The sequence below is a fragment of the Isoptericola nanjingensis genome (assembly GCF_050311635.1).
GTDB lineage: Bacteria > Actinomycetota > Actinomycetes > Actinomycetales > Cellulomonadaceae > Isoptericola > Isoptericola nanjingensis.
The window spans coordinates 497,903-554,804 of sequence record NZ_JBNOZL010000003.1 but is presented as its reverse complement, the minus strand read 5'-3'; the positions used below and the strand labels follow the sequence as shown (position 1 = coordinate 554,804).

The following is a 56,902-nucleotide window of genomic DNA, read 5'->3' as shown; positions in this document are numbered from 1 at the left end:
GCGAGGTGGACGTGGCCTTGCGGTGGGGTGGCGGGTACGACACCGAGGTCCGCACCTTCGTCAACATCATCGCGACGCCCAAGGGCGGCTCCCACCTGTCCGGGTTCGAGCAGGGCCTGCTCAAGACCGTCCGCAAGCAGATCGAGGCGAACGCGCGTCGTCTGAAGGTCTCCACGAAGGACGCGGCCGAACGGATCGAGAAGGACGACGTCCTCGCCGGCCTCACCGCTGTCGTCACGGTCCGGCTCGCGGAGCCGCAGTTCGAGGGCCAGACCAAGGAGGTGCTCGGCACCGCTCCCGTGCGGGCGATCGTCTCCCGCGTCGTCGAGAAGGAGCTGGGCGCCCTCCTCACGTCGTCCAAGCGCGACGAGAAGGCGCAGTCCGCCCTGCTTCTCGAGAAGGTCGTCGCCGAGATGCGTGCGCGCGTCACGGCCCGCAAGCAGAAGGAGATCTCCCGGCGGAAGAATGCCCTCGAGGCGTCGTCGCTGCCGGCGAAGCTCGCGGACTGCCGCAGTGACGACGTGAACCGCAGCGAGCTCTTCATCGTCGAGGGCGACAGCGCCCTCGGCACGGCCAAGCTGGCCCGCTCGAGCGACTTCCAGGCGCTGCTGCCGATCCGCGGCAAGATCCTCAACGTCCAGAAGGCGTCGATCAGCGACATGCTCCGCAACGCGGAGTGCGCGGCCATCATCCAGGTGCTCGGCGCCGGTTCCGGCCGGTCCTTCGACCTGGACGCCGCCCGCTACGGGAAGATCGTGCTGATGACGGACGCCGACGTCGACGGCGCGCACATCCGCACCCTGCTGCTCACGCTCTTCTACCGGTACATGCGGCCGATGCTCGAGGCGGGCCGCGTGTTCGCCGCCGTCCCGCCGCTGCACCGGGTGGAGGTGCTGGGCAGCGGCCGGCGCAAGAACGAGTACCTGTACACGTACTCGGAGGCGGAGCTCACCGCGACGCTCAAGAAGCTCGACCGGGCCGGGCGCCGGTACAAGGAGGACATCCAGCGCTACAAGGGCCTGGGGGAGATGGACGCCGACCAGCTCGCCGAGACCACCATGGACCCGCGCCACCGCACGCTGCGCCGGGTCACGGTGGAGGGCGCGGAGGCGGCGGAGCGCGTGTTCGAGCTGCTCATGGGCAGCGACGTCGCGCCCCGCAAGGAGTTCATCGTCGCCGGGGCGAGCACCCTCGACCAGTCCCGCATCGACGCCTGACCCGTCCGGGCCGTCGTCCGCATGGCGGCCCGAGCGGCGGGTGCGCTCCGGTGATGGGTACCCTCTGGCCGTGAAGACCGCACCGCGCCGGACGGCGCCTCGACTGCTCGTGCTCCTGCCCGCTCTGGCCCTGACCGCGGGGCTCGTCGCCGGGTGCTCGGAGGGCGGCTCGTCGGACGGCGCCTCGCCCACCGCGTCCGCGTCGGTGGAGGCCTCCGAGCAGGTGGCCGAGAACGTGGGCAAGTTCTCCTACGAGGGCGTGGACGGCAAGACCGCTCTCGAGCTGCTGCAGGAGAAGGATCCGGACGCCCAGGTGCAGGGCAAGGGCGAGAACGCGTACGTCACCGCGATCCGCGGGCGCGAGGCCGACCCGGAGACGGAGTTCTGGGGCCTGTACGTCGACGACGAGCTGGCCCAGGTCGGGGCGGGCTCGCTCGAGACGAAGGACGGCCAGACGATCACCTGGAAGCTCGAGGAGATCGAGCAGTGAGCGCCGCGACCACTCGCCTGGAGGCTCCGCTCACCGCCCGCGAGCTCGTGCACCGGTGGTGGCGGCCCGCGCTGGCGGTGCTGCTCGTCGCGGGCGCCGTCGTCTGGCGGCTCGTGAAGACGGACCTCGGCGCGCCGCCGAACCTCGAGCTCTCGACCGCCGCGGCCTTCGCCGCCGCCGGGCTGCTGCGCCACCGGCTCGCGATGCTCGCGCCGCTGGTCGTGGTGGCGCTGAGCGACGTGCTGCTCGGCAACTCCTCGGTGCTGGTGTTCACGTGGACCGCGTGGGCCGCGATCGGCGTCGGCGCCTGGTGGGCCGGCCGCACCCGGGGCGCCATGGGTCGCCTCGTCGCCGCGCTGGGCTTCGGCGTCGGCAGCTCGCTGTTCTTCTACCTCTGGACCAACGCGGGCGTGTGGTGGCTCGGCCGCGGGACGTTCTACCCTGCGGGGCTGGACGGCCTGCTGGCCAGCTACGTCGCCGGCCTGCCGTTCCTGCGCCCGATGCTGCTGGGCAACCTCGTGCTCGTGCCGCTCGCTGCCGGTCTCGTCGCGCTCGTGGCGCGGCTCGAGCGAGCGTCGTCGGCTGCTGTCGACGCGCTCCCCGCGCGGTAGCCTCGGCAGGAGCACACCCGACCGTCACGACAGGGGGCGACCGATGCCTGCCGACCGGATCCGCCGGATGACCTTCGCCAGCATCTACCCGCTGTACGTGCGGAAGGTGGAGCGCAAGGACCGCAGCACGGACGACCTCGACCGGGTCCTCACCTGGCTCACGGGCTACGACGACGCCGGCCTCGAGAAGGTCATCGCCGACGAGGTGGACCTGGAGACGTTCTTCGCCGAGGCGCCCGCGATGAACCCGAACGCGTCGCTCATCACCGGGGTGATCTGCGGTGTCCGCGTGGAGGACATCGACGACCCGCTGATGCAGCAGATCCGCTGGATGGACAAGCTCGTCGACGAGGTCGCCAACGGCAAGAAGATGACGTCGATCCTGCGGGGGAGCGTGCCCACCGCCGGTCAGTAGCGGATCCTGCGGAGGTAGTCGTAGCCGACGTCCGCCGTCTGGAGGTACGTCACGTCAGGCGTGTCGTTCTCGACGATGTACTCCTCGACCTCGTGCGCGCGGAAGATGCGCGCGAAGTCGATGAAGCCCGTGCCGAGGTCGGCGTGGCTGGTCTCCTCCGGCCCGTCGTCGTGGCGGTCCTTGACGTGGTACTGCCGCACCCGGAGGGGTGACCTGCGGATGGTGCGGATGGCGAAGTCCTCGGCCTGCCGGTTCGACAGGCCGAGGTTCACCCCGCCGGTCACGACCCAGTACAGGTCGACCTCGAGATGCACGAGGTGTGGATCGAGCTGCGAGGTGAGGACGTCCCACGGGGTGACGCCGCCTCCCAGGTCCGTCGTGAACTCGTGGGCGTGGTTGTGGTAGCCGTACCGCAGGCCGTACAGCCGTGCGAGGGCCGCCTCCTTGTTCATCTGGCGGGCCCATGTCTTCCAGTCCGCCAGCGAGTCGGACGCGAGGAACGGCACCACGACATAGCGCTGACCGAGCGTCGTCGCGTTCTGGAACTTCTCGTGCAGCGCCGCGCGGGACTCGGAGATGCCGTCGTGCGACGACGAGGCACGGATGCCGAGGTCGTCGTAGAACTCGCGCAGCTCGCGGGCCGTCCGGCCGAAGTACCCGAGCGCCTGCTCGACGCGGGGGTACCCCGTCTCGGCGATGGCGCCGAGCGTCTCGTCGTAGAGACCGCCACCGAGCCCGTCCCGCACGGTCCAGAGCTGGATGCTGATCCTCCCCCGTGGGACGCGCCGCCCCCAGCGCGGGCCGTGGCCCGCCCGGGGCCTGGCGGAGGCGGAACCGGTGGCGGCGGTACCGGCCAGCGCCACCCCGGCGGCGCCGGTGAGGCTCCCCCGAAGCAGGGTGCGGCGGCTGACGCCGGACGGGTGGGAACCTCTGGTCTCGAGCGAACGCCGCAGCGCGTCGTGGCCGTCAAATCCATAACACATGTCGACTCCTCGTCGTCGAGGCAGATCGTGCAGGGCATCACGGAGGGTGGGGGCGCCCGGCACGGGCCGGGCACCCCCGGTGCTGGTCACTCGGCGGGCACGAGCACCACCTCGGCGCTGCCGGTGAGGCCGGGCAGCCCGTCGACGCCAGGGTCGGTGTACTCGGCCACGAACACCCCGCGAAGGGTGTCGTTCTCCGGGTCGTGGCCGGACGGCACCGAGGTGACGATCGACCCGGTGCATCCGGACGCGGTCGTCTGCGGGTGGCCGTGGTCGTCGTGGCCGACGACGTACGTCACCTGGACCCGGGCACAGTCGACCGGCTGGTCGTCCGTGACCTCGACCTCGAAGTCCACCGTGTCGCCGAACGAGAACGACTGGCCCGCGACCGGGGCCACGAAGCTCACCTGCGGTGACTCGTTGCCGACCACGACGTCCACGTCGGCGGAGGCGTGCCGGCCGCGGTCGCGTCCCCCGACGTCCATGACGGTCAGGGTGGCGCGGTAGACGCCGGGCTCGTCGTACGTGTGGGTGGCGTCGGGACCGCGCGCGTCGACGTCACCGTCGCCGTCGAAGTCCCAGGCGTAGCGGAGCCGGTCGCCGTCGGGGTCGGCCGTCCCCGCGCTGGTGAACTGCACCGTCAACGGCGGGAGGCCCGCCGTGACGTCGGCTCCGACGACCGGGACCGGACTGTGGTTCCCGCGGCGGCCGATGTGGTCGTACCGGGCGAGCTGCGCGTCCGGGTTCTCGGCGAAGTACCCGTCGCCGTACTCGAGGACGTAGAGCGCCCCGTTCGGGCCGAACTCCATGTCCATCGGGTTGTCGAACACGAACGACGGCAGCACCGGCTCGATGTCCGCCAGGGTGCCCCGCCGGTCGAGGTGCATGGCCTTGACGTAGTCGCGCGTCCACTCGTAGAACAGCGGGATCCCGTCGTAGTGCTCCGGCCACGCGACTGCCCGCGGCCGCAGGGTGTCCCTGCGGTCGAACTGGTACACCGGGCCGGCCATCGGCCCGATGCCGTCGTCCGGTCCCGCCGTGAGCTCCGGGAACTCGGGTGAGACGCCGTACGAGTACCAGACGTCGGGCTGCGCGACGGGTGGGAGCACGGTTCGACCGGTGTTGTACGGGGAGTCGTTGACCAGGTTCGCGCAGTCGAACGGCTCCCCGGAATCACCGGTCGCGAAGTCGTGGTCGACGTACGGCAGCTCCGGCGTCGCGCAGAACGGCCAGCCGTAGTTCGCGGGTCTGTCGACGATCGTCCACTTGCCGTGTCCCGCCGGCCCACGTGCCGGGTCGGCCTCGCCGGCGTCGGGAGAGTAGTCCCCGACGTAGACCGCGTCGGTCTCGGGGTCGACCTCGATGCGGAACGGGTTGCGCAGTCCCATCGCGTAGATCTCCGGGCGGGTGTCCGGGGTGCCGGGCCGGAACAGGTTGCCCCTCGGGACGGTGTAGCCGCCGCCGCGCTCCGGCGTGATCCGTAGCAGCTTGCCGCGCAGGTCGTCGGTGTTGGCCGACGTGCGGCGCGCGTCGAACGCGGGGTTGGTCCCGGGGGAGTCGTCGATCGGGGTGTACCCGTCCGAGAAGAACGGGTTGGTGTCGTCTCCCGTGGAGAGGATGAGGTTGCCGTCGGAGTCGAACACGATGTCGCCGCCGACGTGGCAGCAGATGCCGCGGTCGACCGGCACGTCGATGACCTGCTGCTCCGAGCCGAGGTCGATCTCGCCGTCCCGGTACTGGAACCGCGACAGGCGGATGAGTCCCTCGAACGGCGCGAAGTCCTGCGGCGTCCCGGTCAGGGGCGCGTCGCCCTCGTTGACGTCCGGGGTCGCGGGGTCGTCGATCGGGGTGTCCAGCGGCGGCGAGTAGTACATGTAGATCCAGTGGTTGTCCTCGAAGTCCGGGTCGAGGGCGATGCTCTGCAGTCCTTCCTCGTCGTGCTGGTAGACGTCCAGCTGGGCGATCTGGTGGTTGACGCCCGAGCGGGCCTCGTTGAGCCAGACGGCGCCCGCCCGGGTGACGTGCAGGACGTCGTTGTTCGGCAGGACCGCGAGGTCCATCGGCTCGCCGGGCCGGTCGTTGAGCGTGACCTTCTGGAACGTGGTGTCCCGAGGTGGGTCGTCGCTCGAGGTGGCCGCCTCGCCGGTGGCCACGAACGTTGCTGTCAGCAGTGCTGCTGTCACGCCTGTCGCGACGTTGCGACCTGTCGTGCTGCGCACGGCGCCTTCTCCTTGTCTGGCGACGACCCACCGTGGGGCCCGGTGCTCATCACTGTGGTCGAGTCAGCAAGACAGCAGCATCATGTCGCGCGCGGGCAACGGTCGCGACCCGGGCGGTGCGGTCCCAGCGGACGACGTGTCGTCGGCTCGACCGCGGCGGCCGGCGGGGTCAGCGGCGCGGCAGGCGCATCCCCATGGTCAGGCCCCAGGGGTGGTGCTCCAGCGTGCGGAAGCCCAGGTGCTCGTAGAAGCCGATGGCGCGCACGTTGCGCCCGCCGACACCGAGGTGGATGCCTGGTGCGCCGGTGGCGGCGACGGCGTCGAGCGTCGCCTCGAGCACGCGGCGGCCGCGGCCTCCGCCCTGCGCCTCGGGCAGCAGGTCCACGTGCAGGTGCGCGGGGAACTCGGCGAGCCACGGGGTCTCGGTCCGGGACGGCGAGTGGATCGTGCGCAGCAGCCGCGCGTCCGGAGACTCGTCGTCCTCGGCGGGGGCGTCGTAGCGGACGCGCAGCGCCGGCCACCAGCGCTCCTCGCAGCGGCGCTCGAAGTCGGTGGTGCTCGCGGTGGCCACGCAGTAGCCGACGGCGGCACCGTCCTCTCGGCGCAGGACACGCGCGAGCTCGGGCTCGAGCTCGAGGTACGCGCCCAGGTAGACGTGGCCGAGGAGATCGCCGTCGGCGTACAGGCCGGTGGCGTCCTCGCCCGAGTCGCCCGTGCGCAGGCAGACGTCGTAGAGGCCAGCGCGGTCGGTGGGCCGGTAGGAGTCCACCGTGATCGCCGGACGGGTCCCCGCGGGCATGACGTCGTGACCGGTCTGCGGCGTGATCATGACCGTATCCTCCCCGGTCGCGCGCCTGACGTCGAACCTCGCGCGCCCCGACAGGCCGACGTCAGACGCTGAAGTACTTCGCCTCGGGGTGGTGGAAGACGAACGCGTCGGTGGACTGCTCGGGGTGCAGCTGCAGCTCGTCGGACAGGGTCACGCCCACGCGCTCGGGGCGCAGCAGCTCGACGACCTTGTGGCGGTCCTCCATCTCCGGGCACGCGGGGTAGCCGAGGGAGAACCGCGCGCCGCGGTACTGCAGCTTGAACAGGCCCTCGACGTCGGTGGGCTCCTCGCCGGCGAAGCCGAGCTCGTCGCGCACGCGGGAGTGCCAGAACTCGGCCAGCGCCTCGGTGAGCTGCACGGACAGGCCGTGCAGCTCCATGTACTCGCGGTAGGCGTTCGCCTCGAAGAGCTTCGCGGTGTGCCCCGAGACGGCGTCGCCGACGGTCACGAGCTGCACGGGCAGCACGTCGAACCGCCCGGACTCCTCGGCGAACGAGCGCGGGCGGACGAAGTCCGCCAGGCACAGGTGCCGGTCGCGGCGCTGCCGCGGGAACCGGAACCTCAGGCGCTCGGTACCCGGCTCGCCGCCGGAACCGCCGTCCGGTCCTTCGTGGTGCGCCACCACGACGTCGTCTCCCTCGGACCACACGGGGAAGTACCCGTACACGACGGTGGGATCCATGATCTGGTCGGTGCGGACCCGATCGAGCCAGGCGGCCAGCCGTGGCCGGCCCTCGGTCTCGACGAGCTCCTCGTACGACGCCCCGTCGTCCCCGCGGCCAGGCTTGAGCCCCCACTGGCCCATGAACGTGGCGCGCTCGTCGAGGAACGCGGCGTAGTCGGCGAGCTGGATGCCCTTGACGATGCGGGTGCCCCAGAACGGCGGCTCCGGCACCGGGTTGTCGGCGGCGACGTCGGAGCGCGCGGGCAGGTCCTCCGGCGCGGTCTCCGTCACGGTCACGACGCCGTGCCGGCGCTTGCGCAGCGCGGGCAGTCCCACCGACTCCGGGTCGGCGCCACGCGCGATGGCGACGAGCGGCTCCATGAGCCGCAGGCCCTCGAAGGCGTCCTTCGCGTACCGCACGGTGCCGGGGAACGCGGAGGCGAGGTCGTCCTCGACGTACGTCCGGGTCAGGGCGGCGCCGCCGAGCAGCACCGGCCAGCGCTTCTCCATGCCGCGGGAGACCAGCTCCTGGAGGTTCTCCTTCATCACGACCGTCGACTTCACGAGCAGCCCGGACATGCCGATGACGTCGGCGTCGTGCTCCTCGGCGGCCTCGATCATGGCGCTCACCGGCTGCTTGATGCCGATGTTCACCACCGTGTAGCCGTTGTTGGTGAGGATGATGTCGACGAGGTTCTTGCCGATGTCGTGCACGTCGCCGCGCACGGTGGCGAGCACCACGGTGCCCTTGGACCGGCCCTCGCCGCCCTCGACCTTCTCCATGTGCGGCTCGAGCAGCGCCACCGCGGTCTTCATGACCTCGGCGGACTGCAGCACGAAGGGCAGCTGCATCTGGCCGGAGCCGAACAGCTCGCCCACGACCTTCATGCCACCCAGGAGGTGGGTGTTGACGATGTCGAGGGCCTTCATGCCGGCGGCCAGCGCCTCGTCGACGTCCCCCTCGAGACCCTTGCGCGCGCCGTCGACGATGCGGCGCTCCAGGCGCTCGCCGACGGGCAGCGCGGCGAGCTCGGCGGCGCGCTGGTCGCGCAGGGCGGTGGCGTCGACGCCGGAGAACAGCTCGAGGAGGTGCGCGAGCGGGTCGTGGACGAGGTTGCCCTCGTCGTCGTACCGCCGGCGGTCCCACACCAGGTCCTCCGCGGCCTCCCACTGCTCGTCGGGGATCGCGTTGCGGGGCAGGATCTTCGCCGCGTGCACGATGGCGGAGTCCAGGCCCGCCTGCGTCGCCTCGTGCAGGAACACCGAGTTCAGCACGGTGCGGGCGGCCGGGTTGAGGCCGAACGACACGTTCGAGACGCCGAGCGTGGTGTGCACGCCGGGGTAGCGGGTGGTGATCTCGCGGATCGCCTCGATCGTCTCGATGGCGTCGCGCCGCGTCTCCTCCTGACCTGTCGCGATGGGGAAGGTCAGGGCGTCGACGATGATGTCGTCCACCCGCATGCCCCAGTCGCCCGTGAGCTGCTCGACGAGGCGGGTGGCGATGGCGACCTTGCCGTCCTTGGTGCGCGCCTGCCCCTCCTCGTCGATGGTCAGCGCGACGACGGCCGCGCCGTGCTCCTGCACGAGCGGCATGATCTTGGCGTAGCGCGAGCCGGGGCCGTCGCCGTCCTCGAAGTTCACCGAGTTCACGACGCCGCGGCCGCCGAGCAGCTCGAGCCCCGCCTGCAGCACGGCCGGCTCGGTGGAGTCGATGACCAGCGGCAGCGTGGACGCCGACGCCAGCCGCGAGACGACCTCGCGCACGTCCGCGACGCCGTCGCGCCCCACGTAGTCGACGCAGACGTCGAGCAGGTGGGCGCCGTCGCGCGTCTGCGCGCGAGCGATGTCGACGATGTCGTCCCATCGGCCCTCGAGCATCGCCTCGCGGAACGCCTTGGAGCCGTTGGCGTTGGTGCGCTCGCCGATGGCCAGGTACGACGTGTCCTGCCGCAGGTCCGTGTGCGAGTACAGGGACGCGACGCCGTTCTCGCGCTGCGGGTTCCGGTCGGGCAGCGCGCGGCCGCGCACGGCCTCGACGACCTGGCGCAGATGCTCCGGCGTCGTGCCGCAGCAGCCGCCCACCAGGCCGAGGCCGAACTCCTGCACGAACTGCGTGTGCGCCGCGGCCAGCTCCTCGGGCGTGAGCGGGTACACGGCGCCGTGCGGCCCCAGCTCCGGCAGGCCCGCGTTGGGCATGCAGGTGACCGGGACCTCGCTGTGCCGCGCGAGGTGGCGCAGGTGCTCGCTCATCTGGTCCGGGCCGGTGGCGCAGTTCAGCCCGATCGCGTCGACGCCGATCGCCTGCAGGGCGGTGAGCGCGGCGCCGATCTCCGACCCCATGAGCATGGTGCCGGTGGTCTCGACCGTCACGGAGACGATGACCGGCGCCGACCGGCCGACCTCCGCGATCGCGTCGTGGCAGCCCGTGACCGCGGCCTTCGCCTGCAGCAGGTCCTGGCTCGTCTCGACGAGCAGCGCGTCCGCGCCGCCGTCGAGCAGGCCGGCCGCCTGCTCGGCGAACGTCGCGCGCAGGTGCGCGTACGTGGTGTGCCCCAGGCTCGGGAGCTTGGTGCCGGGGCCCATCGACCCGAGCACCCAGCGCGGGTGGTCGGCGGTCGCGAAGGCGTCGGCGCGCTCGCGAGCCAGCGCCGCCCCGGCCCGCGCGAGCTCGCGGATCCGGTCGTCGATCCCGTAGTCGGACAGGTTGGACCAGTTGGCGCCGAAGGTGTTCGTCTCGATCGCGTCGACGCCCACCTCGAGGTACTCGTCGTGCACGGCGCGGATGATGTCCGGGCGCGACACGTTGAGGATCTCGTTGCAGCCCTCGTGCCCCTCGTAGTCCTCGAGGGTGGGGTCCGCGGCCTGGATCATCGTGCCCATGGCGCCGTCGGCCACCACGACGCGCGTGCGCAGGGCCTCGCGCAGGGCGGTGGAACGGGCGTCGGCGGCGGCGGGGTCGAGCGTGGTCGTCACCCGTGCAGCGTAACGGCGCGGGGCGGGGCTCGGACGGTGCGTCCACAGCCGCGGGCGGGCCACCGAGCACGCACCCCGGGCGGGCCGCTCAGAGCAGCGGCGCGCCGTTCACGGTGAGTAGGATCGAGTACACCGACGTGGACGCCGTGACGAAGAGACGGTTGCGCTTGCGGCCGCCGAACGCGAGGTTCGAGACCTCCTCGGGCAGGTGGAGCCGCCCGAGGAGGGTGCCGTCGGGCTCGAGCACGTGCAGGGCCTCGCCGGCGGCCACCCAGACGCGGCCCGCCGTGTCGACGCGCACGCCGTCCGGGCCGCCGTCGAGCTCGGCGAACACCTCCCCGCCCGCGAGCCGGCCGCCGTCGACGGCGAAGACCCGCAGGTGCCGGCGGTGCGTGTCCGCGACGTACAGGTGCGTCCCGTCCACCGACAGCGCGAGGCCGTTGGGCCGCTCGAAGTCCGTGGCGACGGCGGTCACGTCGCCCGTGGCGGGGTCGACCCGGTAGACGTGGCAGCCGTCGATCTCCGGGTCCGCGCGCTCGCCCTCGTAGTCGGTCGTGATGCCGTACGGCGGGTCGGTGAACCACACCGCTCCGTCGGCGGACACCACCACGTCGTTCGGGCTGTTGAGCCGCCGTCCGCGCCAGCGGTCCGCGAGGACCGTCGTCGAGCCGTCGTGCTCGGTGCGCTCCACCCGGCGCGCGCCCTGCCGGCACGTCACGACGCGCCCCTGGCGGTCGATCGTGCGGCCGTTCGGGTAGCGGCCCGGTGACTCGAGGACGCTCACCGACCCGTCCGCCTCGTCCCACCGCAGCACGCGGTCGTTGGGGATGTCGCTGAACAGCAGGTACCGGCCGGCGGGCACGTACAGCGGGCCCTCCGTCCAGCGGCCACCCGTCCACAGACGTTCGAGGCGGCCGTCGCCGCGCACGGCGGCGAAGCGCTCGTCGAGGCGTTCGTAGACGGCGGGGACGGTCTCGGTCATCGCGGGCTCCGGCGGTTCGTGGTGCGTGGTCCGCGCAGGTCAGGAGGCTGCGCGGTGGCTGCACCGTGCCACACGCCGTCGCACCGCGACAACCGGCGCCGGCCGCGAAAAGCCGTGCGCGCGACGCCGCGGCCGACCTACCGTGGGCCCATGGCCAGCACCGACCTGCGCGGGTCCCTCGCCGAGCGCGCCGCCGCCCCCGCCGTGCTGCCGGCGCTGACCGCGGGCGGCCTGACCTGGCGGCCCGCGACGACCGACGACGCGCCCGCGCTACTGGACCTGCGGAACACGATCGCCGCCGCGGACCACGAGCCCTACCGCGAGTCCCTCGCGGAGATCGTCGAGCTCCTGGGGACGCCCTGGCGCGACCTCGCGGCCGACACGGTGCTCGGCCTGGACGCCGCGGGCGCGCTGCGCGCCTACGGCGACGTCGAGGCGATGCCCGGCGACACGCGGCGCGTCCGTGCGTTCCTGTGGGGCGGGGTGCACCCGGACCGCCGCGGTGAGGGCATCGGCCGGGAGGTGTTCGCCTGGCAGGAGGCGCGGGCGCGCCAGGTGCTCGCGGCCTCCGGCAAGGACGTGCCGGGACGGCTCGCGGGGTTCCTCGAGGACAACGCGCCCGCCGCGAAGGTGCGCCTGTACGAACGGGCGGGCTTCACGCCGCGGCGCTACTACTCCGACCTCGAGCGGGACCTGCGCGACCTCCGCACCCACCCGCTGCCCGTCGTCGAGCTCGGCGACGGCCTCCGGCTGGTGCCGCTCGACGACGAGCACGACGAGCCGGCCCGCCTGGCCCACAACGACGCGTTCCGCGACCACTGGGGCAGCGAGCCGCAGACGCAGGAGCAGTGGCGCAGCGGCCGGGCGACGTACGCGCCCGAGTGGTCGTTCGTCGTCGTGGACCCCGCACCGGACGTCGAGGCCCTGCTCGCCGACCCCGCCACCGACGCCGAGACTGCGGCCGCGCTGCAGGTCGGCGCTCCGCTCGTGGTCGGCTACCACGTCGGGTCGCGGTACACCGAGGACTTCGCGGCGCGCGGCCACCCGTTCGGCTACACGGACATCCTCGGCGTGCGCCGTGCGTACCGCGGGCGCAAGGTCGCGGTCGCGCTGCTCGCGGCGGGGATGCGGGCGTTCGCGGCCGACGGCATGGCGGTCGCGGCGCTCGACGTCGACACGCAGAACCCGAGCGGGGCGCACGGGCTGTACGCGAGCCTCGGGTACACGAAACGCCACGGGTCGCGGCTGCTGACGATCGAGCTCTGACCGCGCAGCGCCCGCGCGCCGTGCCGCGGCGGAGCCGGGAGGCCGGGTTTCGGCGGGAGGCCCCGGGGGGCCTAGGCTGCCGGGCGTGACCGACGTCGTTCATCACGGGCTGCTCCCGGCGCCGCCCCCGCGGCTCCTGCCCACCGTCACCTCCCGCGCGGCAGCCGTGGCACTCGCGATGCTCACCGTGCTGCACCTCGTGGCCCAGGTGGCCGAGGCCAGCACCTGGGCGCGGGTCACGCAGGTCTGCCTGATGCCGCTGCTCGCCGCGACGCTCTGGTGCGCCGCGCCCGCCCCTCGCTCGCGGCTGGTCCGCCTCGTCGTCGTCGCCCTCGGCCTGTCGTGGCTGGGGGACACGGCGCCCGCGGCGTTCGAGGGCGACGCCGCGTTCCTCGTCATGGTGGGCTTCTTCCTGCTCGCCCAGGTGGCCTACGTCGTCGCGTTCTGGCCGTCCCGGCGAGCGAGCGTCGCGCGCCGACCGGCGCTCCTCGCCCCCTACGCGCTCGCGGCCGTCGCACTCGTCGTGGCGTGCGCCCCCGGCGCGCCCGGCCCGCTGCTGGGCGCCGTGGTCGTGTACGGGGTCTGCCTGGTGGCGATGGCGGTGCTCGCCACGGGCGTGCACCCGCTGGCCGGAGCGGGCGGTGCCGTGTTCCTGGCGTCGGACGCCATGATCGCGCTGGGCGCGTTCACCGGCTGGTTCGACCCGCCCGCCTCCGGCTTCTGGGTGATGCTCACCTACGTCGCGGGTCAGGCGCTGCTGGTCGCCGGCGTGCTCGCGCGCAGCTGCAGCCAGCTGTCGGGCTCGGGGACGGGCGTGAAGCCGGCGCGCTCGTAGATGCGCCGGCCCTGGTCGGACGCGCGGAGCAGGACCCGCTTCAGCCCGAGGGACTCGATGTCGGCCAGCGCCCCCGCGACGACGGCGCGGCCCAGCCCGTGCCCGCGGTGCGCGGGGTCGACGATCACGTCCGCGAGCCAGCCGAACGTCGCGCCGTCCGTGACCAGGCGGGCGTAGGCGGCGAGGTCGCCCGTCGCGGCGAGGACGCCGTAGTTCCGCGACCCCGCCATGGCGGCGCGGTGCCGCTCGCGGGAGCGGCCGACGGCCCAGTACGCGTGCGCGGCGAGCAGCTCGTGCACCCGGTCGGCGTCGATCCGCTCGGGGGCGGTGGTGAAGGCATAACCGTCGGGCAGATGGAGGTCGGTCGGGTCGAGGTCCGGCATGGCGGCAGTGAAGCAGCCGACGTGTCGGAGGTCACGCCTAATCTCGGGACATGGACATCATCCTGGTACCCGGGTTCTGGCTCGACGGATCGGCCTGGGACGACGTCGTCCCGGTGCTCACGGCGGCGGGGCACACGCCCCACGCCGTCACCCTGCCGGGCATGGAGGCGGTCGACGCCGACCGCTCCGGCATCCACCTCGCGGACCACGTGGACGCCGTCGTCGCCGCGATCGACGCCGTCCCGGGCGACGCGCCCGTCGCCCTGGTCGGGCACTCCGCGGGCGGCGGGCTCGTGTATGCGGCCTCCGACCGGCGACCCGGGCGGGTGGCCCGCGTGGTGTACGTCGACTCGGGGCCGTTCGCCGAGGGCCAGGCCGTGAACGCCGAGCTCCCGGCCGGCGTCGTCGACCACGAGCTGCCCGCGTGGGACGCGTTCGAGGAGCAGGACCTCGCCGGGCTCGACGACGACCTGCGCGCGCGGTTCCGGGCGCGCGCGATCCCGCAGCCAGGCGGCACCGTCCGCGAGGGGCACCGGCTCAGCACCGACCTGCAGCGGCTCGACGTCCCGACCACCGTCATCGCCTGCGAGATGCCCGGCGAGGTGCTGCGCGGCCTCATGGCCGAGGGGCACCCGTTCGTAGCCGAGCTTGCGCGGCTGCACGACTACGAGATCGTCGACCTGCCCACAGGGCACTGGCCGATGTTCTCGCGCCCGGCCGACCTGGGCGCGGCGGTCGTCGCCGCCGTCGCGCGCTGAGTCGCGGCGTCAGCCGATCGCCGCGACCGGCGCGGCGAGCGGCTGGCCCGAGCCGTCGCGGCGGTCGGTGCTCTCCGGCAGCTCGGCGGGCTGGCCGGCGCCGCCGACGGCGCGGGCGGGGCCCTCGCCCACCCAGGCCAGGACGAGGCCGTCCTCGCCCTTGAGGAAACGGTGCGCGCGCACCCCGCCCGTGCCGCGCCCCTTGCCGGGGTACAGCTCGTACGGCGTGACCTTGGCCGAGCCCCCGCCCGTGCCGGGCAGCGCGCCCGACGCGCCTGCCACCGTGACGACGGTGTGCAGGTCGCGGGTCGCCGCCCGTGCGACGCCGAAGAAGACGACCTGCTGGCCTGCACCGAGGCGGATGCCCGCCATGCCGGCCGCGGCCCGGCCCTGCGGGCGCACGGCGGAGGCGTCGAAGTGCAGCAGGCTCGCGTCGGAGGCGACGAAGACGAGCTCGTCGTCCTCGCCCACCGGTGCGGCGCCCACCACCCGGTCGCCGTCCTTGAGGGCGATGACGTCCCACTCGTCGCGGTTCGCGGGCACGTCGCCCGCCGCGACGCGCTTGACGACGCCGTTCGCGGTGCCGAGGGCCAGGGTGGGCGCGTCCTCGTCCAGGGAGGCCACGGCCAGCGCCGTCTCGCCGGGCGCGAGCGCGACGAGCTCGCTCACGGGGATCCCGCCCGACAGCGACGGCGGGCCGTCGACCGGGGGCAGCGCGGGCAGGTCGAGCACCGACACCCGCAGCAGGCGGCCGGCGGACGTGACGAGGCCGACGTCGCCGCGGGTGGTCGTCGCGACGTCGCCGCGCATCGCGTCGTGGGCGTGCCGGCGGCCGGCGCGCTCGAGGGGCGCGTCCGCGGCCTCGCCCGACGTGCGGGCCAGGAGTCCGGTGGCGGACAGCAGCGCCCGGGTGGGGGAGTCCGCGATCTCGAGGCTGATGGCCGGGGCCTTGCTGCGACCGTTCGTCGCCGCGGGGGCGGTGGCGCCGCCGGCGGAGTCGAGCAGCACCGTGCGGCGTGGCGTGCCGTAGGTGGAGGCGACCTCACCCATCTCGGCGCTGACGACGGCGCGCAGGCGCGCGTCGTCGGCGAGGATCTCCTGCAGCTCGGCGATCTCGCGCTCCAGCTCCGACTGCTCCTTCTCCAGCTCGATCCGGGAGAACTTGGTCAGGCGGCGCAGCTGCAGGTCGAGGATGTACGTGGCCTGGGGCTCCGACAGGTCGAACACGCCCATGAGGCGCTCGCGGGCGGCCGCGGCGTCGTCGGAGGAGCGGATGACCTGGATGACCTCGTCGATGTCGACGATGGCCAGCAGCAGGCCCTCCACCAGGTGCAGGCGCTCCTGACGCTTGGCGAGCCGGAACGTCGACCGGCGGCGCACCACGTCGATGCGGTGCTCCACCCACACGCGCAGCAGCTCCAGCAGGCCGAGCGTGCGCGGCTGGCCGTCGACGAGGGCCACGTTGTTGATGCCGAACGAGTCCTCGAGCGGCGTGGTGCGGTACAGCTGCTCCAGCACGGCGTCCGGGTCGAAGCCGGTCTTCACCTCGACGACCAGGCGCAGGCCGTGGGTGCGGTCCGTGAGGTCCTGCACGTTCGTGACGCCCTGGATCTTCTTGGCCTTCACGCCGTCGGCGATCTTCTCGATCACCTTCTCCGGGCCGACGCCGTAGGGCAGCTCCGTCACGACGATGCCCTTGCGGCGCGGCGTGACGTTCTCGACGCGGGCCGTCGCGCGGGTGCGGAAGGTGCCGCGCCCCGTGCGGTACGCGTCGCGCACGCCGTCGAGCCCCACGATCTTGCCGCCCGAGGGCAGGTCGGGGCCGGGGACGAAGCGCATGACGTCGTCGAGCGTCGCGTCCGGGTGCGTGATGAGGTGCTGGGCCGCGGCCACGACCTCGACGAGGTTGTGGGGCGCCATGTTCGTCGCCATGCCGACGGCGATCCCGGACGAGCCGTTGACGAGCAGGTTCGGCACGGCGGACGGCAGCACGGACGGCTGCGTGAGCTTGTTGTCGTAGTTCGGGACGAAGTCGACGACGTCCTCGTCGAGCCCGGCGGTCATCGCCATCGACGGCGGGGCGAGCCGGGCCTCGGTGTACCGGGGGGCGGCCGGCCCGTCGTCGAGCGAGCCGAAGTTCCCGTGCCCGTCGACCAGCGGCAGGCGCATCGAGAAGTCCTGCGCGAGGCGCACCAGCGCGTCGTAGATCGCGGTGTCGCCGTGCGGGTGCAGCTTGCCCATGACCTCGCCGACCACGCGCGACGACTTCACGTGCGCGCGGTCGGGCCGCAGGCCCATGTCCGACATCATGTAGAGGATCCGGCGGTGCACCGGCTTCAGGCCGTCGCGGGCGTCGGGCAGCGCGCGCGAGTAGATGACGGAGTACGCGTACTCGAGGAACGACGTCTCCATCTCCGCCGCGACGTCGATGTCGACGATCTTCTCGTCGAACGGCTCGTCGGTGACGGGTGCGCTGGTGCTCTTGCGCGCCATGCGGTGCGGCTCCTGAGTTCGAAGGGTGGCTCGGCGGGACGGACGGTGTCGTGCTCGTGTCGTGCTCGGTGTCGTGCTCGCTGGGGGCGCGGGCGTCCTCCGCGGACGGCACCAGACTCTAGTCGCCGGCGCCCACAGGGCCGCGCAGGCGCGGCGACGAGCCGCCGTCGCAGGCCCCGGATAGCCTGCTCGGGTGGACGTACCCGACACTCCGGACGAGCGGCAGGACGCTCGGCAGCACCCCGAGTACCCGGTCGCGTGGGAGGCCGACGTCGTGCTGCGCGACGGCACCACCATGCACGTGCGCCCGCTGCGTCCCGACGACGCCGACGCGATCCAGCGCTTCCAGGTGGCGCAGTCCGAGCGCTCGGCGTACTTCCGCTTCTTCGCGCCGGTGCGCCGGCTCACGGACCGGGAGCTGAACCGCCTCACGCACCTCGACCAGCGCGACCGGGTGGCCCTGGTCGCCGTGCGCCCCGGCGTCGACGACGACGGCCGCCCGCGCGAGGACGTGCTCGGCGTCGCCCGGTACGACAAGGTCTCGCCCGCGGAGGCGGAGGTGGCCTTCAACATCGCCGACGCGATGCAGGGCAAGGGCCTCGGCTCGGTCCTCCTCGAGCACGTCGCCGCGGCGGCGCGCGAGCGCGGGGTGCGGCGCTTCACCGCGGACGTGCTGCCGCAGAACTCGTCGATGCTCGCCGTCTTCCGCGACGCCGGGTACGCGGTGAGCCAGCACCTCGACGACGGCGTGGTCACGGTCGCGTTCGACCTCGACCCCACGGAGCGCTCCCGCGAGGTGATGGCCGACCGGGAGCACCGCGCCGAGGCGCGCTCGATGCAGGCGCTGCTGTCGGCCCGCCGTGTGCTGCTCGTCGGACCCGGCCCGGTGGGGCCGGCGGGAGCGACGCCGGAGCACCACCTCGCGCAGCGCGTCGTCGACGCCGCCGCGGCCGACCCGGGGGACACCCGGCTCACCGTGCTCGGCGCCCCCGGGCCGGTCCCGGACGCCCCGGGGCTCGCGGTCGCGGCGTCGTGGGACGACGCGCTGGGGGTCGAGGGCGGCGCGAACGGCGCTGCGGACGGCGGCGCTGCGGACGGCGGCGCTGCGGACGGCGGCGCTGCGGACGACGACGCCGACGAGGGCGTCGACCTCGCCCTGCTGTCGGTGCCGCCGGACGACGCCGTCGACGCGGTGCGGCGCCTGGCCGGGCGCGGCGTGCGCGGCGTCGTCGTGCTGGCCGCCGGGTACGCGGAGACGGGGCCGGACGGCCTGGCCCGGCAGCGCGAGCTGGTGCGCGCCGCGCACGCGGGCGGGATGCGGGTGGTCGGCCCCGCGTCGTTCGGCCTGCTCACCACGACGCCGGGCGCACGGCTGCACGCGAGCCTCGCGGAGCGGTCGCCGCGCGCCGGCGTGGTCGGGATGTTCTGCCAGTCGGCGCCCGCCGCCGTGACGCTCACGCGGACGCTCGAGCGGCGCGGCCTCGGCGTCTCGGCCCTGCTGTCCGCGGGCCACCGCGCCGACGTGTCGGGCAACGACCTCATGCAGTACTGGCAGGACGACGCGCGCACCGCCGTCGTCTGCCTCTACCTCGAGTCCATCGGCAACCCCCGCAAGTTCTCCCGGATCGCGCGCCGCCTGGCCGGGGTCAAGCCCGTCGTCGTGGTGGTGGCGGGCCGGTCGGGGCAGGTCGTGCCCCCGGGGCACGCCGTGCGCGCGACGCGGGCGCCGCGCCGCCTGCTCGACGAGATGCTGCGGCAGTCCGGCGTCATCCGCGCCGAGAACACCCACCAGCTCATGGACGTCGCGCAGGTGCTCGCGCACCAGCCGCTGCCGACCGGCGGCCGGGTGGGCATCCTCGCGTCGTCCGCCGCGCTGGCCGCCCTCGTCGCCGAGGCCGCGGCCGCCGCGGGCCTCGTCGTCGCGGCGTCGTCCGACTTCCTGCCGCCGGACGCCACCGACGAGCAGATCGCCCACGTGACCGACGCCCTGTACGCGCCGGGGGCGTGCGACGTCGTCGTCGCCGTCGACGTGCCCGTCGTCGTGCCGCGCACCGGAGCCGTGGCCCGGGCCGTCGCCGAGGCCGCCGCGCGGACCGGGCGCACCACGGTCGCGTCGATGCTCGGCCTCAGCGGCCTGCCCGACGAGCTCGCGGCGACGGGCCCGGACGGCACGCCCGTGCGGATCCCCGCGTTCTCCACGCCGGAGGACGCGGTGACGGCGCTCGGCAAGGTCGTGACGTACGCGCGCTGGCGCACGGAGGACCGCGGCACCCACGTGCGGCCCGAGGGGATGGACGCGCGGCGCGCGCGCCGGCTCGTCGAGGGCTGGCTCGCCGACGCCGAGGGCGGCGACGGGCGGGTGCTCACCCAGGACGAGACAGCCGAGCTGCTCGACTGCTACGGCGTCCGGCTGTGGCGCTCGCGGACCGTGCGCACGGCGGACGAGGCCGTCGCGGCGGCGGACGCGCTCGGCTGGCCGGTCGCCCTCAAGACCGCGTCGACGGCGCTGCGCCACCGCACCGACCTGGGCGGGGTGCGCCTGGACATCGCGGACGCCGCCGAGCTGCGTGCCGACGTCGAGCGCATGCGACAGGTGGCGCTGGAGGTCCTGGGGGAGGACGAGCCCGCCATGGAGGTGCAGGCGATGGCTCCCGTCGGGGTGCCGTGCGTCATCCGCTCCGGCGAGGACCCGCTGTTCGGCCCGAAGGTGTCCTTCGGCCTCGCGGGCGACGCGACCGACCTCCTCGACGACGTGGCCTACGGCATCCCGCCCCTGACCGACGTCGACGTGGCCGCCATGGTGCGCACCGTGCGCGCGGCGCCGCGGCTGTTCGGGTACGGCGGCGCGCCGGAGGCCGACATCGACGCGCTCGAGGACGTGCTCGCGCGCGTGTCCGTGCTGGCCGACGACCTCCCCGAGCTCGCGTCGCTGGAGCTGTACCCGGTCGTCGTCGGCTCGGTCGGCGTGAGCGTGCTGCACGCCGTCGTCCGGCTGCGGTCGGGGGCCCAGCGGGCCGACGCTCCCCGGCGCGCGCTGCCCGGCTGATCCCCGGCTGGTGCCCGGCTGAGTGTCGGTCCGGGCGTCCCCCGTTCGTCGTGCTGATGACAGCCGACCAGCGAGGAGCGCACCATGACCACGACCCGGACCGAGGGCGTCGCCTCGGCGCCCGCCGTCCCGCCCATCGTCGACCGGGAGGCCTGGCGGGCCGCCCGCGAGGACCTGCTCGTCCGGGAGAAGGCGCACACGCGGGAGGGAGACGCGATCGCCGCCGCCCGCCGCCGCCTGCCGATGACGGAGGTCGACGCGGGCTCCGTCGTCGTCGGGCACCACGGCCCCACCACGCTGCTGGACCTGTTCGCCGGGCGCGAGGAGCTCCTCGTCTACCAGCACATGTGGCACCCGGGCGCGCCGGTCGAGGACCAGTGCGCGGGCTGCACCCTCACGTACCTCGCCGTGCAGGACCCTGCCTACCTCACCGCCCGTGGCGTGTCGTTCGCGGTGCTCGCGCAGGCGACCTACGCCGAGCTCGCGCCGTTCGTGGAGTTCATGGGATACCCGCAGCACTGGTACGCGGTCGCGGACCCCGCGTCCCGCGGGGAGGACGAGATCGTGCGCGGCGACAACTCCGGTACCTGGGTGTGCTTCCTGCGCCAGGGCGACCGGGTGTTCCTCACCGGCACGCTCACGGGGCGAGGTTGCGAGGCCACGATGCCGGCGCCCGCGCTGCTCGACCTGACGCCCCGCGGCAGGCTCGAGGCCTGGCAGGACTGCCCCGAGGGGTGGCCGGACGGCAGGGAGCCCGGCTGGTTCTGGCGGGCGCACGCGGACGGGTCCGGCAGCGGCTGGGGTGCGGGCCGGCCCACCGCCCAGTGGGCGCGCCCGGACGCCGCCCCGGCGGGGGACTCGGGTCACGACCACCCGCACGGGACGGCCCGCCCCGGCGATGGTGGTCTCCCGCCGGGGGTGGTGGGAGAATGCGCGGGTGCCGCATGCGACCGCCCGTGAGAACCTCCGTGCCGACCTGTCCGCCCACGTGCGCCGGGCCGGGTACTACCCGGACCTCGTGGAGGACGTCCTCGACGTCGCCCTCGCCGACGAGGACGTCCTCGCCCACCTCGTCCAGGCGGAGACCACGTTCGACGATGCCGTGCGCCGGCACCTCACCGTGCTGGCCCTCACGCCGACGCGCCTCGTCACCGCGCACGTCGACGACCACGAGGGCGACGCCGCCCACCCGTCGTCGGCGGCCGCGACCACGGAGGCCGTGCCGCTGAACGAGATCCGGTCCGTCGCGCTGACGCACATCGTGGACGAGCCGGCGGAGCACCGGCCCGGCGACAGCGCGTCCGAGCTCACGCTCGCGATCGGGTGGGGCGCCGTCTCCCGCGTCGACCTCGAGCCGGCGCAGTGCCCGGACCCGAACTGTGAGGCCGACCACGGCCTCACCGGCACGCTCACGCCCGACGACGTCGTGGTACGCGTCAGCGGGGCCGCGGAGGGTCGGGACGCCCTGCGCCGCGCGATCGCGTTCTCGCGCTCCTTGTCGGCGGCGACCGGGGCGGGCGGGCGCGCCGCCCGATGACGGCGACCCTCGCGCTGCCCGACGGCCTCCTCGCACCCTCCTACGGGACGGGCTCACTCGCCGCCGTGCTGCCCGCCGTCGCGGGCGCCCTCGGGGCGGACCTCACGACGGCGACCGGGCTGCGGTCGGCGGACTGCCGCGACGCGCTCGGGCTGCCGTCCGAGGTGCAGCGCGCGGTCGTGGTCCTCGTCGACGGCCTGGGCCTGGCCAACCTCGCCGAGCGCGGCGGGCACGCCCCGTTCCTGCGCTCGCTGGCCGCGGACGGCCGATCGGTGCTCTCCAGCTTCCCCTCGACGACGGCGGCGGCGCTCGCGACCTTCGGCACCGGGACGGCCCCCGGCCGCACAGGGCTCCTGGGCTACACGCAGCGCAACCCCGCCACGGGCGGCCTCGCCACCACGGTGTCCTGGACCGAGCAGTCGGACCCGTACCGGCGCACCAAGCTCTCCGGGCCGATGCGTGCCGAGCCTGAGGACGTGCAGCGCGAGCCCACGGTGCTCGAGACGCTCGTGCGGGACGGCGTGCGCGTCACCTCGCCCGGCCCCGCCCGGTTCGCGGGCTCCGGGATGACCCGCGCGGCGCTGCGCGGGCCGCGCTACCTGGCCGCCGAGGGGCTGGACGCCCAGGTGGGTGCCACGGTGCGCGAGCTGCGCGCGCCCGGCCTCGTGTACCTCTACCACGGCGCCGTGGACAAGGCGGGCCACCAGCACGGCCCGCAGTCGTGGCAGTGGGGAGACGCCCTGGAGGAGACGGACTCCGAGCTGCGCCGCCTCGTGCGCTCCGTGCCGAGGGGCACGCTCGTCGTCGTCACGGCCGACCACGGTCAGGTGACGGCGGACCTCTCCCGCCAGCACGACGTCGCCGCGCACCCTGAGCTCGCGCGCGACGTCGCGCTCCTCGGCGGCGAGCCGCGCGCGGGCCACGTGTACGTCACGCCCGGCGCCGACCCGCGGGACGTCGCGGCCCGCTGGGCCGCGGTGCTCGGGGACGACGCGCTCGTCGTCCTGCGCGACGACGCCGTCGCGGCCGGCTGGTTGGGCCCGGTGGCCGACCACGTGCTCCCCGCCGTGGGCGACGTCCTGGTCGCGGCGCGAGGAGCGGCGACGGTGGTCGACTCGCGCCTGCACCCGTCCGGCGCCCGCGAGATGCCGGGCGTGCACGGGTCGCTGACACCCGCGGAGATGGTCGTGCCGCTGCTCGTCGCACAGGCGTAGCGCGCGCCGCGCCGAATGTCGTGGCGCGCCCGCGTGCCGGGTGCCACGATGCCGAGATGGAGCAGCTCGATCAGGGCGGCGAGCAGGCCCCCGCGCCCCGCTGGACCCGCGCCACCGTCTACCCGGACATGTGGGTGGACCCCGACGACGACCCGCGCGAGAGCGACGTCGAGCTGGTCGACGAGCGGGCGATCCTGCTGGACGCACTGCGCTCGTACCGGCTGACCGTCGAGATGAAGTGCGCCGACCTGGACGCGGAGCAGCTCGCCCGCCGCTCGGTGCCGCCGTCCACGATGTCGCTGCTGGGCCTGGTGCGGCACCTCACGGAGGACGAGCGGCACGTGCGCCGCATCATGACCGGCGAGGACGCGCCGTGGCTGTACCGCAGCGAGGCCCACCGCGACGGCGACTGGGACGGCGCCGTCGCCGACCCCGCCGTCGTCGACGAGGCGTTCCTGCACTGGCGCGAGGAGATGGCCGCCACGGACCGCATGATCGACGGCATCGACGACCTCGGCGCGACGAACGCCGGCTTCTCCGACCTCGGCGCGGAGCCGGGCGGCGCGATCTCGCTGCGGGAGCTGCTGCTCAGCCACGTCGAGGAGTACGCGCGGCACTGCGGGCACGCGGACCTGCTGCGGGAGCGTGTGGACGGGCGCGTGGGCCAGTAGCGCGGGGCACGACGCCGGGGAGGCGCGAGGTCTGACAGGATCTGGCCCATGGCCGAGCTCGTCTTCTTCTCCGGGACCATGGACAGCGGCAAGTCGACGCTGGCGCTGCAGACCGACCACAACCACGCGGCGCGCGGGCGGACCGGGCTGATCTTCACCCGCGACGACCGCGCCGGCACGTCCCGGCTGTCGTCGCGGCTCGGGCTCGAGGTGGACGCCCGCGAGGTCACCGATCACACCGACTTCTGGGACGTCGTGGCCGCCGAGCGGCAGGCTGGTCGCGTCGTCGACTACCTCGTGTGCGACGAGGCGCAGTTCTACTCCCCGGCGCAGGTCGAGCAGCTCGCCCGGCTCGTCGACGAGGTGGAGCTGGACGTCTTCGCCTTCGGCATCACCACCGACTTCCGCACCCGGCTGTTCCCCGGCGCCGCCCGCCTCATCGAGCTCGCGGACCGCGTCGAGGAGCTGCAGGTGCGCTCCCTGTGCTGGTGCGGCGCCCGGGCCACCCACAACGCGCGCACCGTCGGTGGCGTGATGGTCGTCGAGGGCGACCAGGTGGTGGTCGGCGACGTCGCGGGGGCGCCCGACGGCGGGCCGGTGTCGTACGAGGTGCTGTGCCGGCGTCACCACATGCGACGCATGACGCAGGCCGACGCCCGCCGTCGCGCGGCGGTCACGGACCAGCTGGACCTGGGCGACGGCGCGTAGCCCGCCGGACGTCGGCCGGAGGTGGGCCGGCGGTCAGGACGAGGGGCGGCCGCCGCCGAACACGATCTCGTCCCAGCTCGGCACCTGCGCGCGGCCCTTGCGTCCCGGGCGTCGCGCGCCCGCGGGCTTGTCGGTCCGGGGCGCCGGTGCGGCGGGCTGCGGCCCGGCGGCGCCCTGCGCGGGCGGACCGCTGGGTGCGGGCGCGTCGTCGACGACGTCGGAACGGGTGTCCTGGTGACCGTCCTGGTGATGGTCCTGGCGCGCGTCCGTGGCGCCGTCGGCCTTCTCGGACCCGTCGTCGGCCTGGTCGAGCGGCAGCACCCCGGGCACCGGCCGGCGCGCGGACGACGGGTGGGTCGAACGGTCGGGAGGCGGGCGCAGGCCCGCCCGGCGCGACCCGAGGTCGACGACGCTCGCGCCCGCCGGGTCGGCGTGCTCCGGCTCCGGGGCGCCGGCCGACGCGTCGGCCGGGGGAGCGCTGACGTGGCCGACGGGAACCGGCTCCGGCGCGGGCGGGACGTCGTCCGCCGCGCGGGCGGGCGTCCTCCGGCGGTCGCCGGGCCGCTGTCCGCGCCGTCCGGCGAGGTCGTCCAGGAGCAGCGCCGTGGTGTCGTCGTCGGGGTGACGGCGGGGGGCGACCGTCCGGCCGCTCGTCGAGGGCACGCCCAGCACGTCGGGGGAGACCGGGTCGTCCGGCTGGCCGAGCCAGCGCGCCTCGTCGTCGAGCGGTGTCACGACGCGGCCCTTGGGGTCGAAGGTCCAGCGTGCCGACCGGTCGCGGTCGCCGGCGGAGAACCGCACCTCGACCACCCACGGCGCGGTGCCGTCGCGGCGGGCGGACCAGCGGGCCTCGTCGGCCGTGACGCCCCTCGCGGCCAGCCGCGTGTCGGCGACCTCCCCGAGCGTCGTCGTCTCGTCGTCGCCCGGCAGCCGGTGGGCGCGCACCTGACCGATGACGTGGTCGCGCTCCGCGGCCACGGGCCACTCGTAGCGCTGCACGTGCTCGACCGGGAGCCCGGACTCCTCGGCCAGCTCCTCGACCGACGCCCCCGCACGCAGGCGCGCCTGGAGGTCGCGCGGGCGCAGGGTCGTCGCCGCCTGGGCGCGCAGCGCCTCCGTGCGCGGTCGGTCGCGTCGCACCGCGGCGCGCAACGCCTCCGTGATGGGCAGGGTGCTCTCGGTGCCGTCGGGGCCGCGCAGGACCAGGCGCTCACCGTCCTCGTGCAGCCTCACGAGCTCGAGCTCGGCCATGCTTCCTCCCTCACAGGTCGCCCTCGGGAACTCCGTCGGGGCGGGTCCGCCTGTTCGAGGGTGCCACCGGCGCGGGGCGGCGCCGCGCAGGCGCGTCGGTGTGCCGTCGATTGGCGCGCCCCGGGCGGGCGGGCCTGGGAGGATGGCGTCCCGTGGACGCGTTCACCTCCGGCCCCGTCTCCTACCTGGAGCTCGTCGCCGTCTTCGTCGCGGCGGTCTCGGGAGGGCTCGCCGCCGTGCGCAAGCGGTTCGACGCGTTCGGCGTCCTGGTCCTCGCGTGGGTGACCGGGCTCGGCGGCGGGATCCTGCGCGACGTCCTGATCGGCGACACGCCCCCGGTCGGCATCTCGAGCTGGCGGCTCGTGCTGGCCGCGCTCGCCGCGGGCGTGATCATCTTCTTCTTCCACCCGGGCCTGGAGCGGATGCGGCGCTCCATCCTCGTGCTCGACGCCGCCGCGCTGTCGCTCTTCGTGCTGCAGGGGACCACGAAGTCGCTCGACCTCGGCGCGGGCGTCCTCGCCTCCGTGGTGGTCGGGGTCCTCACCGCCGTGGGCGGCGGGATCCTGCGGGACGTGCTCGTGGGCGAGGTGCCGCTCGTGTTCGCGGACCGCCAGCTCTACGCCGTGCCCGCGCTCGTCGGCGCCGGCCTCACCGCGCTGCTGTGGCACGAGGACGTGCTGCAGGTATGGACCGCCCTCGGGGTGGTGGTCCTCGTCTTCGGGTTCCGCATCGCGTCGCTCGCGCGCGGGTGGACCGTGCCGCACCCCGGCCCCGGCTGGACCGCCCGGTGGGGGCGGCGGTCGGGCAAGATGTAGGCCGTGGACGAGCGAGCGGCGAACGGGGACCAGACCGACGGGAGCGACACCGGCACCGGTGTCGAGATCGACGTCGAGATCGACGTCGACGTCGAGGCGCTGCGGGCGCTGGCCCGCAGCCTCGCGTGCGAGGCGGGGGCCCTGGTGCGCGACGGCCGCCCGGAGCGGGTCGAGGTCGCCGCGACCAAGTCGTCCGACGTCGACCCGGTGACGGACATGGACCGGGCGGCCGAGGCGCTGCTGCGCCGGCGGCTGGCCGAGGAGCGGCCCGACGACGCGATCCTCGGCGAGGAGGGCGACGACGTCCCGGGGACGTCCGGGCTCACGTGGGTGCTGGACCCGATCGACGGCACGGTCAACTACGTGTACGGCGTCGCGTCCTATGCCGTCTCGGTGGCCGTCGTGGCGGGTCCCCCCGACCCGCGGCGGTGGACGGCGCTCGCAGGCTGCGTGCACTCGGTGGTCGACGGACGCACCTGGACCGCGGCACGGGGTGGCGGGGCGGAGCGCGACGGGCGGCCGCTGTGCGTGCGCCGCCCGGACGCGCTGTCGCGGTCGCTGGTCGGCACGGGGTTCGGGTACGCGCCCGAGCGGCGCGCCCGCCAGGCCGAGGTCCTCGTCGACGTCCTGCCCCGGGTGCGCGACATCCGGCGGATCGGGTCCGCGGCGATCGACCTGTGCCTGCTCGCAGAGGGAGCGCTGGACCTCTACTACGAGCGCGGGCTCAACCCGTGGGACCTGGCGGCCGGGGCGCTCGTGGCCGCGGAGGCCGGGGCGTGGGTCGGCGGGCTGCACGGTCGTGGCCCGGGCGCCGCCATGACGGTCGCGGGCGCGACCCCGGTCGTGACGGAGCTCGTCCGGTTGCTCGAGGACGCCGACGCCGACCGTCCGGAGGACGGCGCGCGCGGCTGAACGGCTGACGAGGTTCGGCGTTCCACGCCCGGGCGCCGGGGTGAAAAACTGCGTCAGACCGACCGTCACGCCGAGGGCGAACAGCGCGCAGCGGCGGTGCGTCGTCGCAGGTCAGCGGCCGATCGTCGCGCTGTGACACGAGGAACAGCGCGTGGTGTCGCGCGCCCGCCCGAAATGGTGCACAATCCGTGGGCCGACCGGGAACAAAACCCGGTCACCGAGCATTATCAGCGCGTACCGATCCCGACACCACGGAGCGTGACCACACAGATGGCAACCGACTACGACGCCCCCCGCAAGAACGACGAGGACGTGGAGCAGGACTCGATCCAGGAGCTCCAGGCGCGTCGTTCCGACAAGTCGTCGGGTGTCGTCGACGAGGACGAGACGGAGGCCGCGGAAGGCTTCGAGCTTCCCGGCGCCGACCTGTCCGGCGAGGAGCTCGCGGTCCGCGTCCTGCCCCGCCAGGCCGACGAGTTCACCTGCACGAGCTGCTTCCTCGTCCACCACCGCAGCCAGCTGGCCTACGAGAAGAACGGCCAGATGATCTGCACGGAGTGCGCCGCCTGACCGACCGCAGCGTCGGGGCACCAGCACCACGGACGACACGGGCCGTCACGTCGAGGACGTGACGGCCTTCGTCGTCCCCGGGACGGCGCGACGACGGGAGCCGACGAGACGGGTGCCTGCCCTCAGCGCGTGAGCGCCGCGGCCAGCTCCTGCGGACGCCGGGTCGACAGCAGCCAGTACGGGGTCGGGTCGAGCGGGTCCTCGAGCTCCACGCGCACGCCGGTGCGCGCCCACGCGCGCAGGCACACGAACGCGCGCGCGTCGAGGGCGGGGCCGAGGGCGGTCCGCATCGCCTCGGTGTCGTCCATCGTGGTGACCTCGCCCAGGAGGTCGACGGCGATCTGCGCCTTGCCGGCGCGCAGCCGCCCGTCGGCCACCTCGATCACGGGCGCGGTCGCGACGAGGGCCGCGAGGGTGGCGGCCGCGACGAGCAGGCCGACCACGGCACCGACCGTGTGCGCCAGCGGCCACAGGGTCACCCCGACGATGACGCCCAGCCCGACGGCGCCGCACCAGGCCGCCGGCCCCGGGGACAGCCGCTCCCGGTAGACCGGGCCGGTGACGGTGGGAGGGTGGGCCGCGTGCTCGCTCATGGGTCCATCATCCCAGCACCGCGGCACGGACCCGCCCCGGTCCGGGACGCCGGTGAGCCGTCCGCCGGTCGGCTACGCTTCCCGGGTGCCTGACACCGCCAGCCAGCCCGTGACGCCGCCCGCGAGCCACGACGCCAGCCACGTGAGCACGGACCCGAGCACCGACCCGAGCACCGACCCGAGCACCGTCGACGTCCTCGTCACCCTGCTCGACGACGTGCCGACCCCCGCGTACGCGCACCCGGGCGACGCGGGCGCGGACCTCGTGACCACGGTCGACGTCGAGATCCCTCCGCAGGGCCGCGTCGTCGTGCCCACCGGGGTCGCGATCGCGCTGCCGGAGGGGTACGCCGCGTTCGTGCACCCGCGCTCCGGCCTCGCGGCGAAGCACGGGGTGACCGTGGTGAACGCCCCCGGCACGATCGACGCGGGCTACCGGGGGGAGATCAAGGTGATCCTCCTCAACACGGACGTCGCCGAGCCGGTGCGGCTGCGCCGGGGCGACCGCGTGGCGCAGCTCGTCGTGCAGCGGGTGGAGCACGCCCGTTTCCTCGTGGCGACGACGCTGCCCGGGTCGCACCGGGGCGCGGGCGGGTTCGGTTCGAGCGGCGGTTTCGCCGGCGGCTGACGCCCCCGGGCGCGGACCGGGGGCGTGAGCGAACCGGTCTACTGTGGGAGATGGGTAGGGCTCGTCCGGCCGCCGGGCGAGCAGGACGACGAGAAGGAGATCCTCCGTGGGGCTGTTCCGGCGCAACGCGTCGCAGAAGGCGACCGACGAGGCCCGCGAGCCCGCGGCCGCGGAGGCCGTGGCGCCCGCCACCGGCGCCGACGCCGCCACCGACCCGGGAACCGACGGGGCCGCGGGGGAGCGTCCCGAGCGCGGCCCGTTCGACTCGACCCAGGTGACGGGCATGGGCCCGCGCGTGGACCTCGGCGCCGTCTGGCTGCCCGTCCTGCCCGGCCTCGAGCTGCGCATGGAGGTCGACAAGAAGACCCAGAAGGTCACCGGGGTGTCCGCGACGCTCAACGGGTCCGGTCTGCAGGTCCAGGCGTTCGCCGCCCCCCGCACGGAGGGCATCTGGGACGAGGTGCGCGCCGAGATCGGGTCGTCCATCACACGCCAGGGCGGCACGGTCGACGACGTGCCCGGCACGTTCGGGCGAGAGCTCATCGCGCGCATCCCCGCCACCGGGCCCGACGGCAAGCCGGCCGTGCGTCCCGCCCGCTTCGTGGGCGTGGACGGGCCGCGCTGGTTCCTGCGCGGCGTGCTGTCCGGGCGCGCCGCGGTCGACCCGGAGGCCGCGAAGCAGCTCGAGTCCGTGTTCGCGAACGTCGTCGTCGTGCGGGACGGCAACCCCCGCCCGCCGCGCGACCTGCTCACGCTGACCCTGCCCAAGAGCGCGCGCCAGGGCGACGCGCCGGGCGAGGACACCACCGCGGGCCCGGAGGGCGCCGCGCCGCAGACACCGTCGTTCGACCCGCTGACCCGCGGGCCGGAGATCACCGAGATCCGGTGAGCGACCCGGCCGCGAGGCCGGCCCGTCCACCAGCCTGGAGCTGTTGATGTCCCTGCGAACCGCCGTCCGGCACGCGCTGGCCTCGGCCGACGAGGTCGCCGCCGACGAGGAGCGCCACGAGGCCGCGGCCCACCGCGGCTGCACGCCGGTCGCCGACCTGGGCGACCGGCGTCGGGCGAGCGCCGCCGGCGTGCTGCGCTCGGTCGTGCTGCGCCCCCGCGAGGGCGTCCCGACCGTGGAGGCCGAGCTGTACGACGGCTCCGGCTCCCTCGACCTCGTGTGGCTCGGGCGCCGGGCCATCGCGGGGATCGACCCGGGGCGCCGCATCCGGGTCGAGGGCCTGGTGTGCGACATCGACGGGCGGCGCACCATGTTCAACCCCCGGTACGAGCTGCGCGCGCGGGCCGGCGAGTGAGCGACGGGTACCCCGCGGCGGGGAAGCCGACCGGGCCGACGGAGCCCGTGACGTCAGCGGCGCCCGCGGGGCCCGCGGCGGACGGGCGCGGCGTGCGGGCGGTCACGGGCGACTCGTTCTCGTTCGGGCAGGCCGTCGGCGGCGTGCGCGGCGTGGTCGAGGCGGTGCTGCCCGGCCTGCTCTTCGTGGTCATCTACGTCGTCGCGTCGATGGGCGGCGACGAGCGCGGTGCCCTGACCTGGGCGCTGACCGCCTCCGTGGGCGCGGCCCTCGTCGCCGTCGTGGCGCGGCTCGCGCAGCGCACGCCGATCACGCAGGCCCTGGGCGGGCTGCTCGGCATCGGCGTGGGCGTGTTCTGGGCGTGGAAGTCCGGCGAGGCCCAGAACTTCTACGTGTGGGGGCTGTGGACCAACGCCGCCTACCTCGCGGCCATCCTCGTCTCGCTGGCGGTGCGCTGGCCCGTCGTCGGGCTCGTGGTGGAGGCGGTGCGCGGCGGGTTCGCCGACGTCGCCGCCGAGCGTGCCCGGCACGCCGACGGCGAGCAGCCGCAGGCCGGGCCCGCCGGCACCGGTTCGCCCGAGACCGCCGCGTCCGGGGCGACCGCGCCGGACGCCGCTCCGAGCCCCCTCGCCGCGCTGGTGGCGTGGCGCAAGGACCCGGAGCTGGTCCGGCGCTACACCCTCGCCACGTGGTTCTGGGCGGGGCTGTTCGCGGTGCGCCTGGCGGTCAAGGTGCCGCTGTACTTCGCCGACAGCGTCGGCTGGCTGGGCACCGCCCACCTGGTGCTGGGCGTCCCGCTCTGGGGCCTCGTGCTCTGGCTCACCTGGGTCGTCGTGCGCGGCGCGCACTCCGGCCGGCCCGCGGCCGCGGCGGACGAGCCGGCCCGACCCGGCGCCTAGCGGTCGTCGCCAGGTCCCTCGTCGTCGAGGCCGTCCACCGCGGCGAGCTCCGGCGCCACGAGGGGATCGCCCGCCGCGATGGCGGGGACGGCCGGGGCGCCGTGGCTGAGCAGGTGCTGGAGCGACTCCTCGTCCGCCTGGCTGCCCATCACGAGCACCAGCTCGTCGCCGGTCTCGAGCGTGTCGTCCGCGGTCGGCGCCAGAGGCTGCGCGCCGCGCACGATGCACGCGAGCACCGTGTCCGTCGGCCAGACGACGGAACCGACGCGGGCGCCCACGAGCGGCGAGTCGTCCGGCAGCGTCACCTCCACGATGTCAGCGCCGGACTGGTGGAAGGTGAAGATCCGCACCAGGTCCCCGACCGCCACGGCCTCCTCGACCATCGCGGTCATGATCCGCGGGGTCGACACGGCGACGTCGACGCCCCAGGAGCCGTCGAACATCCACTCGTTCTTCGGGTTGTTGACCCGCGCCACGGTGCGGGGCACCCCGAACTCGGTCTTGCACAGCAGCGAGAAGACGAGGTTGGCCTTGTCGTCGCCGGTGGCGCCGACGACGACGTCGGCGCTCGTGACGTCCGCGGCCTCGAGCGAGGACAGCTCGCAGGCGTCGGCGAGCAGCCAGTCGGCCTCGGGCACCTGCGCCACCCGCATCGCGGCGGGGTTCTTGTCGATGAGCACGACGTCGTGGTCGTGCGAGAGGAGCTCGCGGGCGATGGACCGGCCGACCGACCCGGCCCCGGCGACGACGACGCGCATCAGCTCTCCTCCCGCCGCGGCTCGTGGGTGAGGACCCGCTCGACGGAGGCCGCGTCGTCGGCGCGCATGAGGACGTGCAGCACGTCGTTCTCCTGCAGCACGGAGCCGGGCGTCGGCAGGATGCCGTCGGTGTAGCGCGACAGGAAGGCGACGCGCACGCCGGTGGCCTCCTCGATGCGGTGCACCGTCAGGCCGGCCCAGCCGGGGTGGTAGTCGATCTGCGCGAGGCGCACCTGCCCGGACGGGTCGCGGTACTCGTCGGTGGCGCCCAGGGGGAGCATGCGGCGCAGCACCTGGTCGGCCGTCCAGCGCACGGTCGCGACCGTCGGGATCCCGAGGCGCTGGTAGATCTCCGCGCGCTGGGGGTCGTAGATGCGGGCCACGACGTTCTCGACGCCGTACGTCTCGCGCGCGACCCGCGCGGCGAGCACGTTGGAGTTGTCGCCGTCGGACACGGCGGCGAAGGCGTACGTGTCCTCGATGCCCGCCTGGACCAGCGTGTCGCGGTCGAAGCCGACGCCCGTCACCTTCTGCCCGGAGAACCCGGCCGGCAGACGGCGGAACGCGTCGGGGTTCTGGTCGACGACGGCCACGGAGTGGCCGTGGGACTCGATCGTCTGCGCGAGCGTCGACCCGACGCGGCCGCAGCCCATGATCACGAAGTGCACGGGCGAAACGCTATACCTCGCGGGGCCCCTCGACATCGCCGCCGGCGTCGCCACCGACGTCGCCGCCGACATCGCGACGGGACGCGCGCGCCCGCCGGGCACGGCGGGCATAGCATTGCTCGACGTGTCGGACATCGCGGACGCTGCCAAACGGCTCCTCATCGGGCGCCCCGTGCGCAGCGAGAACCTGGGGCACACCCTCCTGCCCAAGCGGATCGCCCTGCCGGTCTTCGCCTCCGACGCGCTGTCGTCGGTCGCGTACGCCCCGGACGAGATCCTCCTGACCCTGGCGGTCGCCGGCATAGCCGCGACGACGATCTCCCCGTGGGTGGGTCTCGGCGTCGTCGTCGTGCTGCTCGTGGTGGTGTCGTCCTACCGCCAGAACGTGCGCGCCTACCCCTCCGGCGGTGGCGACTACGAGGTGGCGACGACGAACCTCGGGCCGTCGGCCGGCATCGGCGTCGCGTCGGCCCTGCTCGTCGACTACGTCCTCACCGTGGCGGTCTCGATCTCGTCGGGGGCCCAGTACGCGGCCTCCGCCCTGCCGTTCCTCCGCGGCCACGAGGTGCTGTTCGCCGTGGCGGTCGTCGTGATCCTCACGGTGATGAACCTGCGGGGCGTGCGCGAGTCGGGCACGGTCTTCGCGATCCCCACCTACTGCTTCATGGCTCTCGTCGGCCTCCTCGCCGTCGTCGGGGCGATCCGGTTCTTCGCCGGCGACCTGCCGCTGGCCGAGAGCGCCGGCTTCGAGATGACGCCCGAGGCGGGCTTCGACCAGGGGCTCACCGGCCTGGCGGGCGCGTTCCTCCTGGCCCGGGCCTTCGCCTCGGGCTGTGCCGCCCTCACCGGCGTGGAGGCGATCAGCAACGGCGTCCCGGCGTTCCGGAAGCCCAAGTCGCGCAACGCGGCCACCACCCTGGCCCTGCTGGGCGGCATCTCCGCCACGATGATGATCTCGATCCTGCTGCTCGCTCAGGCCACCGGCGTGAAGTACGTGGAGGACGCGCACGAGCAGCTCACCGCCGGCGGGCAGCCGCTGCCGTCCGACTACAACCAGCACCCCGTGCTCAGCCAGCTCGCGGAGGCCGTCTTCCAGGGCTTCACCCCCGCGTTCGTGGCGATCTCGATCGTCACGGGGCTGATCCTCGTGCTCGCGGCGAACACGGCGTTCAACGGCTTCCCCGTGCTCGGCTCGATCCTCGCCAAGGACGGCTTCCTGCCGCGCCAGCTGCACACGCGCGGCGACCGGCTCGCGTTCTCCAACGGGATCATCACGCTCGCCGTCGCGGCGATCGTCCTCATCGTGGCGTTCGACGCGCAGGTCACGCGCCTCATCCAGCTGTACATCGTCGGTGTGTTCGTGTCGTTCACGCTCTCGCAGCTCGGCATGCTGCGGCACTGGACGCGGGCGCTGCGCAAGGAGCCCGACCCCGCCGAGCGTGCCCGCATGCAGCGTTCCCGGATCGTCAACGGCGTCGGCTTCGTGATGACGGCGACCGTGCTCGTCATCGTGCTGGCGACGAAGTTCACGCACGGCGCGTGGATCACCCTCCTGGCGATGGGCGTGCTCTTCGCGCTGATGAAGGCGATCCGCGCCCACTACGCCCGGGTGCGCACCGAGCTCGAGCTCGACGACGTGGCCGGGGCGCGTGCCCTGCCCAGCCGCGTCCACGCGATCGTGCTGGTCTCCAAGATCCACAAGCCGACGATGCGCGCCGTGGCGTACGCGCGGGCGTCGCGCCCGTCGGTGCTCGAGGCGGTGACCGTCGGCGTGGACGCCGAGGAGATCGCGGAGCTGCGCGCGAGGTGGGAGGCGTTGGACCTCCCGGTGCCGCTCCGCGTCCTCGACTCGCCCTTCCGGGAGATCACGCGGCCGGTGCTGAAGTACGTGCGCTCCGTGCGCCGTGACTCGCCGCGCGACCTGGTGGTCGTCTACATCCCCGAGTACGTCGTCGGGCACTGGTGGGAGCAGCTGCTGCACAACCAGTCGGCCCTGCGCCTCAAGGGGCGGCTGCTGTTCACGCCCGGCGTGGTGGTGGCGTCGGTGCCGTGGCAGCTCTCGTCGTCGGCGGGCCAGACCGGGCTGGAGGGGACGTCGCCCCGCGGTCCGCGGTTCTGACCGGTGTCCTGACCGGTGTCCTGACCGTGTTCTGACTGGGCCGCGCGCGGGGGAGAATGGTGCCCATGCCCCGACCTCGCCGTTCCGCGCCGCGCCCCCGTCCCACCACACCGGACCCCGAGGTGGGCCGGGAGGTCGAGCTCGAGATCGGCCCTGTCGCGCACGGCGGGCACTGCGTCGCGCGGCTCGACGGCCGCGTCGTCTTCGTACGCCACACGCTGCCCGGCGAGCGCGTCCGCGCACGCGTCACGGAGACCGGCAGCCGGTTCTGGCGCGCCGACGCGGTCGACGTCCTCGAGGCGTCGCCGGACCGCGTCCCGTCCGCCTGGCCCGAGGCCGGCCCGGGCGGGGTCGGCGGAGGCGAGCTCGCCCACGTGGCGCTGCCCGCGCAGCGCCGCTGGAAGGCCGCTGTCCTCGTCGAGCAGCTGCAGCGGCTCGCGAGGCTCGAGCGCGACGTCGTGGTGGAGGGGGCGCCCGGGGACGACGAGCGCGGCGGGCTCGGCTACCGCACCCGCGTCGACCTCGTGGCCGACGCCGACGGCCGGGCCGGGATGCGGCGCTTCCGCTCGCACGACGTGGTGCCGCTCGACGGCATGCCGCTCGCGACCGAGGCGGTCGCGGCGCTCGCGGACGCCGAGGACGTGTGGAGCCGCCGCTGGCGGCCGGGCGCCCGCCTCGAGCTGGTGGCACCGGCCGACGGCGCGGACGCCCTGCTCCTGGTCGACGAGGTGCCGTCGCGTCGCGGCCGCGCGGACACCCGCCCGAACGCCCGCCGGTCGGTCACCGAGACGGTGCGGGCGGGCGGCGCCGAGCACCGCTACCGCGTGGCGGGCGACGGGTTCTGGCAGGTGCACCGGGCGGCGCCCGACCTGCTCGCCGGCGCCGTGCTCGACGCCGTGCACGCGACCCCGGGCGGCCTCGACGGCGCGACCGTGCTCGACCTCTACTCCGGTGCGGGCCTGTTCACCGTGCCGCTCGCCGCGGCCGTGGGTGGCTCGGGCCGCGTCGTCGCCGTCGAGGGCGACGCCCGCGCCGTGAAGGACGCACGCCGCAACGCCCACGACCTGCCGCAGGTCGAGCTGCACCTCGGCGCCGTCGACCGTGTCCTGGCCGACGGCGACGCGACCGGCGCGGACGTGGGCGCCGCGGACGTCGTCGTGCTGGACCCGCCGCGCGCCGGCGCCGGCCGGACCGTCGTCGACGCGATCGCCGGCCGCGGCCCGCGGCGCGTCGTCTACGTCGCCTGCGACCCCGCGGCGCTCGCCCGCGACGTCGCCTACCTCGCCGGGCACGGGTACGAGCTCACCGGGCTGCGCGCCTTCGACCTGTTCCCGATGACGCATCACGTCGAGGCGGTCGCGGTCCTCGACCGCTGACGGGTGCCGTCCCCGGGTCAGGGGTGACGAGCGGCCGTGGACGCGAAGCCGAGCCACGTGTGCCGGTTGCGCCACCAGCACCAGCCGACCTTGGGGGCGCCGCGCCGCTCGCTGCCGTCACGGCCGGTCCCGCTCGAGATCCACACGGCGGGGGTGCGCGCGTCGTAGGTCCCGTCCGGCCGGCGCAGCCGGGAGCCGATCGTCATGAAGCAGAGGTTCCGGGCGAGGACGTCGGGGGACTGCAGCACCCAGTGGATCCCCTCGGCGAGGGTGAGCGGGCTGCGACCCTGCGCGGCGATCGCCGGCTCCGCCTCCTCGGGCGACCAGTTCGCCATCTCGTCGCCCCGGTCGAGGCCGGCGACGGCGTAGACGTCGGCGTCCGGCACGTCGACGCCGGGCATGGGCACGAAGTCGTCCGCGTCGGTCATGTCGACGACGACGAAGCCCGCGCGCTCCACGGCGCGTCCGCGGACCGTCGTCGTGCGGCGCAGGTGCCCGGCGAGGGCGGACGGCGGCAGGACGCGCGGGTGGACCACCAGGAGCGACCCGGCCGGGGCCGTGCGCTCCAGCGCCGCGGCGGCGTCGCGCAGCGCGGCGGGGGAGAGCGCCTGCGGGGGCACGACGTCGCGCGCCAGGAGGAGCTCGGCCTGCGCGGTGAGCGAGGGCAGCCGGGGCAGGCCGCCGGTCGCGACAGCGGCGCGGGCGTCGGACGGGGCGGCAGAGGTCGTGGGCGTGCGCGACGGCATGGGCGTCCTTCCGGTCGAGGGCAGCAGCACAACGCGCTGGCCACGACGGTTGTTCCCGTGCGCCGTACGGAAATCTGCCCGCGCACCGGGCCGGGGACCTGACGCCGAGATATCTTGACGTCAAGATATATGGGCTATGCTGAGCAGGTGCCCGGCGTACGCTGGGCGGAGCCCCCCAGAACCACGGCGTCGGAACCGTCGCGCCGCAGCGCGCACGGTGCCCTCGCCGGCCAGCCCCGCAGAAGGAGCCGCAGTGAGCAGCGTGGACACGTTCGGATCGAAGGGAACGCTGGAGGTCGGCGGGAAGGCCTACGAGATCTTCCGCCTCTCCGCCGTCGAGGGCGCCGAGCGCCTCCCGTACTCCCTGAAGATCCTCGCCGAGAACCTCCTGCGCACCGAGGACGGCGCCAACATCACGGCCGACCACGTGCGCGCCCTCGCGTCCTGGGACCCGGACGCCCAGCCCGACACGGAGATCCAGTTCACGCCCGCCCGCGTGATCATGCAGGACTTCACCGGCGTGCCCTGCGTCGTCGACCTCGCCACGATGCGCGAGGCCGTCGCGGAGCTCGGCGGCGACCCGAAGCGGATCAACCCGCTCGCCCCCGCCGAGATGGTCATCGACCACTCCGTGCAGATCGACGTCGCCGGCCGTGCGGACGCCTTCGCCCGCAACGTCGAGTTCGAGTACGAGCGCAACCACGAGCGCTACCAGTTCCTGCGCTGGGGCCAGACGGCGTTCGACGACTTCAAGGTCGTCCCGCCGGGCACCGGCATCGTGCACCAGGTCAACATCGAGTACCTGGCGCGCACGATCATGACCCGCGAGGTGGAGGTCGACGGGCAGAGCGTGCTGCGCGCCTACCCCGACACCTGCGTCGGCACCGACTCGCACACCACGATGGTCAACGGCCTCGGCGTGCTGGGCTGGGGCGTCGGCGGCATCGAGGCCGAGGCGGCCATGCTCGGCCAGCCGGTGTCGATGCTCATCCCGCGCGTCGTCGGCTTCAAGCTGTCGGGCTCCATCCCGGCCGGCGTGACCGCCACCGACGTCGTGCTCACGATCACCCAGATGCTGCGCCAGCACGGCGTCGTCGGGAAGTTCGTCGAGTTCTACGGCGCGGGCGTCGCCCAGGTGCCGCTGGCCAACCGCGCCACCATCGGCAACATGAGCCCCGAGTTCGGCTCGACCGCCGCGATCTTCCCGATCGACGACGTCACCCTCGACTACCTGCGCCTCACGGGCCGCAGCGACGAGCAGCTCGCGCTCGTCGAGGCGTACGCCAAGGAGCAGGGCCTGTGGCTCGACCCGAGCTCGGCGTCCTACGTCGAGCCGAAGTTCTCGGAGTACCTCGAGCTGGACCTCGGCACCGTCGTGCCGTCGATCGCCGGCCCGAAGCGCCCGCAGGACCGCATCGAGCTGTCGCACGCCAAGTCGGCGTTCGCCCGCGACCTGCCGGCCTACGCCCCCGAGGTCATCGACTCCGTGGACGAGGCCGAGAAGGAGTCCTTCCCGGCCTCCGACTCGCCGTCCACCCACGCCCAGGTGCGTCGCACCGTGCCGGTGACGGACAGCGAGGGCAAGCAGTTCGACCTGTTCCACGGCGCGGTCGCGATCGCGTCGATCACGTCGTGCACCAACACGTCGAACCCGTCCGTCATGCTCGCGGCGGCGCTCCTGGCCAAGAAGGCCGTGGAGAAGGGCCTCGTGTCGAAGCCCTGGGTCAAGACGTCCATGGCGCCCGGCTCGCAGGTCGTGACCAACTACTACGAGAAGGCCGGCCTCTGGCCCTACCTCGAGAAGCTCGGCTTCCACCTGGTCGGCTACGGCTGCGCCACCTGCATCGGCAACTCCGGCCCGCTGGACGAGAAGATCTCGGAGTCGGTCAACGAGCACGACCTCGCCGTCGTCTCGGTGCTGTCCGGCAACCGGAACTTCGAGGGCCGCATCAACCCCGACGTGAAGATGAACTACCTGGCGTCGCCGCCGCTGGTCATCGCGTACGCGCTCGCGGGCACGATGGAGTTCGACTTCGAGTCCGACCCGCTGGGCCGCGACGAGGCCGGCGACCCGGTGTTCCTGCGGGACATCTGGCCGACGCCGGAGGAGGTCCAGGCCACGATCGACGCCTCGATCGACCGCGACATGTTCACCAAGGACTACGCGGACGTCTTCACCGGCGACGAGCGGTGGCGCGCATTGGAGACCCCGGAGGGCGACACGTTCTCCTGGGACGGCGAGTCCACCTACGTCCGCAAGCCCCCGTACTTCGAGGGCATGGGCGCCGAGCCGTCGCCGGTCACCGACATCTCCGGCGCCCGCGTGCTGGCGAAGCTGGGCGACTCGGTCACGACCGACCACATCTCGCCCGCCGGCTCCATCAAGGCGGACAGCCCGGCCGGCAAGTACCTGGCCGAGCACGGCGTGGGCCGCCGCGACTTCAACAGCTACGGCTCGCGCCGCGGCAACCACGAGGTCATGATCCGCGGCACGTTCGCGAACATCCGCCTCAAGAACCAGCTGCTCGACGGCGTCGAGGGCGGCTTCACGTTCAACTTCGTGAAGAACGCCCAGGACACCATCTACGACGCGGCGCAGGACTACGCGGCGCAGGGCACCCCGCTGGTCGTGCTCGGCGGCAAGGAGTACGGCTCCGGCTCGTCGCGCGACTGGGCCGCCAAGGGCACCGCGCTGCTGGGTGTCAAGGCCGTCATCACCGAGTCGTTCGAGCGCATCCACCGCTCCAACCTCATCGGCATGGGCGTGCTGCCGCTGCAGTTCCCGGCCGGCGAGAACGCCGAGTCGCTGGGCCTCGACGGCACCGAGACGTTCGACATCGCGGGCATCACCGCGCTGAACGACGGCGCCACCCCGGAGACGGTCAAGGTCACCGCCGCCAAGGCGGACGGCTCGACCGTCGAGTTCGACGCCGTGGTGCGCATCGACACGCCCGGTGAGGCGGACTACTACCGCAACGGCGGCATCCTGCAGTACGTGCTGCGCTCGCTCGTCGCCTGACGGGCCCCGCACCGACGGCGCCCCGTCCCTCCCGCGCGGAGGGGCGGGGCGCCGTCGTCCGTCACGGCGTGACGGCGGGCAGGGGCGCCGTGACGTGCGCGACGACGGCCGCCACGACCGCCGGGTCGTCGAGCACCCGGTTGTGGCCGAGGCCGCGGATGGTGAGGAGCGTGCTGCCCGGCACCGCCGCGTGCAGGAGGGGCGCGCCCGTGGGCAGCGACATGCGGTCGTCGTCGTCCTGGACGAGCAGCGTCGCGACGCGCTCCGGGACGGGGTGCGCGACGAGGTCGATCCGGGAGCGGACGCCGCGCACGCCGCCCCGGAAGGTGCGCTCGACGTGGTCGCAGAACCGGTCGTGCAGCCCGGCGGGCATCCCGACCAGGCGCAGGAACGACTCCGCGATCGCGTCGAAGCCTGTCATCGCGGCCACCGAGACGAAGCGGTCGACGGGCAGTCCGTCGGCGAGGGAGAGCCCGGCCGCGAGGGCGCCCAGGGAGTGCCCGACGACGGCGGTGAGCGGCCCCTCGGCGTCGTGCACGGCGCGGATCGCCGCCATGTGCTCGAGGGCTGACATGCGCCGGCCGCTCGACGCGCCGTGGGCGACGCCGTCGAACGACACGACGCCCAGGCCGGCCGCCTCGAGGGACGTGACGAGCCCCGCGAACCGCGAGGCCCGGCTCTTCCAGCCGTGCACGAGGAGCACGGTGGGCGCCCGGGGGTCGCCCCACCGGTAGGTCACGACGCGCTCGCCGTCGACGTGGACCGCGCCCCGGCGGGCGCGCTCGTGCACGGCGCGGTCGGCGGGGCGGACGTCGGCGGGCGGGCCGACGTACCAGAACGCCCGGGCGGCGACCCGGACCGCGAGCGGGGGAGCGACGGCGGACAGCGCGCGCAGGCCGGCGCTGACAGGGGCGGGGACGTAGGGCACGACGACCTCCAGGTGAGGGCCACGAGATATCTGAACGAACGTTCGCACAGTAACACTGAACGAACGGTCGTACACTCATCCCGTGAGCACCGAGACGCCGACCACCCCGACAGGCCGCTCGACCCACGCCCCGACGGGCGACCCGGGCGACGCGCCGACCGACGGCCGCCGCGTGCGTGGGGACCGGTCCCGCCGCGCCGTCCTCGACCTCGCCGTCCAGGACGCGTCGGTCCGCGGGCTCGAGGCCCTCACGCTCGGCTCCCTGGCCGCGCGGCTGCCGGTCAACAAGAGCGGTATCGCAGGCCTGTTCGGCGGCAAGGAGGGCCTGCAGCTCGCAGCCGTGGAGCACGCCCGGGGCATGTTCGTCGAGGCCGTCGTCGAGCCCGCGCGGGTGGCGGGGCCGGGGCTGGCCCGGCTGTGGTCGCTGGTGCGGTGCTGGTCGGACTACTCCCGCCGCCGGGTGTTCGCGGGCGGCTGCTTCTTCCGCACGGTGGAGGTCGAGTTCGACACGCAGGACGGGGTGGTGCGCGACGCGGTCGTCACGGCACACCGCGACTGGACGTCCTACCTGCGCCGGCACGCGGAGCTGGCGGTGGAGGCCGGGGAGCTCGCGGCCGGCACCGACGTCGACCAGCTCGCCTTCGAGATCACCGCGATGCTGAACGCCGCCAACGACGGCTCGCTGCTGCTCGGCGACGACGCCGTCTACGACCGTGCGCTCGCGGCCGTGCGGGGGGCCCTCGTGGCCCGCGGCGCGGACCCGGTGGCCGTCGCCGCGGGCTGACGGCCGTCGGTGGGGTCAGCGCGGCGCCGACGCGGGGTCGCCGCCCTCGCGCGCCCGCAGCCCGTACGTCCCCGTCGTGAGCGTGGCGTAGGACGCGGCGACGATCTCCTCCAGGACGCCGAGGTCCACCTGCGTGAGGTCCTTGAGGTAGAGGCAGCCGACGCCGGTGGTGTGCGGGCCCAGGCGGGCGAGGGCGTCGGCGTGCGCCTCGACGCCGTCGGAGAGGTAGACGACCGACGCAGCCGCCCGCGGGGAGAACCCGGCGGCGGCCGCGTGGCTCGTGCGCCCGCTGGCGTAGGCGTACCGGTACTCGCCGAACCCCACGATCGAGGTGCCGAACATCCGCGCGGGCTGCCCGGTGGCACGCTCCATCAGCGCGAGCAGCGTCTCCGCGTCCCTCCGGCGCGCGGGGCGCGCGACGGAGGCGACGACCGCGCGCGGGTCGGCGTCGCTCCAGGTGGTCTTCTGCGTGTCGCGGGCCATGCCTCGAGTCTGCCGCAGCGATGCCGTCCGCCGCTCAGGCAGCGCCGTCGAGCAGCGCCGCGAGGGCGTGCCGGCCGATCGGCACCATGCGGGGGTGCTGCTCGGGGTGCACGAGCATGTTCGTCGCGTACAGCAGCGACCAGCCCGCGGCGCGCGCCCACGTCGCCTCGTCCCAGCCGCTGCCGCCGTTGGCCAGGGCCTGGATCTCGGCCCGGCAGGCGGCCCGGCCCTCGTCGTCGAAACACAGCCACAGCGACCCCAGGTCGGAGGCGGGGTCGCCGGACGTCACGTCGCCCCAGTCGACGACGGCGGCCAGCCGGTCCGCCCGCCCGCCCGCGCCGGGCGCCACGACGAGGTTCGCGGGGTGCGGGTCGCCGTGCAGCCACACCGGCGGGCCGTCGGACGCGGGGGCGTCCAGCGCACGCTCCCAGACGCGGCGTGCCGCCCCCCGGGCCTCCGCCGGGACCACCGCCAGACGCTCGTCGAGGGCGGCGGGTTCGCGCGCCTCGGCACGCTCGCGCAGGGGCACCCCGCGCACCGGGTTCGGCGGCGCGCCCTCCGGGGCGGGGGTGTGCACCGCGGCGAGGAGCCGGCCGAGCGTGCCCGCCCAGGCGGTGCGGGCGGCCACGGACGTCGCCTCCGCGCTCACCCCGTCCGCCCACGGCACGACGTTCCAGGGCCACGGGTAGCCGAGCGCGGTGCTCGGTCGCCCGACACGGACGGGCACGGGCACGACGACGTCGGGCGCCGCCGCGCGGAGCCGGGCGGCCAGCGCGGGGAGCGCCCGCTGCTCGTGCTCGACGAGAGGCGCGGCCAGGGCGCGCCGTGGCAGCCGCACCGCCAGGTCGTCGCCGAGCCGCACCATGACGTTGTCCCAGCCGTGGGCGACGATCTCCAGCGGACGGTCCGCCAGGTCGGGGTGCTGCTCGGCGAGCAGCGCGCGGGTCAGGCGGACGTCGACGTCGATCTCGGCGGCAGGCACCCGGGCATCATCCCAGGCGACGGGGTCGACGACGGCGCGGGCGTCGGCGGCTCAGAGCTCGCGCTCGCGGGAGTGGTCCCACGGCTCGGTCCACCCGAGGCGGTCGAACGCGGCGTCGAGGATCCCCGCGGTGAAGCCCCACACCAGGTGGGGCACGCCCGCGCCGTCGAGCACCTCGAAGCCGGGCCCGCGCCAGGTGCGCCCGGCGCGGTGCAGCACCGTCGTGACCCGGTGCTCCGGGTCCAGCAGGTCGGCGACGGGGGCGCGGAAGACGTGCGCCGACTCGGCGACGTCGACCACGCGCACCGGCGTGGGCCGCGCCCACCACCCGAGCACGGGCGTGACCAGGTGGTTGCTCACCGGCATCGGGAGCTGGGCGAGCGTGCCGAGCACCTCGACCCCGGCGGCGTCGAGCCCGGTCTCCTCGACCGCCTCGCGCAGCGCGGCGTCGACGGGGCCCTCGCCGTCCTCCGCGCGCCCGCCGGGGAACGCGACCTGCCCGGCATGCGAACGCAGCGTCTCCGCCCGCTCCAGGAGCAGGACGTCGAGGTCGTGAGCGACGGCGAGGGCCTGGGCGTCGTGGTCGGCGGCGAGGTCGTCCAGCACCCCGAAGAGCACGAGGACGGCCGCGGGGCGCGCGGACGCGGCGTCCAGGTCGCCCCGCGCCAGCCCCCAGTCGGACAGGAAGCGGCGGTCTGCCGCCAGTGCAGCGAGCTGGGCGCGCGCGGCGGCCGTCCCCCTCACGGCCTGCTCACCAGCTCGTGGCGACCGGCATGCCCTCGGCGTAGCCGGCGGCGGACTGCACGCCGACCAGCGCGCGTTCGTGGAACTCCCCGAGCGTGCGCGCCCCGGCGTAGGTGCAGCTGGAGCGCAGGCCCGAGGTGATCTCGTCGAGCAGGTCCTCGACGCCCGGGCGCAGCGGGTCGACGTACATCTTCCCGGTGGAGATGCCCTCCTCGTAGAGGGCCTTGCGCGCGCGGCCGAAGGCGGTGCCCGCCCCGGCGGTGCGGGCCGCCACGGCCCGCGCGGAGGCCATGCCGAACGAGTCCTTGTACAGGCGGCCCGTGCCGTCGTCGTGCAGGTCGCCGGGCGACTCGTATGTGCCGGCGAACCACGAGCCGACCATCACCTGCGACGCGCCGGCGGCCAGCGCCAGCGCGACGTCGCGGGGGTGGCGCACGCCGCCGTCGGCCCACACGTGCTTGCCGAGCTCGCGCGCTGCAGCCGCGCACTCGAGCACGGCGGAGAACTGCGGGCGGCCCACGGCGGTCTGCATGCGCGTGGTGCACATCGCGCCCGGCCCGACGCCGACCTTGAGGATGTCGGCGCCCGCGGCGACGAGGTCGCGCACGCCGGCGGCGGTCACGACGTTGCCGGCCACGACCGGCACCTGCGGGTCGACGGAGCGGACGGCCTCGAGGGCCTGCAGCATCTTCGACTGGTGACCGTGCGCGGTGTCGACGACGAGCACGTCCACCCCCGCGTCGAGCAGCTCGCGGGTCTTGGCGGCCACGTCGCCGTTGATGCCGACGGCCGCGCCGATCCGCAGCCGGCCGGCGGCGTCGAGCGCGGGCCGGTACACGGACGAGCGCACGGCGCCCTTGCGGGTGAGGACGCCCGCCAGGACGCCGTCGCGCACGACGGGCGCGAGGTGGATCTTGGCGGCGTGCATGCGCTCGAACGTGGCCTCGAGCCCCTCGGCGTCGATCGCCGCGGCGTCGAGCGCGACGACGTCGTCCGACATCACCTGGTGCACCTGGGCGAACCGGTCGACGGCGGCGCAGTCGCCCTCCGTGACGACGCCCACGGGCTTGCCGTCGGCCACCACGACCGCCGCGCCGTGCGCGCGCTTGCCCAGCAGCGTCAGCACCGTGGAGACGGTGTCCGTGGGCGCCACGACGACGGGCGTCTCGATGACCGGGTCCTTGGACTTCACGTCGGCCACGACGTCGGCGACGACGTCGACCGGGATGTCCTGCGGGATGATCGCGATGCCGCCGCGGCGGGCGACCGTCTCGGACATCCGGCGGCCCGCGACGGCCGTCATGTTCGCCACGACGACCGGGATCGTCGTCCCCGTGCCGTCGTCGGTGGAGAGGTCGACGTCGAAGCGGCTGGTCACGTCCGAGCGGGACGGGACCATGAAGACGTCGCCGTAGGTGAGGTCGGTGGTGGGCTGCTGCCCGTCGAGAAAGCGCACAGGTGTCCCCTGAGAGGTGTGTCGGGAGAGGACGAGCTTCCTGGGTCGTCCCTCTGCCGAACGCTCGCCGGCGGTCACGTGTTCCCGTCGGCAGGGTCGAAACTACCCCGTGCGGCGCCGGTACGTGGGGCGCGACGGTTCGTGGGACGCTGCGGACCGCCTATTGTGGTGTGGCTATGAACGGGGAGGAACGCATGAGCCTGCTGAGCACCATCGGCTCGCCCGAGGACGTCCGCCGGCTCTCGCCGGAGCAGACGACGCGGCTCGCGGCGGAGATCCGGGCCTTCCTGGTCGACCAGGTGTCGCGCACCGGAGGGCATCTGGGGCCGAACCTGGGCGTCGTCGAGCTGACGATCGCGCTGCACCGCGTCTTCGCCTCCCCGCGGGACACCCTCGTGTTCGACACGGGCCACCAGGCGTACGTGCACAAGCTCCTTACGGGCCGGCAGGACTTCTCCGCGCTGCGCAAGGCGGGCGGCATGTCCGGCTACCCCTCGCGCGCCGAGTCCGAGCACGACGTCGTCGAGAACTCGCACGCCTCCACCGCGCTGTCGTGGGCCGACGGCGTGGCCAAGGCCAACGCCGTGCAGGGGCACCCGGAGCGGCACGTCGCCGCCGTCATCGGCGACGGCGCGCTCACGGGCGGCATGGCCTGGGAGGCGCTGAACAATATCGCGGCGTCGCAGGACCGCCGGCTCGTCATCGTCGTCAACGACAACGGGCGCTCCTACTCGCCGACGATCGGCGGCGTGGCCAACCACCTCGACACCCTGCGGACCACCCGCGGCTACGAGGCGTTCCTGTCGTGGGGCAAGCGCACGCTGCACCGCACGGGCGCGCCCGGCCGCTTCGCGTACGACTGGCTGCACGGGCTGAAGAAGGGCATCAAGGACGTCGTCGCGCCGCAGGGCATGTTCGAGGACCTCGGCCTGAAGTACGTCGGCCCGGTCGACGGGCACGACGTTGCGGCGATGGAGCAGGCGCTGCGCCGGGCCAAGGCCTACGGCGGGCCCGTGATCGTGCACGCCATCACCGAGAAGGGTCGCGGCTACACCCCGGCCGAGCAGGACGTCGCCGACCGTTTCCACGCCGTCGGTCAGATCCACCCCGAGACCGGCCTGCCCGTCGCGCCGTCGCGGTTCGGCTGGACCAAGGTCTTCGCCGACGAGATCGTGAAGATCGGCCGCGACCGGCCCGACGTCGTCGCCATCACCGCGGCGATGCTGCACCCGGTGGGCCTGGCGCCGTTCGCGCAGGAGTTCCCGGACCGCACCTTCGACGTGGGCATCGCCGAGCAGCACGCCGCGACCTCGGCGGCCGGCATGGCCTTCGCCGGGCTGCACCCGGTGGTCGCCGTCTACGCCACGTTCCTCAACCGCGCCTTCGACCAGGTGCTCATGGACGCCGCGCTGCACCGGGCGGGCGTGACGTTCGTGCTCGACCGGGCCGGGATCACCGGCGACGACGGGGCCAGCCACAACGGCATGTGGGACATGGCGATGCTGCGCATCGTCCCCGGGCTGCGGCTCGCCGCCCCCCGCGACGAGCCCACCCTGCGCGCAGCCCTGCGCGCGGCGGTGGACGTCGACGACGCGCCGACCGTCGTGCGCTACCCCAAGGGCGCGCTCTCCGACCCGCTCCCGGCCCTCGAGTCGCTCGACGGTGTCGACGTGGTGGCCCGGCACCCGTCCGCCCCCGGCGCGGACGGACGCAAGGTCCTCGTCGTGGGCGTGGGCTCGATGGTGGGCACGGCGCTCGCGGCGGGCGAGTCCCTGGCCGCGCACGGCCTGGCGGTCGACGTCGTCGCGCCGACGTGGGTGCTGCCGGTGCCCGAGGCGCTGGTGAAGCTGTCCGGCGAGCACGACCTCGTGCTCACGATCGAGGACGGCGTCGTCGACGGCGGCGTCGGCGCCATGACCGCCCAGCGGGCGGGGGAGCAGGGCGTGCGCACGCCGTTCGTGCACGTCGGCCTCCCGGTGGCCTTCCTCGACCACGCGAGCCGCGACCAGATCCTCGGCCAGCAGCGGATGCGGGCCGAGGACGCCGTGCGGGACACCCTCGCCGTGCTCGCCCGGGACTGACGCCACCCGCCACGGGGCCCGCGCGGCGAGACGGCCGGGTGCGACCGCGCCCCGGCCGTTAGCCTCCCGTCATGATCTGGCTCCTCGACCTCGACAACACCCTGGTGGGCCGCGCCGAGGCGTTCGAGGCGTGGGCGTCGGGCGAGGTCGACAGGGCCGGGCTGGGTCCCGCCGAGCTGGGCGCGATCCTCGCCGCCGACGAGGGCGGGCACGGCTCCAAGGAGGCGCTCGCGCGGGTGCTGATCGACCGCCTCGGCTGGGACGACGACGTCCCCGCCGCGATCCGGCGGTTCCGCGCCGGCATCCTCGACGGCGTCCGGGTGTACGACGGGGTCCTCCCGGCCCTCGACGCGCTGCGTGGCGCGGGTCACCGGGTCGCCGTCGTGACCAACGGGACGTCGGCCCAGCAGCGCGGCAAGATCGCGCGCTGCGGCCTCGGCGACCACGTCGACGCCGTCGTGGTGTCCGGGGAGGAAGGTGTCGCCAAGCCCGACCCGCGCCTGCTCGAGATCGCCCTCGAGCGACTGGGTGCGGCGGACGCGGACCGGCGCCAGGTCTGGATGGTCGGCGACGCCGGGCACGCCGACGTCGCGGCTGGGCGCGCGGCGGGCACGCGCACGGCGTGGGTCTCCCACGGTCGGTCGTGGGACGGGCCGGACCGGCCCGACGTCGTCGCGCCGACGACCCGCGCGGCCCTCGCGCTCGCGACGTCCCCTCCCGGCGTCGTCCTGGACTGAACCCGCGACCGGTTCGGCGGTGTCTGCGCGTCACAGCCGCTCGACATCGCTTGTGAGGACGTTCACGAATAGGCTGTGGTCATACCTCAGAAGGAGGGGGCTCCCCATGACCACCGACGCGGCACCCACCACGACCACCGCCTGGACGGGCTTCACCCCGGGGCCCTGGTGCGACGGCATCGACGTGCGCGACTTCATCCAGCGCAACTACACCCCGTACACGGGCGGCGATGGGTTCCTCGCGGGACCGACGGCGCGCACCACCGCGGTGTGGGAGCAGCTCTCGGCGATGTTCCCGGCCGAGCGCGAGAAGGGTGTCTACGACGTCGACCCGCACACGCCGGCGGGCATCACCGCGCACGGGCCGGGCTACATCGACCGGGACGCGGAGCTGATCGTCGGCCTGCAGACCGACGCCCCGCTCAAGCGCGCGATCATGCCGAACGGCGGCTGGCGCATGGTCGAGGGTGCGCTGAAGACCTACGGCTACCCGGTGGACGAGGACCTCAAGAAGGTCTTCTCCGAGTACCGCAAGACGCACAACCAGGGCGTCTTCGACGTCTACCCGCCGAACGTCCGCGCCGCCCGCAGCTCGCACGTCATCACCGGCCTGCCGGACGCCTACGGGCGCGGCCGCATCATCGGCGACTACCGCCGCGTGGCCCTGTACGGCGTCGACCAGCTGGTCGCCGCGAAGAAGGTCGACAAGCTCGGCCTCGACGTCCAGCCGTTCAGCGAGTCCGTCGTGCGCGAGCGCGAGGAGCACGCGGAGCAGATCCGCGCGCTGGGCGAGCTCAAGGAGATGGCCGCGTCGTACGGGTACGACATCTCGGGCCCGGCGACGACGGCGCGCGAGGCCGTGCAGTGGCTCTACTTCGGCTACCTCGCCGCGGTGAAGGAGCAGAACGGCGCCGCGATGTCGCTCGGCCGCACGTCGACCTTCCTCGACGTCTACATCGAGCGCGACCTGGCCGCCGGGCGGCTCACCGAGCCCGAGGCGCAGGAGATCGTCGACGATTTCGTCATCAAGCTGCGGATCGTGCGCTTCCTGCGCACCCCCGAGTACGACGCGCTGTTCTCCGGCGACCCGACCTGGGTCACCGAGACCATCGGCGGGATGGGCGAGGACGGCCGGCCCCTCGTCACGAAGAACTCGTTCCGCTTCCTGCAGACCCTGTACAACCTGGGCCCGGCGCCCGAGCCGAACATGACGGTCTTCTGGAGCCCTCGGCTGCCCGCGGGGTTCAAGGAGTTCTGCGCCAAGGTGTCGATCGACACGTCCGCGGTGCAGTACGAGTCGGACGAGCAGATCCGCCCCGCGTGGGGCGACGACGCCGCCATCGCGTGCTGCGTCTCGCCGATGGCCGTCGGCAAGCAGATGCAGTTCTTCGGCGCCCGCGTGAACCTCGCCAAGGCGCTGCTGTACGCGATCAACGGCGGCAGGGACGAGGTCACCGGGAAGCAGGTCTCGCCGGCGTTCCCCGCCGTCACGCCGGGGCTGCCGCTGGACTACGACGACGTACGCGCCCGCTTCGACCGCACCATGGACTGGCTCGCCGAGACGTACGTCGAGGCGCTGAACTGCATCCACTGGTCGCACGACAAGTACGCGTACGAGCGGCTCGAGATGGCCCTCCACGACAAGGACGTGCTGCGCACCATGGCCTGCGGCATCGCCGGCCTGTCGGTCGCGGCGGACTCCCTCTCGGCCATCCGGTACGCCACCGTCACCCCGGTGACCGACGAGCGCGGCATCGTCGTCGACTACGAGACGGACGGCGACTGGCCCGCCTACGGCAACGACGACGACCGCGTCGACGCCATCGCCGTCGAGCTGGTCGAGTCGTTCATGGCGAAGATCCGCAGCCACCGGATGTACCGCGACGCGGTGCCCACGCAGTCGGTGCTGACGATCACGTCCAACGTGGTCTACGGCAAGGCGACCGGGAACACGCCGGACGGCCGCCGCGCGGGGGAGCCCTTCTCGCCCGGCGCCAACCCGATGAACGGCCGCGACACGCACGGCATGCTCGCCTCGGCGCTGTCCGTCGCGAAGCTGCCCTACGACCAGGCGCAGGACGGGATCTCGCTGACCAACACCGTCGTGCCGTCCGGCCTCGGCCGCACCCGCGAGGAGCAGGTCGCGAACCTCGCCGGCCTGCTCGACGCCTCGGTGGGCGCCGACGGCTACCACATGAACGTCAACGTCCTCGTGCGCGAGACGCTCGAGGACGCGATGGAGCACCCGGAGAAGTACCCGCAGCTCACGATCCGCGTCTCCGGCTACGCGGTGAACTTCGTGCGGCTGACCCGCGAGCAGCAGCTCGACGTGCTGTCGCGGACCTTCCATGGGGGGCTCTGACCATGACTGCCGGCCCGGCGTTGCTGGACGCCCCCTCCCGGCGCCGGGCCGGCGCCGGCCTCGGGGGAATCAGGTCCGTGGGGAGCGAGACCGTGGACACCGCTGAGGTGGGCCGCTCCGACCGCCTGGCGCTGATGCGCTCGGGGGAGCTCGGCTCGGTGCACTCCTGGGAGCTCGTGACCGCCGTCGACGGCCCGGGGACGCGGCTGACGGTGTTCCTCAGCGGCTGCCCGCTGCGCTGCCTGTACTGCCACAACCCCGACACCCTGGCGATGAAGGACGGCGAGCCCGTCCTCACCGAGGACCTGCTGGCCCGCGTGGCGCGCTACCGCGGCATCTTCTCCGCGACGGGCGGCGGCGTCACGCTGTCGGGCGGCGAGGTGCTCATGCAGCCCGCGTTCGCCGCGCGGGTCCTGCGCGGAGCGAAGGAGCTCGGGGTGCACACGACGCTCGACACCTCGGGCTTCCTCGGCGCCAACGCGACCGACGCGATGCTCCACGACACGGACCTGGTGCTGCTCGACATCAAGGCGGGCGACGAGGAGACCTACCGGCGCGTGACGGGACGCTCCCTGGCGCCCACGCTCCGCTTCGGCCGCCGCCTCGCCGAGCGCGGCGTCACGGTCTGGGTGCGGTTCGTCCTCGTGCCCGGCCTCACCGACGACCCGGAGAACGTCGCCGCCGTCGCCCGGCACGCGGCGGACATCGAGGCCGTGCGCCCCGGCACGGTCGAGCGCGTCGAGGTGCTGCCGTTCCACCAGATGGCCCGCGACAAGTGGGCCGAGCTCGGGCGCACCTACGAGCTCGACGGCACCGAGCCGCCGACGCCGGAGGCGACCGAGGCCGTGCGCGAGGTCTTCCGCGCCCACGGGCTGACGACCTACTGAGTCGCTAGCGTGGTCGGCATGGCGACGACACCCGACCGTGCCGACGAGGACGCCCCGCTGCGCCCCCTCGACGAGACCTGGACGACGGCGCTCGCGGTGGTGGCGCACCCCGACGACATGGAGTTCGGCGCGGCCGCGGCCGTCGCCCGCTGGACGGGCCAGGGCAAGCGGGTCGTCTACAGCATGGTGACCAGCGGCGAGGCCGGGATCGACGGCATCCACCCCGACGAGGCGCGCCGGGTGCGCGAGGCCGAGCAGATCGCCTCCGCGAGGGCCGTCGGCGTCGAGGAGGTCGAGTTCCTCGGGTTCGCCGACGGGGTGATCGAGTACGGCCTGCCGCTACGCCGGGCGATCGCGGGCGCCGTGCGCCGGCACCGGCCGGAGGTCGTCATCACCGGCAACTACCGCGAGACCTTCCCCGGCGGGATGCTCAACCAGGCCGACCACGTCGCGACCGGGCGCGCCGTCGTCGACGCGGTGCGCGACGCCGGCAACCGGTGGGTCTTCACCGATCAGCTCGAGGCCGAGGGGTTCCAGCCGTGGGGCGGCGTGCGTCAGGTGTGGGTCGCCGGGTCGCCCGACGCGGGGCACGCGGTCGACGTCACCGACACGTTCGACGCCGGCGTCGCGTCGCTGCGGGCCCACGCCGCCTACCTGGACGGTCTCGGGTGGGAGCACTTCGACCCGGCCGAGTTCCTCGCCCGGATGACGTCGGCCACGGGGCCGCGCCTCGGCGTGCAGCACGCGACCCCGTTCGAGGTGCTCCGCATGGGCTGGGACGACTGACGCGGGACCGCACGCTCAGGCGTGGGTGACCTCGACGGCGCGGTCCACGACGGCGCGCAGGTCGCCCGACTCCGCGTGCCACGCGCGCTGCCGTGCCGCACCGCCGCCCCCGGCCCACAGCCGTCCGAGGAGCTCGGTGACCGCGTCCAGGTCGCCGTCGTCGGCGAGTGCCTCGCGCACGTGCGCCACGAGCTGCCCGACGACGTCGTGCGCGGGTGCGGGCTGCCACGTGTGCGGCGACAACAGCTCCGTCGAGAGCCCCGAGCGACCTGCGCGCCACGAGGCGGTGCGCAGCAGCTCGGGCCGCAGCACCGGCGCGGCGAGCCCTTCCGAGGCCTCGCGAGCCGCCGTCTCGACGAGTCCGCGGGCGAGGGCGCCCAGCAGGGTGGCCGTGTCGGCGTCGAGGCAGACGTCGGCGACGCGGATCTCGACGGTGGGGTAGCGGGAGGAGAGCCGGGCGTCGAAGTACACCATGTTCTGGTCGAGGATCGTCCCGGTGGCGACGAGGTCGTCGACCGCCTGCCGGTAGCCCTCCGGCGACCCGAAGGAGCGGGCCGGCCCGGACGTGGGCCAGCGCGCCCACACCTGGGAGCGGTAGCTGGCGAAGCCGGAGTCCTCGCCCTGCCAGAAGGGCGAGTTCGCGCTCAGCGCGAGCAGCACGGACAGCCACGGCCCGATGCGGTCGAGGACGGCCACGCCCTCGGCGTCGTCGGCCACGGCGACGTGCACGTGGCAGCCGCTGGTGAGCTGCTCGCGGGCCGTGAGGCCGAACGCCGCCCGCGCCTCCAGGTAGCGCAGCCGCGCCACGGTCGTGCCCTCGAACGGCCACGGGGACGTGGCCAGCGCCGCGACGCGCACCCCGACCCGGTCGGCCGCCGCCTGGGCGCGCTGCCGGCCCGCGCGGACCTCCGCGGCGAGGTCGGTGAGCTCGTGGCGCGGGTGGGTCGCCGTCTCGAGCTGTTCCTCCATGAACTCGGTCTCGAGCGCGCCTCCGCCGGTCTCGGGGGACCTCGTCAGGTCGACGCCGGAGGCGTCGAGCGCCTCGCTGGCCCGTGCGACCGGCCGTCCGTCGTCCCCGACCAGCAGGAACTCCTCCTCGATACCCATGGTCCGCTTCATGCGGGGAAGTCTCACACGCGTGCGTGATCGTCGCGCACTTCCGCCGGCCCCCGGGACTTCGCGGCGAGGACGTCCCGGGCGTCGGGCGCTGCCCTCCCTCCTACCGAGGCGTCGTCCCGCCCCGTGATATTCCCCTCGGTATCCTGGCGGCGGCACCGAGGCCGGTCGCGAAGGAGCACCCGGATGACGGTCAGAGGCAAGGACTTCGACGGCGCGCTCGACCGCGCCGTGCACCACGCGCGCGCCTGGCTCGACGACGTGGGGGAGCGGCCCGTCCCGCCGCGCGCCGACGCGGACGCCGTCGGGCGGACGTTGCCCGGGCCGCTGCCCGGTCAGGGGCTCGCGCCGGCGGGCGTGGTCGACGAGCTCGCCGCCCGGGTCGAGCCCGGCCTGATGGCGATCGGGTCGGGCCGGTTCTTCGGCTGGGTCATGGGCGGCACCCTGCCCGCGGCGCTGGGCGCCGACTGGCTCGTGAGCGCCTGGGACCAGAACGCGGGGATGCGGTTCTCCACGCCGGGCGTCGTCGCGGTCGAGGAGGAGGCGGGACGGTGGGTGCTCGACGCGCTCGGCCTGCCCGCGGGCTCCGACGTGGGCTTCGTGACCGGCGCGACGACGGCGAACCTCACCGGGCTGGCCGCCGCGCGCGGTGCGGTGCTCGCCCGCGCGGGGTGGGACGTCCACGAGCGGGGCCTGACGGGCGGCCCTCCGGTGCGCGTGCTGGTCGGTGCCGAGCGCCACGACTCCGTCGATCTCGCGCTGCGCTACCTCGGGCTCGGCGCCCCGACGGAGGTGGCGGCCGACGACCAGGGCCGGCTGCGCACGGACTCCCTCGCCGCCGCGCTCGCCGAGGGGGCGCCCGGGACGCCGACGATCGTGGCCCTGCAGGCCGGGAACGTGCACTCCGGGTCCTTCGACCCCTTCGCGGAGGCGATCCCGCTCGCGCACGACCACGGCGCCTGGGTGCACGTCGACGGCGCGTTCGGCCTCTGGGCGGCCGCGACACCCGGCCTCGCTCACCTCGTGCGTGGGATCGAGGGCGCGGACTCCTGGGCGACCGACGCGCACAAGACCCTGAACGTGCCCTACGACTGCGGCGTCGCCGTCGTGGCTGACCCTGCCTCCGTGCGCGCCGCGTTCGGCGTGCACACGGCGTACCTCGTGGACGCGCCCGGCCCCGGCAACCCCTACGACAAGGCGCCCGAGCTCTCGCGGCGTGCCCGCGGCGTGCCCACCTGGGCCGCGCTGCGTTCCCTCGGGCGGGAGGGGTTGGCCGGGCTCGTCGGAGGGCTGGCGGATCGCGCCCGGGCGATCGCCGAGGGCGTGGCGCGCATCGACGGCGTGCAGGTGGTCAACGACGTCGTCTACACCCAGGTGTGCCTCGCGCTGGACGACGACGCCCTGACGCGGGCGGCCGGCGTGCGGCTCCTCGCCGACGGCGAGACATGGATCTCCGGCTCCCGGTGGCGCGGCCAGGACGTCCTGCGGGTCTCGGTGAGCAACTGGTCCACGGACGAGGACGACGTCGCGAGGACGGTCGAGGCGGTCCGGCGCGCGGTCCGAGGCCCGGCCTCGTCGTAGTCCACGGCGCAGGTCTGCGGGTCGAGGCACGCTCCGGTGGCCCGGTCCCGACGAGGGACCGGGCCACCGGAGCGTCCTGAGCCGTGGGGCTCGGGTCTCCGAGGAGGGCGTGTCAGGCGACGGCCTCGGGGACGTTCGCGGCGCCGTCGGGCAGGATCCGGCGGCCCAGGACCTTCACCGAGTACCCGGCGCGGTCGAGGTACGGCGTGATGCCGCCGGTGTGGAAGCCCCACCCGGCGCCGAGGATCATGCACAGGTCGATCTGCTGCGGCCCGGCGACCACGCCCTCGTCGAGCATGTGGCCGATCTCGACCGTCAGCGCCGTGAGCACGGAGTCCAGCACGCCCGCGGCGTCGAGCACCGGGGTGCCGTGCCGGCCCTGCTCGCCTGCCGGGAGCACCTCGCCGAAGACGGCCTGGATCGCCGGGTCGACCGGCTTGGGCAGCCCGGGGGCCGGACGGTCGAGCACGACGCGCGTGCCGTCGGCGACGAGCTTCTCCAGGCCGGGGGAGGTCGGGAACCGGTCGCCCAGGTCCTCGCGCAGCGAGGTGAGCACGTGCAGGCCGACGGCCGGGCCGACGAGGTCGAAGAGCTCGAAGGTCGGCATCGGGAAGCCCAGCGGCGCCAGCGCGGTGTCGGCCACCTCGACGGACGTGCCGTTCTCGATGGCCTCGACGACCTTGCCCATGACGAGCACGAGCAGCCGGTTGACGACGAAGCCGGGCCGGTCGGCCACGAGCACCGCCGTCTTGCGCAGCTTCTTCGTGATGGCGAACGCCGTGGCCAGCGCCTCGTCGGAGGTCCGCTCGGCCTTGACGACCTCGACCAGCGGCATCTGGGCCACGGGGTTGAAGAAGTGGATGCCCACGACCCGCTCGGGGTGCTGGAGGTCGGCCGCCATCTCGGTGACCGACAGCGCGCTGGTGTTCGTCGCGAGGATCGTGTCCTCGCGGACGATGCCCTCGAGCTCGGCGAAGACCTTCTTCTTGAGGCCCATGACCTCGGTCACGGCCTCGACCACCACGTCGCAGGTGGCGAACTCGTCGATGTCGGTGGTGCCGTGCACGCTCGCGACGATGCGCGCGGCGGCCTCGGGCGCCATCCGTCCGCGGCCGACGAGCTTCTCGACCGTGGACCGGACGAAGCCGAGGCCCTTGTCGACCCGCTCCTGGTCCAGGTCGCGCATGACGACGGGCACGCCGAGGCGCTGCGCGACGAGCAGGGCGATCTGCGCGGCCATGAGGCCGGCGCCGACGATGCCGACCCGGGTGACCGGTCGGGCGAGGCTCTTGTCCGGGGCGCCGACGGGCTTCTTGCCGCCCGAGACGAGCTGGAACGCGTAGACGCTGGCGCGCATCTCGTCGGACATGATGAGGTCGGCCAGCGCCCGGTCCTCGGCCGCGAAGGCCTCCGCGCGGGTGGCCGTGCGGGCCGCCGCGAGCAGGTCCAGGGCGCGGTACGGCGCCGGGCGAGAGCCCGCGACGACGGCGTCGAGCCGCTGGCGCGTGGCCGCGACGACGGCGTCCCACACCGGCTGCGGGTCGAGCTCGCGGCGGGGAACCTCGACGTCGCCGCGCAGCACCCGCGACGCCCACAGGATCGACTGCTCGAGGAAGTCGGCAGGCTCGAGGAGCTGGTCCACCAGGCCGATCTGCGCGGCCTCGGCCGCCTTGAACGGCTTCTGCGTCGCGGGGCGCGTGAGGATGACGTCGACGGCCTTCTCGATGCCCACGAGGCGCGGCACGAGGTAGGCGCCGCCCCAGCCCGGGATGAGGCCGAGGCCGGTCTCGGGCAGACCGAGCGCGGGGGCGTCGGCCGACACCGTGCGGTAGTCGCAGTTGAGCGCGACCTCGAGGCCGCCGCCGAGCGCCAGCCCGTTGACGAACGCGAACGTGGGCACACCCATCGTGTGCAGCAGCTCGTAGGCGGCGTGGCCGGACCGGCCCAGCTCGAGCGCCTGCTCGTGCGAGGTGACGGTGGAGACCTGCAGCAGGTCGGCGCCCGCGGCGAGGAAGTACGGCTT

At 74.3% G+C, this 56,902-nt stretch carries 49 protein-coding genes (2 of these 49 cut by a window edge); 30 read left to right on the top strand and 19 right to left on the bottom strand.

Translation table 11 applies throughout. From position 1 onward, the window contains the following. The 4 genes from ACQP6G_RS08100 to ACQP6G_RS08085 all read left to right on the top strand — a co-directional run. Positions 1 to 1,217 carry the 3' portion of a DNA gyrase/topoisomerase IV subunit B gene (locus ACQP6G_RS08100; protein ID WP_429763758.1) on the top strand. Its footprint begins 910 nt before the window's first position, so only the last 1,217 of its 2,127 coding nucleotides appear in the window; its start codon lies beyond the left edge, outside the window; it ends in the stop codon at positions 1,215 to 1,217. Positions 1,218 to 1,287: 70 nt separating this feature from the next. Continuing rightward, positions 1,288 to 1,707, top strand: coding sequence for a DUF4430 domain-containing protein (locus tag ACQP6G_RS08095; RefSeq protein ID WP_429763757.1), 420 nt, complete (start codon positions 1,288 to 1,290; stop codon positions 1,705 to 1,707). Further along, positions 1,704 to 2,318 carry a DUF6580 family putative transport protein gene (locus tag ACQP6G_RS08090; RefSeq protein ID WP_429763756.1) on the top strand — a complete coding sequence of 205 codons (615 nt, stop codon included), beginning with the start codon at positions 1,704 to 1,706 and terminating at the stop codon, positions 2,316 to 2,318. The genes ACQP6G_RS08095 and ACQP6G_RS08090 overlap by 4 nt, the downstream gene beginning before the upstream one ends. A gap of 67 nt (positions 2,319 to 2,385) precedes the next feature. Then, entirely contained in the window at positions 2,386 to 2,733 is a 348-nt protein-coding gene (locus ACQP6G_RS08085) for a DUF2200 domain-containing protein (RefSeq protein WP_429763755.1), read from the top strand. Here the strand turns inward: ACQP6G_RS08085 and ACQP6G_RS08080 are convergent. The 5 genes from ACQP6G_RS08080 to ACQP6G_RS08060 all read right to left on the bottom strand — a co-directional run bounded on the left by ACQP6G_RS08080 (position 2,727) and on the right by ACQP6G_RS08060 (position 11,383). Next, the gene (locus ACQP6G_RS08080; RefSeq protein ID WP_429763754.1) at positions 2,727 to 3,716 is read right to left on the bottom strand and encodes a sugar phosphate isomerase/epimerase family protein; all 990 of its coding nucleotides are present in this window, start codon (positions 3,714 to 3,716) and stop codon (positions 2,727 to 2,729) included. The two genes, ACQP6G_RS08085 and ACQP6G_RS08080, sit on opposite strands and share 7 nt — an antisense overlap. Before the next feature lie 86 nt (positions 3,717 to 3,802). Further along, positions 3,803 to 5,935, bottom strand: coding sequence for a PQQ-dependent sugar dehydrogenase (locus ACQP6G_RS08075; RefSeq protein ID WP_429763752.1), 2,133 nt, complete (start codon positions 5,933 to 5,935; stop codon positions 3,803 to 3,805). 169 nt (positions 5,936 to 6,104) lie between these two features. Then, a complete protein-coding gene (locus tag ACQP6G_RS08070; RefSeq protein ID WP_429763751.1) occupies positions 6,105 to 6,764 on the bottom strand; it encodes a GNAT family N-acetyltransferase in 660 nt (219 codons plus the stop codon). Between the two features lie 61 nt (positions 6,765 to 6,825). Beyond that, positions 6,826 to 10,401 (bottom strand): methionine synthase, encoded by a 3,576-nt coding sequence (gene metH, locus ACQP6G_RS08065; RefSeq protein ID WP_429763750.1) that lies wholly within the window; start codon positions 10,399 to 10,401, stop codon positions 6,826 to 6,828. Positions 10,402 to 10,489: 88 nt separating this feature from the next. Beyond that, on the bottom strand, positions 10,490 to 11,383 hold the full coding sequence (locus ACQP6G_RS08060) for an SMP-30/gluconolactonase/LRE family protein (protein ID WP_429763749.1): 894 nt from the start codon (positions 11,381 to 11,383) through the stop codon (positions 10,490 to 10,492). 150 nt (positions 11,384 to 11,533) lie between these two features. Here ACQP6G_RS08060 and ACQP6G_RS08055 point away from each other — a divergent pair, with 150 nt between their 5' ends. Together ACQP6G_RS08055 and ACQP6G_RS08050 are read left to right on the top strand one after the other, a co-directional pair. After that, a complete protein-coding gene (locus tag ACQP6G_RS08055) occupies positions 11,534 to 12,649 on the top strand; it encodes a GNAT family N-acetyltransferase (RefSeq protein ID WP_429763748.1) in 1,116 nt (371 codons plus the stop codon). 85 nt (positions 12,650 to 12,734) lie between these two features. Continuing rightward, positions 12,735 to 13,484: a lysoplasmalogenase gene (locus ACQP6G_RS08050; protein WP_429763747.1), complete on the top strand. Its 750-nt coding sequence runs from the start codon at positions 12,735 to 12,737 to the stop codon at positions 13,482 to 13,484. On the opposite strand, the gene ACQP6G_RS08045 is transcribed toward ACQP6G_RS08050, so the two are convergent. Beyond that, positions 13,397 to 13,867 (bottom strand): GNAT family N-acetyltransferase, encoded by a 471-nt coding sequence (locus tag ACQP6G_RS08045; protein WP_429763745.1) that lies wholly within the window; start codon positions 13,865 to 13,867, stop codon positions 13,397 to 13,399. The two genes, ACQP6G_RS08050 and ACQP6G_RS08045, sit on opposite strands and share 88 nt — an antisense overlap. Before the next feature lie 50 nt (positions 13,868 to 13,917). Here ACQP6G_RS08045 and ACQP6G_RS08040 point away from each other — a divergent pair, with 50 nt between their 5' ends. Further along, a complete protein-coding gene (locus tag ACQP6G_RS08040; RefSeq protein ID WP_429763744.1) occupies positions 13,918 to 14,625 on the top strand; it encodes an alpha/beta fold hydrolase in 708 nt (235 codons plus the stop codon). A 9-nt stretch (positions 14,626 to 14,634) separates the two neighbouring features. Here the strand turns inward: ACQP6G_RS08040 and ACQP6G_RS08035 are convergent, their stop codons facing one another. After that, complete coding sequence (locus tag ACQP6G_RS08035) at positions 14,635 to 17,118, bottom strand: DNA gyrase/topoisomerase IV subunit A (RefSeq protein ID WP_429763743.1); 2,484 nt, start codon at positions 17,116 to 17,118, stop codon at positions 14,635 to 14,637. A 193-nt stretch (positions 17,119 to 17,311) separates the two neighbouring features. Between ACQP6G_RS08035 and ACQP6G_RS08030 the strand changes: the two genes are divergently transcribed. From ACQP6G_RS08030 to ACQP6G_RS08005, 6 genes are all read left to right on the top strand, one after another. Further along, entirely contained in the window at positions 17,312 to 20,164 is a 2,853-nt protein-coding gene (locus ACQP6G_RS08030) for a GNAT family N-acetyltransferase (protein ID WP_429763742.1), read from the top strand. 84 nt (positions 20,165 to 20,248) lie between these two features. Next, positions 20,249 to 21,124: a DUF899 family protein gene (locus ACQP6G_RS08025; protein WP_429763741.1), complete on the top strand. Its 876-nt coding sequence runs from the start codon at positions 20,249 to 20,251 to the stop codon at positions 21,122 to 21,124. Further along, positions 21,102 to 21,701 (top strand): DUF5998 family protein, encoded by a 600-nt coding sequence (locus ACQP6G_RS08020; protein WP_429763740.1) that lies wholly within the window; start codon positions 21,102 to 21,104, stop codon positions 21,699 to 21,701. Before ACQP6G_RS08025 ends, ACQP6G_RS08020 begins: the two co-directional genes overlap by 23 nt. After that, entirely contained in the window at positions 21,698 to 22,915 is a 1,218-nt protein-coding gene (locus ACQP6G_RS08015; protein ID WP_429763739.1) for an alkaline phosphatase family protein, read from the top strand. Before ACQP6G_RS08020 ends, ACQP6G_RS08015 begins: the two co-directional genes overlap by 4 nt. A gap of 56 nt (positions 22,916 to 22,971) precedes the next feature. Beyond that, positions 22,972 to 23,586 (top strand): DinB family protein, encoded by a 615-nt coding sequence (locus ACQP6G_RS08010; protein ID WP_429763738.1) that lies wholly within the window; start codon positions 22,972 to 22,974, stop codon positions 23,584 to 23,586. Between the two features lie 48 nt (positions 23,587 to 23,634). After that, the gene (locus tag ACQP6G_RS08005; RefSeq protein WP_429763737.1) at positions 23,635 to 24,294 is read left to right on the top strand and encodes a thymidine kinase; all 660 of its coding nucleotides are present in this window, start codon (positions 23,635 to 23,637) and stop codon (positions 24,292 to 24,294) included. Positions 24,295 to 24,327: 33 nt separating this feature from the next. Here ACQP6G_RS08005 and sepH read toward each other — a convergent pair whose 3' ends face one another. Beyond that, positions 24,328 to 25,545: a septation protein SepH gene (gene sepH, locus ACQP6G_RS08000; RefSeq protein WP_429763736.1), complete on the bottom strand. Its 1,218-nt coding sequence runs from the start codon at positions 25,543 to 25,545 to the stop codon at positions 24,328 to 24,330. Between the two features lie 152 nt (positions 25,546 to 25,697). On the opposite strand from sepH, the gene ACQP6G_RS07995 reads away from it, so the two are divergent. The 3 genes from ACQP6G_RS07995 (at position 25,698) to ACQP6G_RS07985 (ending at position 27,842) form a co-directional block, all read left to right on the top strand. Then, positions 25,698 to 26,360, top strand: a complete 663-nt coding sequence (locus tag ACQP6G_RS07995) for a trimeric intracellular cation channel family protein (RefSeq protein ID WP_429763735.1) — start codon at positions 25,698 to 25,700, stop codon at positions 26,358 to 26,360. A 66-nt stretch (positions 26,361 to 26,426) separates the two neighbouring features. Beyond that, on the top strand, positions 26,427 to 27,272 hold the full coding sequence (locus ACQP6G_RS07990; protein ID WP_429763802.1) for an inositol monophosphatase family protein: 846 nt from the start codon (positions 26,427 to 26,429) through the stop codon (positions 27,270 to 27,272). A gap of 270 nt (positions 27,273 to 27,542) precedes the next feature. Next, positions 27,543 to 27,842, top strand: coding sequence for a DUF4193 domain-containing protein (locus ACQP6G_RS07985; RefSeq protein WP_429729811.1), 300 nt, complete (start codon positions 27,543 to 27,545; stop codon positions 27,840 to 27,842). A gap of 122 nt (positions 27,843 to 27,964) precedes the next feature. Here ACQP6G_RS07985 and ACQP6G_RS07980 read toward each other — a convergent pair whose 3' ends face one another. Next, positions 27,965 to 28,435, bottom strand: coding sequence for a DUF3093 domain-containing protein (locus tag ACQP6G_RS07980; protein ID WP_429763734.1), 471 nt, complete (start codon positions 28,433 to 28,435; stop codon positions 27,965 to 27,967). Between the two features lie 142 nt (positions 28,436 to 28,577). Between ACQP6G_RS07980 and dut the strand changes: the two genes are divergently transcribed. From dut to ACQP6G_RS07960, 4 genes are all read left to right on the top strand, one after another. Further along, positions 28,578 to 29,063, top strand: coding sequence for a dUTP diphosphatase (gene dut, locus ACQP6G_RS07975; RefSeq protein WP_429763801.1), 486 nt, complete (start codon positions 28,578 to 28,580; stop codon positions 29,061 to 29,063). 106 nt (positions 29,064 to 29,169) lie between these two features. Then, positions 29,170 to 29,952, top strand: a complete 783-nt coding sequence (locus tag ACQP6G_RS07970; RefSeq protein WP_429763733.1) for a DUF3710 domain-containing protein — start codon at positions 29,170 to 29,172, stop codon at positions 29,950 to 29,952. Between the two features lie 46 nt (positions 29,953 to 29,998). Continuing rightward, positions 29,999 to 30,367 (top strand): OB-fold nucleic acid binding domain-containing protein, encoded by a 369-nt coding sequence (locus ACQP6G_RS07965; protein ID WP_429729800.1) that lies wholly within the window; start codon positions 29,999 to 30,001, stop codon positions 30,365 to 30,367. A gap of 47 nt (positions 30,368 to 30,414) precedes the next feature. After that, positions 30,415 to 31,266, top strand: coding sequence for a DUF3159 domain-containing protein (locus tag ACQP6G_RS07960; RefSeq protein WP_429763732.1), 852 nt, complete (start codon positions 30,415 to 30,417; stop codon positions 31,264 to 31,266). Here ACQP6G_RS07960 and ACQP6G_RS07955 read toward each other — a convergent pair. Together ACQP6G_RS07955 and ACQP6G_RS07950 are read right to left on the bottom strand one after the other, a co-directional pair. Continuing rightward, positions 31,263 to 32,024, bottom strand: coding sequence for a potassium channel family protein (locus ACQP6G_RS07955; RefSeq protein WP_429763731.1), 762 nt, complete (start codon positions 32,022 to 32,024; stop codon positions 31,263 to 31,265). The two genes, ACQP6G_RS07960 and ACQP6G_RS07955, sit on opposite strands and share 4 nt — an antisense overlap. Beyond that, positions 32,024 to 32,677: a potassium channel family protein gene (locus tag ACQP6G_RS07950; RefSeq protein ID WP_429763800.1), complete on the bottom strand. Its 654-nt coding sequence runs from the start codon at positions 32,675 to 32,677 to the stop codon at positions 32,024 to 32,026. The genes ACQP6G_RS07955 and ACQP6G_RS07950 overlap by 1 nt, the downstream gene beginning before the upstream one ends. Before the next feature lie 139 nt (positions 32,678 to 32,816). Between ACQP6G_RS07950 and ACQP6G_RS07945 the strand changes: the two genes are divergently transcribed. Beyond that, a complete protein-coding gene (locus tag ACQP6G_RS07945; RefSeq protein WP_429763799.1) occupies positions 32,817 to 34,811 on the top strand; it encodes an APC family permease in 1,995 nt (664 codons plus the stop codon). A 65-nt stretch (positions 34,812 to 34,876) separates the two neighbouring features. Continuing rightward, positions 34,877 to 36,187, top strand: a complete 1,311-nt coding sequence (locus tag ACQP6G_RS07940; RefSeq protein ID WP_429763730.1) for a class I SAM-dependent RNA methyltransferase — start codon at positions 34,877 to 34,879, stop codon at positions 36,185 to 36,187. 17 nt (positions 36,188 to 36,204) lie between these two features. Here ACQP6G_RS07940 and ACQP6G_RS07935 read toward each other — a convergent pair whose 3' ends face one another. Next, the gene (locus ACQP6G_RS07935; RefSeq protein WP_429763729.1) at positions 36,205 to 36,933 is read right to left on the bottom strand and encodes a DUF5701 family protein; all 729 of its coding nucleotides are present in this window, start codon (positions 36,931 to 36,933) and stop codon (positions 36,205 to 36,207) included. A 253-nt stretch (positions 36,934 to 37,186) separates the two neighbouring features. Between ACQP6G_RS07935 and acnA the strand changes: the two genes are divergently transcribed. After that, positions 37,187 to 39,952 (top strand): aconitate hydratase AcnA, encoded by a 2,766-nt coding sequence (acnA, locus tag ACQP6G_RS07930; protein WP_429763728.1) that lies wholly within the window; start codon positions 37,187 to 37,189, stop codon positions 39,950 to 39,952. A 61-nt stretch (positions 39,953 to 40,013) separates the two neighbouring features. On the opposite strand, the gene ACQP6G_RS07925 is transcribed toward acnA, so the two are convergent. Further along, complete coding sequence (locus ACQP6G_RS07925) at positions 40,014 to 40,880, bottom strand: alpha/beta fold hydrolase (RefSeq protein WP_429763727.1); 867 nt, start codon at positions 40,878 to 40,880, stop codon at positions 40,014 to 40,016. Positions 40,881 to 40,962: 82 nt separating this feature from the next. On the opposite strand from ACQP6G_RS07925, the gene ACQP6G_RS07920 reads away from it, so the two are divergent. Beyond that, positions 40,963 to 41,664, top strand: a complete 702-nt coding sequence (locus tag ACQP6G_RS07920; RefSeq protein ID WP_429763726.1) for a TetR/AcrR family transcriptional regulator — start codon at positions 40,963 to 40,965, stop codon at positions 41,662 to 41,664. A gap of 15 nt (positions 41,665 to 41,679) precedes the next feature. Here the strand turns inward: ACQP6G_RS07920 and ACQP6G_RS07915 are convergent, their stop codons facing one another. Genes ACQP6G_RS07915 through guaB1 form a run of 4 tightly spaced genes read right to left on the bottom strand, consistent with a single transcriptional unit; the run spans position 41,680 to position 45,329 of the window. Further along, positions 41,680 to 42,147, bottom strand: a complete 468-nt coding sequence (locus tag ACQP6G_RS07915; RefSeq protein ID WP_429763725.1) for a DUF1801 domain-containing protein — start codon at positions 42,145 to 42,147, stop codon at positions 41,680 to 41,682. Between the two features lie 34 nt (positions 42,148 to 42,181). Further along, positions 42,182 to 43,129 carry an aminoglycoside phosphotransferase family protein gene (locus ACQP6G_RS07910; RefSeq protein WP_429763724.1) on the bottom strand — a complete coding sequence of 316 codons (948 nt, stop codon included), beginning with the start codon at positions 43,127 to 43,129 and terminating at the stop codon, positions 42,182 to 42,184. 51 nt (positions 43,130 to 43,180) lie between these two features. After that, on the bottom strand, positions 43,181 to 43,873 hold the full coding sequence (locus ACQP6G_RS07905) for an NUDIX hydrolase (protein ID WP_429763723.1): 693 nt from the start codon (positions 43,871 to 43,873) through the stop codon (positions 43,181 to 43,183). 7 nt (positions 43,874 to 43,880) lie between these two features. Then, positions 43,881 to 45,329 carry a GMP reductase gene (guaB1, locus tag ACQP6G_RS07900; protein ID WP_429763721.1) on the bottom strand — a complete coding sequence of 483 codons (1,449 nt, stop codon included), beginning with the start codon at positions 45,327 to 45,329 and terminating at the stop codon, positions 43,881 to 43,883. A 194-nt stretch (positions 45,330 to 45,523) separates the two neighbouring features. On the opposite strand from guaB1, the gene dxs reads away from it, so the two are divergent. From dxs to ACQP6G_RS07875, 5 genes are all read left to right on the top strand, one after another. Continuing rightward, positions 45,524 to 47,410 (top strand): 1-deoxy-D-xylulose-5-phosphate synthase, encoded by a 1,887-nt coding sequence (dxs, locus tag ACQP6G_RS07895; protein WP_429763720.1) that lies wholly within the window; start codon positions 45,524 to 45,526, stop codon positions 47,408 to 47,410. Between the two features lie 71 nt (positions 47,411 to 47,481). Further along, a complete protein-coding gene (locus tag ACQP6G_RS07890; protein ID WP_429763719.1) occupies positions 47,482 to 48,147 on the top strand; it encodes an HAD family hydrolase in 666 nt (221 codons plus the stop codon). A gap of 106 nt (positions 48,148 to 48,253) precedes the next feature. Continuing rightward, positions 48,254 to 50,509, top strand: a complete 2,256-nt coding sequence (gene pflB / locus ACQP6G_RS07885) for a formate C-acetyltransferase (RefSeq protein ID WP_429763718.1) — start codon at positions 48,254 to 48,256, stop codon at positions 50,507 to 50,509. A 2-nt stretch (positions 50,510 to 50,511) separates the two neighbouring features. Then, entirely contained in the window at positions 50,512 to 51,396 is an 885-nt protein-coding gene (gene pflA, locus ACQP6G_RS07880; RefSeq protein ID WP_429763717.1) for a pyruvate formate-lyase-activating protein, read from the top strand. Between the two features lie 18 nt (positions 51,397 to 51,414). Further along, positions 51,415 to 52,182 carry a PIG-L deacetylase family protein gene (locus ACQP6G_RS07875; RefSeq protein ID WP_429763716.1) on the top strand — a complete coding sequence of 256 codons (768 nt, stop codon included), beginning with the start codon at positions 51,415 to 51,417 and terminating at the stop codon, positions 52,180 to 52,182. A gap of 15 nt (positions 52,183 to 52,197) precedes the next feature. Here the strand turns inward: ACQP6G_RS07875 and ACQP6G_RS07870 are convergent, their stop codons facing one another. Continuing rightward, positions 52,198 to 53,301: a carboxylate-amine ligase gene (locus ACQP6G_RS07870; protein ID WP_429763715.1), complete on the bottom strand. Its 1,104-nt coding sequence runs from the start codon at positions 53,299 to 53,301 to the stop codon at positions 52,198 to 52,200. Positions 53,302 to 53,484: 183 nt separating this feature from the next. Here ACQP6G_RS07870 and ACQP6G_RS07865 point away from each other — a divergent pair, with 183 nt between their 5' ends. Beyond that, complete coding sequence (locus tag ACQP6G_RS07865; RefSeq protein ID WP_429763714.1) at positions 53,485 to 54,879, top strand: pyridoxal phosphate-dependent decarboxylase family protein; 1,395 nt, start codon at positions 53,485 to 53,487, stop codon at positions 54,877 to 54,879. A gap of 112 nt (positions 54,880 to 54,991) precedes the next feature. Here ACQP6G_RS07865 and ACQP6G_RS07860 read toward each other — a convergent pair whose 3' ends face one another. Continuing rightward, a protein-coding gene (locus ACQP6G_RS07860; RefSeq protein WP_429763713.1) for a 3-hydroxyacyl-CoA dehydrogenase NAD-binding domain-containing protein crosses the window boundary here: on the bottom strand, positions 54,992 to 56,902 show its 3' portion. 246 nt of this gene lie beyond the right edge of the window; the window shows 1,911 of its 2,157 coding nt (coding positions 247–2,157); its start codon lies off the right edge, out of view; the stop codon is at positions 54,992 to 54,994.

Coding starts and splice junctions, on each gene's coding strand:
- ACQP6G_RS08085 (WP_429763755.1), top strand. CDS start 2,386: ATGACCTTCGCCAGCATCTACCCGCTGTACGTGCGGAAGGTGGAGCGC.
- ACQP6G_RS08080 (WP_429763754.1), bottom strand. CDS start 3,716: ATGTGTTATGGATTTGACGGCCACGACGCGCTGCGGCGTTCGCTCGAG.
- ACQP6G_RS08070 (WP_429763751.1), bottom strand. CDS start 6,764: ATGATCACGCCGCAGACCGGTCACGACGTCATGCCCGCGGGGACCCGT.
- ACQP6G_RS08060 (WP_429763749.1), bottom strand. CDS start 11,383: ATGACCGAGACCGTCCCCGCCGTCTACGAACGCCTCGACGAGCGCTTC.
- ACQP6G_RS08055 (WP_429763748.1), top strand. CDS start 11,534: ATGGCCAGCACCGACCTGCGCGGGTCCCTCGCCGAGCGCGCCGCCGCC.
- ACQP6G_RS08045 (WP_429763745.1), bottom strand. CDS start 13,867: ATGCCGGACCTCGACCCGACCGACCTCCATCTGCCCGACGGTTATGCC.
- ACQP6G_RS08040 (WP_429763744.1), top strand. CDS start 13,918: ATGGACATCATCCTGGTACCCGGGTTCTGGCTCGACGGATCGGCCTGG.
- ACQP6G_RS08035 (WP_429763743.1), bottom strand. CDS start 17,118: ATGGCGCGCAAGAGCACCAGCGCACCCGTCACCGACGAGCCGTTCGAC.
- ACQP6G_RS08025 (WP_429763741.1), top strand. CDS start 20,249: ATGACCACGACCCGGACCGAGGGCGTCGCCTCGGCGCCCGCCGTCCCG.
- ACQP6G_RS08015 (WP_429763739.1), top strand. CDS start 21,698: ATGACGGCGACCCTCGCGCTGCCCGACGGCCTCCTCGCACCCTCCTAC.
- ACQP6G_RS08010 (WP_429763738.1), top strand. CDS start 22,972: ATGGAGCAGCTCGATCAGGGCGGCGAGCAGGCCCCCGCGCCCCGCTGG.
- ACQP6G_RS08005 (WP_429763737.1), top strand. CDS start 23,635: ATGGCCGAGCTCGTCTTCTTCTCCGGGACCATGGACAGCGGCAAGTCG.
- sepH (WP_429763736.1), bottom strand. CDS start 25,545: ATGGCCGAGCTCGAGCTCGTGAGGCTGCACGAGGACGGTGAGCGCCTG.
- ACQP6G_RS07985 (WP_429729811.1), top strand. CDS start 27,543: ATGGCAACCGACTACGACGCCCCCCGCAAGAACGACGAGGACGTGGAG.
- ACQP6G_RS07980 (WP_429763734.1), bottom strand. CDS start 28,435: ATGAGCGAGCACGCGGCCCACCCTCCCACCGTCACCGGCCCGGTCTAC.
- ACQP6G_RS07965 (WP_429729800.1), top strand. CDS start 29,999: ATGTCCCTGCGAACCGCCGTCCGGCACGCGCTGGCCTCGGCCGACGAG.
- ACQP6G_RS07955 (WP_429763731.1), bottom strand. CDS start 32,024: ATGCGCGTCGTCGTCGCCGGGGCCGGGTCGGTCGGCCGGTCCATCGCC.
- ACQP6G_RS07950 (WP_429763800.1), bottom strand. CDS start 32,677: ATGGGCTGCGGCCGCGTCGGGTCGACGCTCGCGCAGACGATCGAGTCC.
- ACQP6G_RS07940 (WP_429763730.1), top strand. CDS start 34,877: ATGCCCCGACCTCGCCGTTCCGCGCCGCGCCCCCGTCCCACCACACCG.
- ACQP6G_RS07935 (WP_429763729.1), bottom strand. CDS start 36,933: ATGCCGTCGCGCACGCCCACGACCTCTGCCGCCCCGTCCGACGCCCGC.
- ACQP6G_RS07915 (WP_429763725.1), bottom strand. CDS start 42,147: ATGGCCCGCGACACGCAGAAGACCACCTGGAGCGACGCCGACCCGCGC.
- dxs (WP_429763720.1), top strand. CDS start 45,524: ATGAGCCTGCTGAGCACCATCGGCTCGCCCGAGGACGTCCGCCGGCTC.
- ACQP6G_RS07890 (WP_429763719.1), top strand. CDS start 47,482: ATGATCTGGCTCCTCGACCTCGACAACACCCTGGTGGGCCGCGCCGAG.
- pflB (WP_429763718.1), top strand. CDS start 48,254: ATGACCACCGACGCGGCACCCACCACGACCACCGCCTGGACGGGCTTC.
- pflA (WP_429763717.1), top strand. CDS start 50,512: ATGACTGCCGGCCCGGCGTTGCTGGACGCCCCCTCCCGGCGCCGGGCC.
- ACQP6G_RS07875 (WP_429763716.1), top strand. CDS start 51,415: ATGGCGACGACACCCGACCGTGCCGACGAGGACGCCCCGCTGCGCCCC.
- ACQP6G_RS07870 (WP_429763715.1), bottom strand. CDS start 53,301: ATGAAGCGGACCATGGGTATCGAGGAGGAGTTCCTGCTGGTCGGGGAC.
- ACQP6G_RS07865 (WP_429763714.1), top strand. CDS start 53,485: ATGACGGTCAGAGGCAAGGACTTCGACGGCGCGCTCGACCGCGCCGTG.